Origin of the sequence: Dankookia sp. GCM10030260 (genome assembly GCF_042666655.1) — a bacterium.
Lineage (GTDB): Bacteria > Pseudomonadota > Alphaproteobacteria > Acetobacterales > Acetobacteraceae > Paracraurococcus.
The window spans coordinates 603710-658495 of sequence record NZ_JBHTDE010000002.1; the positions used below are offsets into that span (position 1 = coordinate 603710).

The 54786-nt window shown below is 71.6% G+C and carries 55 protein-coding genes and 1 tRNA gene (2 of these 56 only partly in view); 29 read left to right on the top strand and 27 right to left on the bottom strand.

The genetic code is table 11. The features are described 5' to 3' along the window. The 7 genes from ACFQS7_RS09320 to ACFQS7_RS09350 form a co-directional block, all read right to left on the bottom strand. Nucleotides 1-209, bottom strand: the 5' portion of a protein-coding gene (locus ACFQS7_RS09320) for a glutathione S-transferase N-terminal domain-containing protein (RefSeq protein ID WP_380066765.1). Its footprint begins 388 nt before the window's first position; 209 of the gene's 597 nt are visible here — the first part of the coding sequence; the start codon lies at nt 207-209; the stop codon falls past the left edge of the window. A gap of 57 nt (nt 210-266) precedes the next feature. Continuing rightward, a complete protein-coding gene (locus ACFQS7_RS09325; RefSeq protein ID WP_380066766.1) occupies nt 267-1055 on the bottom strand; it encodes an ABC transporter ATP-binding protein in 789 nt (262 codons plus the stop codon). After that, complete coding sequence (locus ACFQS7_RS09330; RefSeq protein ID WP_380066767.1) at nt 1052-2062, bottom strand: ABC transporter substrate-binding protein; 1011 nt, start codon at nt 2060-2062, stop codon at nt 1052-1054. Before ACFQS7_RS09330 ends, ACFQS7_RS09325 begins: the two co-directional genes overlap by 4 nt. Before the next feature lie 17 nt (nt 2063-2079). Next, nucleotides 2080-2847, bottom strand: a complete 768-nt coding sequence (locus ACFQS7_RS09335) for an ABC transporter permease (RefSeq protein ID WP_380066768.1) — start codon at nt 2845-2847, stop codon at nt 2080-2082. Further along, complete coding sequence (locus ACFQS7_RS09340; protein WP_380066769.1) at nt 2847-3674, bottom strand: ABC transporter permease; 828 nt, start codon at nt 3672-3674, stop codon at nt 2847-2849. Before ACFQS7_RS09340 ends, ACFQS7_RS09335 begins: the two co-directional genes overlap by 1 nt. A gap of 141 nt (nt 3675-3815) precedes the next feature. Further along, nucleotides 3816-4697, bottom strand: coding sequence for an RNA polymerase sigma factor RpoH (rpoH, locus tag ACFQS7_RS09345; RefSeq protein ID WP_380066770.1), 882 nt, complete (start codon nt 4695-4697; stop codon nt 3816-3818). Nucleotides 4698-4929: 232 nt separating this feature from the next. Further along, nucleotides 4930-5937, bottom strand: a complete 1008-nt coding sequence (locus ACFQS7_RS09350) for an RluA family pseudouridine synthase (protein WP_380066771.1) — start codon at nt 5935-5937, stop codon at nt 4930-4932. Here ACFQS7_RS09350 and ACFQS7_RS09355 point away from each other — a divergent pair. The 3 genes from ACFQS7_RS09355 to ACFQS7_RS09365 all read left to right on the top strand — a co-directional run bounded on the left by ACFQS7_RS09355 (nt 5924) and on the right by ACFQS7_RS09365 (nt 6514). Beyond that, a complete protein-coding gene (locus tag ACFQS7_RS09355) occupies nt 5924-6199 on the top strand; it encodes a DUF6476 family protein (RefSeq protein ID WP_380066772.1) in 276 nt (91 codons plus the stop codon). The two genes, ACFQS7_RS09350 and ACFQS7_RS09355, sit on opposite strands and share 14 nt — an antisense overlap. A gap of 18 nt (nt 6200-6217) precedes the next feature. Next, on the top strand, nt 6218-6394 hold the full coding sequence (locus ACFQS7_RS09360) for a DUF2256 domain-containing protein (RefSeq protein ID WP_380066773.1): 177 nt from the start codon (nt 6218-6220) through the stop codon (nt 6392-6394). Between the two features lie 44 nt (nt 6395-6438). Next, nucleotides 6439-6514, top strand: a tRNA-Glu gene (locus tag ACFQS7_RS09365). A 532-nt stretch (nt 6515-7046) separates the two neighbouring features. Here the strand turns inward: ACFQS7_RS09365 and ACFQS7_RS09370 are convergent. Then, nucleotides 7047-7556 carry a VOC family protein gene (locus ACFQS7_RS09370; RefSeq protein ID WP_380066774.1) on the bottom strand — a complete coding sequence of 170 codons (510 nt, stop codon included), beginning with the start codon at nt 7554-7556 and terminating at the stop codon, nt 7047-7049. Between the two features lie 169 nt (nt 7557-7725). Between ACFQS7_RS09370 and ACFQS7_RS09375 the strand changes: the two genes are divergently transcribed. The 10 genes from ACFQS7_RS09375 to ACFQS7_RS09420 all read left to right on the top strand — a co-directional run bounded on the left by ACFQS7_RS09375 (nt 7726) and on the right by ACFQS7_RS09420 (nt 18010). Beyond that, nucleotides 7726-8061, top strand: a complete 336-nt coding sequence (locus ACFQS7_RS09375; protein ID WP_380066775.1) for a carboxymuconolactone decarboxylase family protein — start codon at nt 7726-7728, stop codon at nt 8059-8061. A gap of 4 nt (nt 8062-8065) precedes the next feature. Beyond that, complete coding sequence (locus ACFQS7_RS09380; RefSeq protein WP_380066776.1) at nt 8066-8998, top strand: NAD(P)-dependent oxidoreductase; 933 nt, start codon at nt 8066-8068, stop codon at nt 8996-8998. A gap of 8 nt (nt 8999-9006) precedes the next feature. Next, entirely contained in the window at nt 9007-10962 is a 1956-nt protein-coding gene (locus tag ACFQS7_RS09385) for an FAD-dependent oxidoreductase (RefSeq protein WP_380066777.1), read from the top strand. Continuing rightward, a complete protein-coding gene (locus tag ACFQS7_RS09390) occupies nt 10959-11744 on the top strand; it encodes an N-acyl homoserine lactonase family protein (RefSeq protein WP_380066778.1) in 786 nt (261 codons plus the stop codon). The genes ACFQS7_RS09385 and ACFQS7_RS09390 overlap by 4 nt, the downstream gene beginning before the upstream one ends. Further along, the gene (locus ACFQS7_RS09395) at nt 11741-12709 is read left to right on the top strand and encodes a tripartite tricarboxylate transporter substrate binding protein (protein WP_380066779.1); all 969 of its coding nucleotides are present in this window, start codon (nt 11741-11743) and stop codon (nt 12707-12709) included. Before ACFQS7_RS09390 ends, ACFQS7_RS09395 begins: the two co-directional genes overlap by 4 nt. A gap of 14 nt (nt 12710-12723) precedes the next feature. Further along, a complete protein-coding gene (leuC, locus tag ACFQS7_RS09400; RefSeq protein WP_380066780.1) occupies nt 12724-14139 on the top strand; it encodes a 3-isopropylmalate dehydratase large subunit in 1416 nt (471 codons plus the stop codon). A gap of 3 nt (nt 14140-14142) precedes the next feature. Beyond that, complete coding sequence (leuD, locus tag ACFQS7_RS09405) at nt 14143-14745, top strand: 3-isopropylmalate dehydratase small subunit (protein WP_380066781.1); 603 nt, start codon at nt 14143-14145, stop codon at nt 14743-14745. Then, nucleotides 14742-15701, top strand: a complete 960-nt coding sequence (locus ACFQS7_RS09410; RefSeq protein WP_380066782.1) for a Bug family tripartite tricarboxylate transporter substrate binding protein — start codon at nt 14742-14744, stop codon at nt 15699-15701. Before leuD ends, ACFQS7_RS09410 begins: the two co-directional genes overlap by 4 nt. A 91-nt stretch (nt 15702-15792) precedes the next feature. Further along, entirely contained in the window at nt 15793-17472 is a 1680-nt protein-coding gene (gene ettA / locus ACFQS7_RS09415) for an energy-dependent translational throttle protein EttA (protein ID WP_380066783.1), read from the top strand. Nucleotides 17473-17479: 7 nt separating this feature from the next. Further along, nucleotides 17480-18010: a GNAT family N-acetyltransferase gene (locus ACFQS7_RS09420; RefSeq protein ID WP_380066784.1), complete on the top strand. Its 531-nt coding sequence runs from the start codon at nt 17480-17482 to the stop codon at nt 18008-18010. Between the two features lie 9 nt (nt 18011-18019). Here the strand turns inward: ACFQS7_RS09420 and ACFQS7_RS09425 are convergent, their stop codons facing one another. Beyond that, nucleotides 18020-19000 carry a Bug family tripartite tricarboxylate transporter substrate binding protein gene (locus tag ACFQS7_RS09425; RefSeq protein ID WP_380066785.1) on the bottom strand — a complete coding sequence of 327 codons (981 nt, stop codon included), beginning with the start codon at nt 18998-19000 and terminating at the stop codon, nt 18020-18022. Between the two features lie 273 nt (nt 19001-19273). On the opposite strand from ACFQS7_RS09425, the gene ACFQS7_RS09430 reads away from it, so the two are divergent. Continuing rightward, nucleotides 19274-20452: a DUF3734 domain-containing protein gene (locus ACFQS7_RS09430; protein ID WP_380066786.1), complete on the top strand. Its 1179-nt coding sequence runs from the start codon at nt 19274-19276 to the stop codon at nt 20450-20452. Between the two features lie 6 nt (nt 20453-20458). Here the strand turns inward: ACFQS7_RS09430 and ACFQS7_RS09435 are convergent, their stop codons facing one another. Together ACFQS7_RS09435 and ACFQS7_RS09440 are read right to left on the bottom strand one after the other, a co-directional pair. Continuing rightward, a complete protein-coding gene (locus ACFQS7_RS09435) occupies nt 20459-21094 on the bottom strand; it encodes a phospholipid-binding protein MlaC (protein WP_380066787.1) in 636 nt (211 codons plus the stop codon). Nucleotides 21095-21114: 20 nt separating this feature from the next. Continuing rightward, nucleotides 21115-21936 (bottom strand): VacJ family lipoprotein, encoded by an 822-nt coding sequence (locus ACFQS7_RS09440; protein WP_380066788.1) that lies wholly within the window; start codon nt 21934-21936, stop codon nt 21115-21117. Nucleotides 21937-22229: 293 nt separating this feature from the next. Here ACFQS7_RS09440 and metF point away from each other — a divergent pair, with 293 nt between their 5' ends. Continuing rightward, nucleotides 22230-23210 (top strand): methylenetetrahydrofolate reductase [NAD(P)H], encoded by a 981-nt coding sequence (metF, locus tag ACFQS7_RS09445; protein ID WP_380066789.1) that lies wholly within the window; start codon nt 22230-22232, stop codon nt 23208-23210. 203 nt (nt 23211-23413) lie between these two features. Here the strand turns inward: metF and ACFQS7_RS09450 are convergent, their stop codons facing one another. Next, nucleotides 23414-24385 (bottom strand): Bug family tripartite tricarboxylate transporter substrate binding protein, encoded by a 972-nt coding sequence (locus ACFQS7_RS09450; RefSeq protein WP_380066790.1) that lies wholly within the window; start codon nt 24383-24385, stop codon nt 23414-23416. 116 nt (nt 24386-24501) lie between these two features. Between ACFQS7_RS09450 and ACFQS7_RS09455 the strand changes: the two genes are divergently transcribed. The 4 genes from ACFQS7_RS09455 (at nt 24502) to ACFQS7_RS09470 (ending at nt 27713) form a co-directional block, all read left to right on the top strand. Beyond that, nucleotides 24502-25302: a phytanoyl-CoA dioxygenase family protein gene (locus ACFQS7_RS09455; protein WP_380066791.1), complete on the top strand. Its 801-nt coding sequence runs from the start codon at nt 24502-24504 to the stop codon at nt 25300-25302. Nucleotides 25303-25341: 39 nt separating this feature from the next. After that, a complete protein-coding gene (locus ACFQS7_RS09460; protein WP_380066792.1) occupies nt 25342-25839 on the top strand; it encodes a pentapeptide repeat-containing protein in 498 nt (165 codons plus the stop codon). A 210-nt stretch (nt 25840-26049) separates the two neighbouring features. Next, nucleotides 26050-26805 carry an SDR family NAD(P)-dependent oxidoreductase gene (locus ACFQS7_RS09465; protein WP_380066793.1) on the top strand — a complete coding sequence of 252 codons (756 nt, stop codon included), beginning with the start codon at nt 26050-26052 and terminating at the stop codon, nt 26803-26805. After that, the gene (locus tag ACFQS7_RS09470) at nt 26805-27713 is read left to right on the top strand and encodes an NAD(P)-dependent oxidoreductase (RefSeq protein ID WP_380066794.1); all 909 of its coding nucleotides are present in this window, start codon (nt 26805-26807) and stop codon (nt 27711-27713) included. Before ACFQS7_RS09465 ends, ACFQS7_RS09470 begins: the two co-directional genes overlap by 1 nt. 42 nt (nt 27714-27755) lie before the next feature. Here ACFQS7_RS09470 and ACFQS7_RS09475 read toward each other — a convergent pair whose 3' ends face one another. After that, nucleotides 27756-30053: a molybdopterin cofactor-binding domain-containing protein gene (locus tag ACFQS7_RS09475; protein ID WP_380066795.1), complete on the bottom strand. Its 2298-nt coding sequence runs from the start codon at nt 30051-30053 to the stop codon at nt 27756-27758. A 1-nt stretch (nt 30054) separates the two neighbouring features. Further along, the gene (locus ACFQS7_RS09480) at nt 30055-30510 is read right to left on the bottom strand and encodes a (2Fe-2S)-binding protein (protein ID WP_380066796.1); all 456 of its coding nucleotides are present in this window, start codon (nt 30508-30510) and stop codon (nt 30055-30057) included. Nucleotides 30511-30679: 169 nt separating this feature from the next. Here ACFQS7_RS09480 and ybaK point away from each other — a divergent pair, with 169 nt between their 5' ends. The 3 genes from ybaK to ACFQS7_RS09495 are packed head-to-tail and all read left to right on the top strand — an operon-like array spanning nt 30680 to nt 33145. Next, nucleotides 30680-31162 carry a Cys-tRNA(Pro) deacylase gene (gene ybaK / locus ACFQS7_RS09485; RefSeq protein WP_380066797.1) on the top strand — a complete coding sequence of 161 codons (483 nt, stop codon included), beginning with the start codon at nt 30680-30682 and terminating at the stop codon, nt 31160-31162. 28 nt (nt 31163-31190) lie between these two features. Then, the gene (locus ACFQS7_RS09490; RefSeq protein WP_380066798.1) at nt 31191-32180 is read left to right on the top strand and encodes an MDR family oxidoreductase; all 990 of its coding nucleotides are present in this window, start codon (nt 31191-31193) and stop codon (nt 32178-32180) included. Continuing rightward, nucleotides 32177-33145 (top strand): Bug family tripartite tricarboxylate transporter substrate binding protein, encoded by a 969-nt coding sequence (locus ACFQS7_RS09495; protein WP_380066799.1) that lies wholly within the window; start codon nt 32177-32179, stop codon nt 33143-33145. Before ACFQS7_RS09490 ends, ACFQS7_RS09495 begins: the two co-directional genes overlap by 4 nt. Nucleotides 33146-33167: 22 nt before the next feature. Here ACFQS7_RS09495 and ACFQS7_RS09500 read toward each other — a convergent pair whose 3' ends face one another. Then, nucleotides 33168-35186 carry a DNA/RNA helicase domain-containing protein gene (locus ACFQS7_RS09500; RefSeq protein ID WP_380066800.1) on the bottom strand — a complete coding sequence of 673 codons (2019 nt, stop codon included), beginning with the start codon at nt 35184-35186 and terminating at the stop codon, nt 33168-33170. After that, a complete protein-coding gene (locus ACFQS7_RS09505; RefSeq protein WP_380066801.1) occupies nt 35183-36058 on the bottom strand; it encodes a DMT family transporter in 876 nt (291 codons plus the stop codon). The genes ACFQS7_RS09500 and ACFQS7_RS09505 overlap by 4 nt, the downstream gene beginning before the upstream one ends. Nucleotides 36059-36254: 196 nt before the next feature. Between ACFQS7_RS09505 and ACFQS7_RS09510 the strand changes: the two genes are divergently transcribed. Beyond that, nucleotides 36255-37832 carry an ABC transporter substrate-binding protein gene (locus ACFQS7_RS09510; protein WP_380066802.1) on the top strand — a complete coding sequence of 526 codons (1578 nt, stop codon included), beginning with the start codon at nt 36255-36257 and terminating at the stop codon, nt 37830-37832. Here the strand turns inward: ACFQS7_RS09510 and ACFQS7_RS09515 are convergent, their stop codons facing one another. The 6 genes from ACFQS7_RS09515 to ACFQS7_RS09540 all read right to left on the bottom strand — a co-directional run bounded on the left by ACFQS7_RS09515 (nt 37833) and on the right by ACFQS7_RS09540 (nt 41504). Then, entirely contained in the window at nt 37833-38999 is a 1167-nt protein-coding gene (locus ACFQS7_RS09515; protein ID WP_380066803.1) for a GNAT family N-acetyltransferase, read from the bottom strand. It lies immediately after the preceding gene. A gap of 92 nt (nt 39000-39091) precedes the next feature. Next, complete coding sequence (locus tag ACFQS7_RS09520) at nt 39092-40054, bottom strand: MBL fold metallo-hydrolase (protein WP_380066804.1); 963 nt, start codon at nt 40052-40054, stop codon at nt 39092-39094. Further along, a complete protein-coding gene (locus tag ACFQS7_RS09525) occupies nt 40051-40404 on the bottom strand; it encodes a DUF2155 domain-containing protein (protein ID WP_380066805.1) in 354 nt (117 codons plus the stop codon). The genes ACFQS7_RS09520 and ACFQS7_RS09525 overlap by 4 nt, the downstream gene beginning before the upstream one ends. Continuing rightward, a complete protein-coding gene (locus ACFQS7_RS09530) occupies nt 40401-40619 on the bottom strand; it encodes a hypothetical protein (protein ID WP_380066806.1) in 219 nt (72 codons plus the stop codon). The genes ACFQS7_RS09525 and ACFQS7_RS09530 overlap by 4 nt, the downstream gene beginning before the upstream one ends. Next, a complete protein-coding gene (mlaD, locus tag ACFQS7_RS09535) occupies nt 40616-41122 on the bottom strand; it encodes an outer membrane lipid asymmetry maintenance protein MlaD (protein WP_380066807.1) in 507 nt (168 codons plus the stop codon). The genes ACFQS7_RS09530 and mlaD overlap by 4 nt, the downstream gene beginning before the upstream one ends. A 25-nt stretch (nt 41123-41147) precedes the next feature. Continuing rightward, a complete protein-coding gene (locus tag ACFQS7_RS09540; protein WP_380066808.1) occupies nt 41148-41504 on the bottom strand; it encodes an NADH:ubiquinone oxidoreductase subunit NDUFA12 in 357 nt (118 codons plus the stop codon). 174 nt (nt 41505-41678) lie between these two features. Between ACFQS7_RS09540 and ACFQS7_RS09545 the strand changes: the two genes are divergently transcribed. Beyond that, nucleotides 41679-43208 (top strand): hypothetical protein, encoded by a 1530-nt coding sequence (locus tag ACFQS7_RS09545; protein ID WP_380066809.1) that lies wholly within the window; start codon nt 41679-41681, stop codon nt 43206-43208. Nucleotides 43209-43595: 387 nt separating this feature from the next. On the opposite strand, the gene ACFQS7_RS09550 is transcribed toward ACFQS7_RS09545, so the two are convergent. Beyond that, nucleotides 43596-45188 (bottom strand): alkaline phosphatase D family protein, encoded by a 1593-nt coding sequence (locus tag ACFQS7_RS09550; protein WP_380066810.1) that lies wholly within the window; start codon nt 45186-45188, stop codon nt 43596-43598. Nucleotides 45189-45306: 118 nt separating this feature from the next. Here ACFQS7_RS09550 and ACFQS7_RS09555 point away from each other — a divergent pair, with 118 nt between their 5' ends. The 3 genes from ACFQS7_RS09555 (at nt 45307) to ACFQS7_RS09565 (ending at nt 48073) form a co-directional block, all read left to right on the top strand. Then, nucleotides 45307-45927, top strand: a complete 621-nt coding sequence (locus ACFQS7_RS09555; protein WP_380066811.1) for a 2-hydroxychromene-2-carboxylate isomerase — start codon at nt 45307-45309, stop codon at nt 45925-45927. Beyond that, entirely contained in the window at nt 45924-47237 is a 1314-nt protein-coding gene (locus tag ACFQS7_RS09560) for an NAD(P)/FAD-dependent oxidoreductase (protein ID WP_380066812.1), read from the top strand. Before ACFQS7_RS09555 ends, ACFQS7_RS09560 begins: the two co-directional genes overlap by 4 nt. A gap of 98 nt (nt 47238-47335) precedes the next feature. Next, nucleotides 47336-48073, top strand: coding sequence for a cold-shock protein (locus ACFQS7_RS09565; RefSeq protein WP_380066813.1), 738 nt, complete (start codon nt 47336-47338; stop codon nt 48071-48073). 53 nt (nt 48074-48126) lie between these two features. On the opposite strand, the gene ACFQS7_RS09570 is transcribed toward ACFQS7_RS09565, so the two are convergent. Then, a complete protein-coding gene (locus ACFQS7_RS09570; RefSeq protein ID WP_380066814.1) occupies nt 48127-48612 on the bottom strand; it encodes a CHAP domain-containing protein in 486 nt (161 codons plus the stop codon). Nucleotides 48613-48916: 304 nt separating this feature from the next. Here ACFQS7_RS09570 and ACFQS7_RS09575 point away from each other — a divergent pair, with 304 nt between their 5' ends. Both ACFQS7_RS09575 and ACFQS7_RS09580 read left to right on the top strand, forming a co-directional pair. Next, complete coding sequence (locus ACFQS7_RS09575) at nt 48917-49474, top strand: hypothetical protein (protein ID WP_380066815.1); 558 nt, start codon at nt 48917-48919, stop codon at nt 49472-49474. After that, nucleotides 49474-49977: an Ig-like domain-containing protein gene (locus ACFQS7_RS09580; protein WP_380066816.1), complete on the top strand. Its 504-nt coding sequence runs from the start codon at nt 49474-49476 to the stop codon at nt 49975-49977. The genes ACFQS7_RS09575 and ACFQS7_RS09580 overlap by 1 nt, the downstream gene beginning before the upstream one ends. A 42-nt stretch (nt 49978-50019) precedes the next feature. Here the strand turns inward: ACFQS7_RS09580 and ACFQS7_RS09585 are convergent, their stop codons facing one another. From ACFQS7_RS09585 to ACFQS7_RS09595, 3 genes are all read right to left on the bottom strand, one after another. After that, nucleotides 50020-50997 carry a TRAP transporter substrate-binding protein gene (locus ACFQS7_RS09585; RefSeq protein WP_380066817.1) on the bottom strand — a complete coding sequence of 326 codons (978 nt, stop codon included), beginning with the start codon at nt 50995-50997 and terminating at the stop codon, nt 50020-50022. Nucleotides 50998-51104: 107 nt separating this feature from the next. After that, nucleotides 51105-53843, bottom strand: a complete 2739-nt coding sequence (locus ACFQS7_RS09590) for a hypothetical protein (RefSeq protein ID WP_380066818.1) — start codon at nt 53841-53843, stop codon at nt 51105-51107. 385 nt (nt 53844-54228) lie between these two features. Then, a protein-coding gene (locus tag ACFQS7_RS09595) for an SDR family oxidoreductase (RefSeq protein WP_380066819.1) crosses the window boundary here: on the bottom strand, nt 54229-54786 show its 3' portion. It continues 198 nt past the right edge of the window; the window shows 558 of its 756 coding nt (coding positions 199-756); its start codon lies beyond the right edge, outside the window — the gene reads right to left on this strand; the stop codon is at nt 54229-54231.

A 54786-nucleotide genomic window follows, 5' to 3' on the forward strand; every position in this document is an offset into this window, starting at 1 on the left:
AGGTATTCGCAGATCACCGGGCTGTCGTAGAGCGCCATGCCGTCGTCGGTGATCAGCGTCGGCACCTTGGACAGCGGGTTGCTGGCGGCGAGGACCGGATCGGTGGTGCCGATGGTCCAGAGCTCGACCTGGGCGTCGATGCCGCGGAGGATCGCCGCGGCGACGCATTTGCGGACATAGGGGCTGTTCGGCGAATAGGCGAGCTTCATGCTGTGCGTCCTCCCGAGGATGCGGCGACTTTCCACCGCCTGTCGGGATGCCACAAGTCAGGCGTCATGCTGCATGCCCCAGATCAGCGACAGCACGCGTTCCCGCGCCGCGATGAAGCCGGGGCTGGACTTGACCGCGCGGATGTCGGCGGCCGATTCGTCGCGGGCGAAGGGCAGCGGGATGCGCTCGACGATGCGGCCGGGGCGGGGGGACATCACCACCACCTCGGTGCCGAGATAGACCGCTTCCTCGACGCTGTGGGTGATGAAGACCACGGTCATGCCGGTGCGGCGCCAGACGGCATGCAGCTCCTCCTGCATGTGCTCCCGCGTCAGCGCATCGAGCGCGCCGAAGGGCTCGTCCATCAGCAGCACCAGCGGCTCGTTGCAGAGCGCCCGGGCGATGGCGAGGCGCTGCTGCATGCCGCCCGACAATTCGTAGGGATAGCGGTCGCGGAAATCCCAGAGCCCGGTGGTGCGCAGCCAGTACTCCACGCGCTCCCTCGCCTGGGCGGGATTCTCGCCGCGCATGCGCGGGCCGAAGCCGGCATTGGCGGCGACGCTCATCCAGGGAAACAGCGTCGGCTGCTGGAACACCACGCCGCGTTCCGGGCCTGGGCCGAGCACCGGCTTGCCGGCGAGCGAGACCACGCCGGTGGTCGGGGCGAGGAAGCCGGCGAGCGTCTGCATCATCGTGGTCTTGCCGCAGCCGGACGGCCCGACGATGCAGACGAAGTCGCCGCGGCCGAAGTCGAGGTCGGCGCGCTCCAGGGCGAGCACCGAGGCGGCGCCCTGCCCGTAGCGGACCGAGACCCCGTCGAAGCGGACGAAGCCCGGTTCGCTCACGCGACCGCCTGGGCCAGGTACCGCGTGTTCAACGCCTTGCCGAAGGCCTCGACGCCGGGGGCGGAGCGGATCGAGCGCTGCTCGACCAGGAAGTCGGCGGTGCCCTTCAGCACGGCGGCGAATTTGCCGGGCTGGCCCGGGGCGCCGAGCCAGTCGGGCTCGAGCTGCTTCCTCAGGCCGACGAAATCGGGCTCCTTCAGGTCGGCCATGGCGACCTCGGGGCTGATGCCGGCCTGGGCGGCGACGATCCTGGCGGCGGCCTCCGGCTGGGTCTCCCACATCGTCAGGGCGCGGCCATAGGCCTTGAGGAAGCCGACCACCGCGTCCGGATACTCGGCGGCGAAGGCGTTGCGCACGATGATCATGTCGGAGACCACGTAGCCCGCCTTGTCGAGCGTGTCCCAGGTGCGGAAGCCGGTGCCGCCGGCCTCGCGCAGCTTGCTCTTGGCGGGGGACCAGACATAGGCGGCGTCGATCTCGCCCTTCGACCAGGCGGCGAGGATGGCGGCCGGCTTCATGTCGAGCAGCGTGACGTCGCGCTGGGTCAGGCCATTGGTCTTGAGGAAGCCGAGGGTGCGGAAATGGCTGGTGGAGCCGAAGGGCGTCGCCAGCTTCTTGCCCTTGAAGTCGGCGGCGGTCCTGATGTTGGCGGCGGCGCGGACGGTCATCTCCTCGGCCGGGCCGATGTTGTCCACCATCCCGACCACCTGGTAGGGCAGCCCTTGCGCGATGCCGGCGGCGGTGGCGACGGAGCCGATCGCCAGGCCGATGTCACAGGAGCCGGCGATCATCGCGGTGTTGATCTCGGCGCCGCTGCCGAATTCGGTCCAGTTGATCGGCGCGCCGAGGCCGGCGGCGAACCAGCCCTCGCCCTTGGCGATCATGGTCGGCTTGGCCTCGGTGAAGAAGCCGAGATTGACCTTGTCAGGGGTCCTGGCGCGGGTATGCGCGGCGAACAGCGGCAGGGCGGCGACGGCGAGCGCGGCGCGGCGGGTCAGCAGGGTCATGTCTGTCTCCTTTCGGTTCAGCGGCCGGCCCAGTGGACCAGCCGGCGTTCGAGCAGCAGCAGCATCCGGTCGATCAGGATGCCGGTCAGGCCGATGACCAGGATGCCGACGAAGGCGTAGTCGGAGCGCAGGAAGCGGCCGGCATCGAGGATCATCCAGCCGATGCCGTTGCTGCCGGCGATGATCTCGGCGGCGATCAGCGTGCCGTAGACGATGCCGAGTGCGAGCCGGGCGCCGGTCAGGATCTCCGGCAGCGCGCTGGGCGCCACGACATGCCGGAAGATCTGCGCCCGCGAGGCGCCGAGGGATTGCGCCATGCGCAACCGCTCGGCGGGGATGTTGCGCACGCCGTCGCGCGCGGCGACGGCGGCGACCGGCAACGCGGCGAGGAAGAGCATGGTGATCTTGCTGGCCTCGCCGATACCGAGCCAGACGATCAGCAGCACGAGGTAGGCGAGCTGCGGCAGCGGCCGCAGGAACTCGACGAAGGGCGCCGCGGCGGCGTCGAGCCGGCGGGAGACGCCCATGGCGAGGCCCAGCGCCGTGCCGGCGACCGCCCCGGTCAGGAAGCCGGCGCCGACGCGGAGCAGGCTCATGCCGAGATGCTCGGCCATGGAGCGGCCCTTGTAGCCTTCCTCCATCAGCTCGGAGACGCCGGACCAGAGGTCGGCGGGGCCGGGCAGGAAGAGGTCGCGGATCAGCCCGGTGGTGGTGACGGCCACCCAGGCCCCGAGCACCACGGCGATCGACAGGCCGGTGACGACGAAGCCCGGGATGCGGCGCATCAGTCGCGCCCGCGCCAGTGGACGATGCCGCGGTCGAGCGCCCGCAGCCCCCAGGCCAGGCTGACGCCCAGCAGGCCGAGCACCAGGATGCAGAGGATGATGACGTCGTTGCGGAGGAAGTGGCTGGCCGAGATCACCATCCAGCCAAGCCCGTCGGACGCGGCCATGAGTTCCGCCGAGACGACGGTGGAGAAGGCCGCGGCAAGGGCGATCTGCAGCCCCGTGAAGATCATCGGCGCGGCGGAGGGCAGGACCACATGGCGGAAGACCTGGGTGCGCGAGGCGCCGAGCGCCTCAGCCGCCTGGATGCGCTGGCGGCGGACGCCGCTGATGCCGGCCGCACTTGCCGCGACGACGATCGGGAAGGCGGTGAGGAAGAGCAGGGCGGTCTTCGAGGCGTCGCCGGTGCCGAGCCAGAGGATCAGCAGGATCATGTAGGACAGTGGCGGCAGCGGCCGGAGGAGTTGGATGATCCAGTCGATCGCCGCGCCGGCCAGCCGGTTGCGCCCCATCCAGAGGCCGAGTGGCACGCCGGCGACGACGGCGAGGCCGAAGCCCCCGGCCAGCCGGCCCAGGGTGGAGAGGATGTTTCCGGCCAGGGTGGTGCCCCGGTAGCCGTCCCGGGTGATCTCGACCAGCGCGGCCCAGACCTGGGGCGGGGAAGGGAGCAGGTCCGCGGCGACGACACGGCCGCCGGCAAGTGCCCACCAGAACAGCAGCATGCCCAGCACGGATGCGCCGCCATAGAGACTGCGCGGCAGCGGGGCCCGCTGCCGGCGGGGCGTGGCCGGCACGGTCTGCGGCGCGGCGAGGCTGGCATCGGGCATGCGCGGGAGGGACCGAAGCTGTTCGGGCCTCGGTCCAGCAACGCCCATGCCATCCGACCCGGCATGAAAAAGGCCGCGGAGGTTGCCCTCCGCGGCCGGTTCAGCCGTGCGCGTGAATCAGACCGCGAGCCGTCGCTCGATTTAAACCGCGAGCCGTCGCTCGACGATCTGGGTCTTCATGCTCTTCTGCAGCTTCTCGAAGGCGCGCACCTCGATCTGGCGGACGCGTTCGCGGCTGATGTTGTATTGCTGGCTGAGCTCCTCGAGCGTCGTCGGCTCGTCCTTCAGCCGGCGTTCGATCAGGATGTGGCGCTCCCGCTCGTTCAGCGTCTTCAGCGCCTCGCCGAGCAGCATGCGGCGGTTGCCGATGTCCTCGCGGTCGGCGAGTTCGGATTCCTGGGTCTCCTGGTCGTCGACCAGCCAGTCCTGCCACTCGCCCTCGCTGTCGGCGCGCACCGGCGCGTTCAGCGAATGGTCGGGCGAGGCCAGGCGGCGGTTCATCGACACCACGTCCTGTTCCGGCACGGCCAGGACGCGGGCGATCTTCTCCACCTGCTCGGGCTTCAGGTCGCCGTCTTCCAGGGCAGCCATCTGGCCCTTCAACCGACGAAGATTGAAGAACAGCTTTTTCTGCGCCGCCGTCGTCCCCATCTTCACCAGCGACCAGCTGTGGAGGATGTATTCCTGGATGGCGGCACGGATCCACCACATGGCATAGGTGGCCAGGCGGAAGCCACGCTCCGGGTCGAAGCGCTTCACCGCCTGCATCATGCCGACATTGCCTTCGGAGATGAGCTCGCCGACCGGCAGGCCGTAGCCGCGGTAGCCCATGGCGATCTTGGCGACGAGGCGGAGATGGCTGGTGACGAGCTTGTGGGCGGCGCCCTCATCGCCCGCGTCGCGCCAGCGCTTTGCCAGCGAGAGCTCCTCGTCGGGCGACAGCATCGGGAATTTGCGGATCTCCTGCAGATAGCGGGAGAGGTTGCCCTCTGGGGCGATGGGAATGACGGAGCTGGAAGCCATCTGAGGTATCTGCCTCCTGCGCGCGGCGGGCCACCCCGTGACGGCGGGGCCCGGTCCACGACCGATCCTGGCAGTTCGAACGCCACCCAGGCCCACCAGACCGCACCTGCCCCGGTCACGTCGGGGCGAGAATGGCCGGTCCGGCCTTGTTTGGCACCTGATGACGCTGCCTTGGCTCGTTTTGTACCGTTTCCGGTGGGCGCTGTCCAGAAAAACCGAGTATCGGGGTTGGTTACTCCACGTTACCAGCCAGCAATGTGAGCAGCGCCGCGAAGTCCGCCGGCGGGGGAACCGAGAAGCTGAGCGCGCGGCCGGTGACCGGATGGCGGAAGCCCAGCGTGGCCGCGTGCAACGCCTGCCGCGGGAAGCTGAGCAGGGCCTGGCGGGCCGGTTCCCCGAGGCTGCGCGCCGCCGCCGGGGTCCGACGAAGATAGACCGGGTCCCCAACCACGGGGTGGCCGATCTCGGCAAGGTGAACGCGAATCTGGTGGGTCCGGCCGGTTGCAAGCCGGCAACGCAGCAGCGCGCAGGCGGCACCCCAGGCGCGTTCGCTGACGTAGCGGGTCAGGGCATGCTTCCCGCCGCGCTCCACCACCGCCATCCGCTTGCGGTCGATCGGGTGGCGGCCGATCGCGGCCTCGATCTCCCCGGCCGGCGGGTTGGGCAGGCCCCAGACCAGGGCCAGGTATTCGCGGTCGAGGTCGCGCTCGGCAAAGGCCAGGGACAGGGCCCGGTGGGCGCGTTCGGTCTTGGCCACGACCATGACGCCGGAGGTGTCCTTGTCGAGCCGGTGGACGATGCCCGGCCGCTTCTCCCCGCCGATGCCCGGCAGGTCCTCCCCCGCATGCGCCAGCAGGGCGTTGACCAGCGTGCCGTCGAGGTTGCCGGGGGCGGGGTGCACCACCAGGCCGGCCGGCTTGTCGAGGACGATCAGGTCGGCATCCTCGAACAGGATGGTCAGCGGGATGTCCTGCGGCAGCGGCAGGGCGGACACCGCGCCGGGGATGGCTAGGCTATAGGTGCTGCCGGCGCGGACCGGGTCGGCGGCGTCGCGCAGCGGCTTGCCGTCGCGGCTGGCGGCGCCAGCGGCGATCAGCGCCTTGACGCGGGAGCGCGAGAGCGAACCTATCGCCTCCGCGAGGAAACGGTCGGCCCGGAGGCCGGCCGACTCGGGCGCGGCGACCAGGGTGATGGTCTCGGCGGTGGTGGATTCGGAGGGGTGGTCGGTGCGCGCGCTCAATATACTCGTCGTTGTCATGGGGGTGCTGATCGTCGGCGGCACCCTGGCCCTGGTCGTGGTCCTCGTCCAGCGGGTTGGTGGCGGCGCCGCCACCGGGCGCTGGGACACCGCGCTGGAGCAGCCGGAGGGGACGCGCATCCTCGGCGTGGCGTCGAGCGAGACGGGAATCGGCGTGCTGGTGGCGCGGCCGGATGGCGAGCGGGTGCTGGTGGTCGAGCCGAAGGGCGGCCGGGTGGTCGGCGAGATCCGGCCCGGACGTTAGGGGCGGGGGGGGCCGACGATGGCGCACAAGCCGGCCTTGCCGGAAAAGACCTGTGCGGCCTGCGGGCGGGCCTTCGCCTGGCGGAGGAAATGGGCGCGGGACTGGGACAGCGTGCGCTACTGCTCGGATGCCTGCCGGGACGGGCGGTATGCGGCGGCACGGAAAGCGCTCGGAAAGCCGGTGAAGGGTGCTTGACCCTCCGGCGACCGGGCCCTAGAAGCCCCGCCACGACGCCTCCAGTCCCCTTCGTCTAGAGGCCTAGGACACCGCCCTCTCACGGCGGTAACAGGGGTTCGAATCCCCTAGGGGACGCCAGGCGCGTTTCATTCCCTTGCCGCCGTCGATGAGCGACACCCAGCCGCGGTGGCGGGCGGCTGATTCCTGCGCGGTGGTGCGTCGTCGCGTCCCGCATGCCGATCTTGCCGCGCCCGTGCAGCCCGGGCGTGCGCCGCCCCGGCATCGTCGCCGCGCCCGACCCCACCGACCATCTCCCGGGCAATCGTCGCCCAGCCGCTGTGCGGACGCGTCACATCCCGTGACCCCGTGCCGCACCCTGTCGCGGCCTCGGCAGAGCAATGCTGGGGACATGGCCATGGATCCCGGGTCGCAGGGCCGCGTCGCGCTCATCACCGGCCCGGCCAGGGGGAAGGGCGCCGCGGTGACCCGCGCCTCCGCGGCGGAGGGCTGCCGGCTGGCACTGGTCGGCCGCGCCGCCGCGGCGATCGACCCGGTGGCGGAGGCGGTGGGTGGCGCCTGGCTCACCGCCTGCGGCCTGATCGATGCCGCGGCCTGCGCGGCATCACCGGATCATTTGCGCCGGGGCTTGGCCCGCGCGTCTCGCTGCGCCCTAGGCGGCGGGCGGGGCCGGGTACCAGTCGTCGGGGTCCGGCCGCTGCCAGCCGGGGGCGGACCAGCGCACCTCGATGGTGGTGGTCAGGCTGCCCTCGGTCTCGAAATAGGCAAACTGGCTGCCGAGGTAGTTGCCCTCCATCAGCGCCGGCCAGCCGCGGGCGGCGAATTCGGCCTTCACCTCGTCCAGCGTGCGGTCGCCGTAGTCCACCATGACATGGTGGATGCCCTCGCCATGGTCGCGCAGGAACTCCTTGTAGATCGAGGGGCCGTCCAGCGGCTGGATCAGTGCCCACATCATGCTGCCGGTCCAGGCCAGGGCCAGCTTCATGCTGTAGGGCGTCTCGACCCCGCGGATCCGCATCCCGGTGAGCCTCGGCGGCGCATAGGTATAGACCCGCCAGGGGCCGACCCCGAGCTTGTGGGCATAGGCGGCCAGCGCTTTGTCCATGTCGCGCACCACGATGCCGACCTGGGTGATGCTGCGGACCAGCGGCGTGTCGGCCATTCCCTGCCTCGCTTTCCCTGCCGCCCGGCTTGCGCGGGCGGTCGAATGACCTAGGATCGTAGCCAAGAACCGATCCGGGGGAAGGTCCGATGCGCCGGCTGCCAGCCGCGTCGCCATGCCGCGTGCCCTGCCTCGCCCCGATCGGGCCCTGAGGCAGAGAGGAACGACCATGGCAGCCCCCCCTTCGGCCCGGCGCGACCGGATCAAGCCGCATTTCCCGAAGCTCGTCGAGATGACGAACACCTATGTCTATGGCGACCTGTGGGAGCGTCCGCAGCTCTCGAAGCGCGACCGCAGCCTGGTGACCATCGCCGCGCTGGTGGCGCTCGGCTGGGAGGACCAGCTCAACAGCCATGTCGGACGCGGCCTGGGCAATGGCCTCTCGCGCGAGGAGATTGCCGAGATCATCACGCATCTCTCGATGTATGCCGGCTGGCCGGCGGCGATGACGGCGTCGCACGTCGCGGTCGACGTGTTCGACGAGCAGGACAAGGCGAAGGGCTGAGCGCATGAAGATCGGATTCATCGGCCTCGGCACCATGGGTGCCTTCATGGCCGCCAACCTGCAGAAGTCGCAGTACAAGCTGGTGGTGCTGGACATGCGCCGCGAGGCCGCGGCGCAGCACCTCGAGGCCGGCGCCGAATGGGGCGCGACGCCGAAGGCGATCGCCGAGCAATGCGACGTGGTCTTCACCAGCCTGCCCGGGCCGCCGGAAGTGGAAGCCGTGGTCTTCGGCCCGGACGGCATCCTCGCCGGCGCGCATCCCGGCATGGCCTATTTCGATCTCTCGACCAACAGCCAGGCGCTGATGCGACGGGTCAATGCCGCGCTGGCCGGGAAGGGCGCGCATGGCTTCGACGCGCCGGTCTCCGGCGGGCCGAAGGGTGCCGAATCCGGCAAGCTGGCGATCTGGGTCGGCGGCGACAAGGCGATCTTCGACCGCCACAAGAAGGTATTGGACGCGATCGGCGACCAGGCCGCCTATATCGGCCCGATCGGCACCGCGACAGTCGCCAAGCTGGTGCACAACATGGCCGGCTACGCGGTGCAGACCGCGATGGCCGAGGTCTTCACCATGGGCGTCAAGGCGGGCATGGACCCGCTCGACCTCTGGAAAGCGGTGCGGCAGGGCGCTCTGGGCCGGCGGCGGACCTTCGACCGCGTCGCCGACCAGTTCCTGATCGGCAAGTACGACCCGCCGGCCTTCGCGCTGAAGCTGGCGCACAAGGACGTCACCCTGGCGACCACCATGGGCCGCGAGCTCGGCGTGCCGATGCGCTTCTGCCAGCTGACGCTGGAGGAGATGAACGAGGCGCTGGCGCGCGGCTGGGGCCACCGCGACAGCCGGGTGCCGATGCTGCTGCAGGTCGAGCGCGCCGGCGTCGAGATGGCGGCCGACCCCGCCGCCGTGCAGGCGGTGCTCGACGCCGACAAGGGCTGAGACGCGTGGTGGGGAGCCTGCTCGCGCGGCCCGGGACCATCGGCACGCTGCGGCTGAAGAACCGGATGATCATGGCGCCGATGGGGACCAATTTCGGCTCCAGCGACGGACTCTCCACAGAGCGCGACCGCCACTACTACGCGCTGCGCGCCGAGGGCGGCGTGGCGGCCATCGTCACCGAGGCGATGGCCGTCTCCGAGGGCGGCCGGGCGCACAACAACAGCCTGTGGATCTACCACGACCGCTTCATCCCCGGCCTGGCGCGCCTGGTCGCCGCGATCAAGGCGCATGACTGCCTGACCATCGGCCAGCTCAACCATCGCGGTGCGCTGCTGCGGCGCATGGTGCTGAACATGGAACCGGTCGGCCCATCCTCCTGGCGCAACCCGAACACGGGCGACGCGGTGCGGGCACTGGACCGCGCCGAGATCCTGGCGATCCAGAAGGATTTCGTCACCGCGGCGCGGCGGCTGTGGCAGGCGGGCTACGACGCGGTCGAGCTGCACGCGGCCAACGGGTACCTCTTCCAGCAATTCCTGACGCCGCGCATCAACCGCCGCGCCGATGACTACGGCGGCAGCATCGCCAACCGGGCGCGGCTGCTGCTGGAGACGGTGCATCGGCTGAAGGATGCGCTGCCCGACTTTCCGCTCTGGGTCCGGCTGTCCTGCACCGAGTATTGCGAGGACGGCTACCCGACCGAAGACATCGTCGCGGTGGCGCGGCTGCTGGAAGCCGCCGGCGTCGCGGCGCTCGACCTCTCCGGCGGCACGAACGAAAGCCCGGCGCTGTCGCGCTTCTGCATCCAGCCGCCGTCGATGCCGCGGCGGGCGCTGGAGCCGCATGCGCGGCCGATCAAGGCGGCGGTCGGCATCCCGACGATCCTTGCCGGCCGCATCATCGCCGCGGAGGATGCGGAGGGCGTGCTGGCCGCGGGCAGCGCGGATTTCATCTCGCTGGGCCGGGCGCTGACGGCGGATGCCTTCTGGCCGCGGAAGGCGATCACGGGGGCGCCGATCCGCGCCTGCATCTCCTGCAACGTCTGCTTCGAGCGGCTGACGCTGGAGAAGGACGTCGCCTGCGTGGTGAACCCCATGCTGGGCACGGAATTCGAGGAGCCGGCGCTGGCCGAACCGCGGCGCGTCGCGGCGCGGCCGTTGCGCGTGCTGGTGCTGGGCGCCGGCGTCGCCGGGGTGGAGGCGGCGCGCATGGCGGCCTCCTGCGGCCACAGGGTGACGATCTGGGAGACGGCGGCGCGGCCGGGCGGGCAGATCCACCTGGCGGTGGCCGCCCCCGACAAGGGGGAGGTGCGGCCGGTCTGGGACTGGCGGTGGGGCAGGATGGCGGCGCTGGGCGTCGAGGTGCGCTGCGGCGTGGATGCGACCGCGGCGATGATCCGCGACCACCGGCCCGACCATGTCGTGGTGGCGACCGGCGCGCGGCCGCGGCCGCTGGCGCTGGAGGGCGCCGCGCCGCTGCAGGCCTGGGACGTGATCGCCGACCCGGCGCTGGTGCCGGAAGGTGCCCGCGTCGCCATCATCGGCGGCGGCATCGTCGGGCTGGAGGTGGCCGACATGCTGGCGCTGCGCGGCTGCCGCATGACGGTGCTGGAGGCGCTGCCGGCGCTGGCGCCCGCCATGGCGCGCAACAACCGCACAGACCTGCTGATCCGCCTGCGGGCGGCCGGCACGGTGTTCCATACCAAGGCGCGGGTGCAGCGGCTGGCCGGCACGCGGCTGTCCTTCACGGTCGACGATACGCCGCACGCCATCGAGGCGGATCTGGTGATCGCCGCCATCGGCGCCGTCGCCAACCGCGACATGCTGCCGGCGGTCGAGGCCGCCGGGGTGCCCTTCACCCTGGTCGGCGATGCCAACCATCCCGGCGATTTCCTCTCCGTCCTCCGCGATGCCTCCATGACCGGCCTGGCCCTCGGCCTGCCCAGCGAAAGCCTGCCCGCATGATCCATGAGCTCTACGCCCTGCGCTACGCCCGCCGCGACGCCAGGCGGGCGGAGCATTTCATCGGCGGCGACCCGCATGATGCGCCGATGCCGATGGACTACTTCGTCTGGGCCGCGGTCGGCGGGGGCCGCGCCTGGATCATCGACACCGGCTTCACCGCGGAGGTCGCCGCGCGGCGCAAGCGGGAATACCTGCGCTGCCCGGTCGAGGGCCTGAGGCTGCTCGGCATCGACCCCGACGCGGTCGAGGACGTCATCATCAGCCACATGCACTACGACCATGTCGGCAGCTTCCACAAGTTCAAGCGCGCCCGCTTCCACCTGCAGGAGGAGGAGATGCGCTACGCCACCGGCCGCTACATGTGCCACCACAGGCTGCGCCATTCCTTCGAGGTCGAGGACGTCGCCGGCATCGTCCGCATGACCTTCGCCGACCGCGTGGTGTTCCACGACGGCGACCAGGAACTGGCGCCGGGCATCAGGCTGCATGCCTGCGGCGGCCATTCCATGGGGCTGCAATGCGTCACGGTGGAGACGGCGCGCGGCACGGTCGTGCTCGCCTCCGACGTCACCCATTTCTACGAGAACCTGGAGGCGAAGCGTCCCTTCACCACCGCTTTCCATGTCGGCGACATGCTGGAAGGCTTCGACAAGGTGAAGCGCCTGGCGCCGACCCCGAAGCATATCGTCCCCGGCCACGACCCGCTGGTGATGCAGCGCTACCCGGCGGTGCCCGGGCTGGAAGGCATCGCCGTGCGGCTGGACCTGGAACCCGGCGCATGAGGCGCCGCCTGCTGCTGCTGGGCGCCCTGGCCGCGCCGGCGGTCGGCCAGGCCCAGGCGCGCGCCCTGAAGATCGTCGTGCCCTTCCCGCCGGGCGGCGCCGCCGACATCACCGCGCGGCTGCTGGCGGAGCAGATGGCGCCGCTGCTCGGCCAGCCGGTGGTGATCGAGAACCGGCCCGGCGCCGGCGGCAACATCGCCGCCGAGGCGGTGGCGCGCAGCGCGCCGGACGGCGCCACGGTCTTCCTCGGCGGGGCGACGATCTTCTGCGCCAACCGCTATCTGTATCGCAACAGCATGCCCTTCGATGCGCTGCGCGACTTCGCGCATATCTCCCGCGTCTCGATCGGCACCACCTTGCTGGTGACCCGCGCCGACCGGCCCTGGCAGGATTTCGGCCAGCTGGTCGCCGCGGCCAAGGCAGCGCCGGGGCGGCTTTCCGCCGGCAATTCCGGCTGGGGCACGATCAGCAACCTGACCATCGCCAAGCTCTGCAGGTCGGCCGGCATCGAGATCGCCCAGGTGCCCTATCGCGGCCTGGCGCCGGGCATCAACGACCTGCTGGCCGGCAACCTCGATATGCTGTTCGACGGCCTGCCCGCCATCGTGCCGCATGTGCGGGAGGGACGGCTGCGGGCGCTGGCCGTCGGCAGCGCCAGGCGCGTCACCTACGTGCCCGGGATCGAGGCCGTGCCGGGCATGGCCGAGTTGATCCCCGGCACCGACATGGACATGGAATTCTGGTACTGCCTTTCCGCCCCCGCCGGCACGCCGGCGGATGTCGTGGCGCGGCTGCACCAAGCTTCCATCGGCGCGGCGCGGAACCCGGCCTATGCGGATAAGCTGCTGCCGCTCGGCTTCACCGCCATCACCGATGACAGCCCGGCCGCGCTCACCGATCTCATCCGCCGCGAGGATGCGGTCTGGAAGGGCCTTGTCGAATTGTCCGGCGTCAAGCTGGATTGAGTAGGGGACACGCCATGGCGGACGCACCACGCACGCTCTTCGAGAAGATCTGGTCGCGCCATCGGGTGATGGAGCGGGAGGATGGCCAGACCCTGCTCTATGTCGGGCGGCACCTGCTGCATGACGGCGGCGCCACCGCCTTCGACGTGCTGCGCAGGCGCGGGCTGAAGCCGCGCGCGCCGGACCGCATCTTCGCCACGCCCGACCACTATGTCTCGACCGCCTCCCGCACGCTGGCGGAGATCGAGGACCCGCGCCACCGCGAGATGGTGGAGAAGCTGGCGCGCAACACCGCCGAGCACGGCATCCGCGAATTCGGCCTGGGCGACCCGAACCAGGGCATCGTCCATGTGATGGGGCCGGAGACCGGCCTCTCGCAGCCCGGCCTGCTGATGGTCTGCGGCGACAGCCATACCTCGACGCATGGCGCGCTCGGCGCGCTGGCCTTCGGCATCGGCAGCACCGAGGTCGCGCATGTGCTGGCCAACCAGACGCTGTGGCAGCGCAAGCCGAAGACCATGCGCATCACGGTGGACGGCACGCTCGGGCCGCAGGTGACGGGCAAGGACGTGATCCTGGCGATCATCGCGCAGATCGGCGCCGCCGGCGCCACCGGCCATGTCATCGAGTACGCCGGCAGCGCCATCCGCGGGCTTTCCATGGAAGGGCGGCTGACGCTCTGCAACATGTCGATCGAGGCCGGCGGCCGCGCCGGCATGGTGGCCCCCGACGAGACCACCTTCGAATACCTCCGCGGCCGGCTCTATGCGCCGAAGGACGCCGAATGGGACCAGGCGGTGTCGCGCTGGCGCGAGCTGCCGAGCGACCCCGGCGCCGTCTTCGACACCGAGGTCCTGGTGGACGGCGATGCCATCCAGCCCATGGTGACCTGGGGCAACAGCCCGGAGGACGCGCTGCCGATCGGCGGCAGCATCCCCGACCCGGAAGCCGCGCCGGATGCCGAGCGGCGCGGCCAGATGGAGCGCATGCTGGCCTATATGGGCCTCGCCCCCGGCACGGCGCTGACCGACATCGCCATCGACCGGGTCTTCATCGGCAGCTGCACCAACGCCCGTATCGAGGACCTGCGCGCCGCCGCGGCCGTCGCCAGGGGCCGCAAGGTGGCCGATGGCGTCACCGCCTGGGTCGTCCCGGGCAGCGAGCCGGTCAAGCGCCAAGCGGAGGCCGAGGGGCTGCACCACGTCTTCACCGCCGCCGGCTTCGACTGGCGGCAGCCCGGCTGTTCCATGTGCCTCGGCACCAATGGCGACATTGCCCGGCCGGGGGAACGCGTCGCCTCCACCTCCAACCGCAACTTCATGGGCCGCCAGGGTCCCGGCGCGCGGACCCATCTGCTGAGCCCGGCCATGGCCGCGGCCGCCGCGGTCAGCGGCCATCTCGCGGATGTCCGCATGCTGACGGAGGCCTGAGCCATGGAAGCCTTTCGCCACCTGAATGCGGTCGCGGTGCCGCTGCCGCAGCCGAACATCGACACCGACCGCATCATCCCCGGCCGCTTCCTGTCCCGCCCGCGGGAGGTGGACCACGGGCAATTCCTGTTCCACGACGCGCGACGCTTGCCGGACGGCACGCAGGACCCGGATTTCCCGCTGAACCGGGCGGCGTGGCAGCCGGCCAGGATCGTCGTCGCCGGGCGCAACTTCGCCTGCGGCAGCTCGCGCGAAAGCGCGGTCTGGGCGCTGTTCGATGCCGGCTTCCGCTGCGCCATCGCCCCCAGCTTCGGCGACATCTTCCGCAGCAACGGCACCAAGAACGGGCTGCTGCCGGTGGTGCTGCCCGCCGAGGTGGTCGAGGACATCATCGCGCAGCTGGAAGCCGAGCCCGGTGCCCGCGTCACGGTGGACCTGCCGCTGCAGACCGTGACCGCGCCCGACGGCACGGCGCATCCTTTCGAGATCGACCCCTTCGCCAAGCATTGCCTGTTGCAGGGTCTCGACGATTTCGGCCTGACCGCGACCTACGAGGACGAGATCGCCGCCTTCGAGCGCCGCTACGGCCGGGAGAACACGCTGTGAGGGTCACCCGCCGCGCCGCGCTCGGCCTCGCGCTCGTCACCCCGGCCCTGGCGCAGGAGGACTGGCCGAACCGTCCCATCCGGCTGATCGTCGCCTTCGCCGCCGGCGGCGCCGCCGATACCGCGGCCCGCACCGTCGGCCAGAAGCTGGGCGATCTCCTCGGCCAGACGGTGGTGATCGAGAACCGCACCGGCGGCAATGCCGTCATCGCCGCCAACGCCACGCTGCAATCGCCGAAGGACGGCTACACCTTCCTGGTCGATGCGGCGAACCAGCTGACCAACCCGCCGCTGATGAAGGACCTCGGCTTCGACTACCGCACCGCCTTCATCCCCGTGTCGCAGTTCTGCCAGTTCCCGCAGGTGATCGCGGTCAAGCGCGACTTCCCGGCGCGGACGATCGCGGAGTTCATCGCCATCGCGAAGGACCGGCCGAACGCCATCAGCTACGGCACGCCCCCGGCCGCCGGCATGGGACACCTGGCCGGGGAGGTGTTCCAGAAGCGGGCCGGCATCCGGCTTATCCACACCCCCTATCGCGGCGGCGCCGACGCGGCGCGGGACATCGCCGCGGGCGTGGTCGATGCGGTGCTGATCACCACCTCCTCGATCCGCCCGCCGGTGCAGGCCGGCCAGGCGCGGGTGCTGGCGGTGACCAGCCCGCAGCGGGTGCCGACCCTGCCGGACGTCCCGACCCTCGCCGAAAGCGGCTTCCCTGGCTACGACATGAACGACTGGAACGGCGTCTTCGCCGCCGCCGGCACGCCGTCGCCGATCATCGACCGGCTGGCCGCCGCCATCGCCAAGGCGACGGCCGATGCCTCGGTCCGGCAGCGGATGGACGCCGCGGGCGCCATCATGGTGGGCAACAGCCCGGCCGAATTCGCCGCCTGGCTGGCCGCCCAGCGCATCGTCTGCGAGCAGGTGATCCGCGAGGCCGGGATCACGCTGGGCTGAGCGGGCAGGGGGCTCCTCAGCCGCCTTGGCGTGGGGGGGCCGCAGCGGCTATGAGGGGCGCCGAACCCCCCGCCCGACAGGTTACCGCCCCATGGCCTCCTACCAGTACGCCTATGTGATGAAAGACCTCACCAAGTCCTATCCGGGCGGGCGCGAGGTCTTCAAAGGCATCACCCTGTCCTTCCTGCCCGACGTGAAGATCGGCGTGCTTGGCCCGAACGGCGCCGGCAAGTCGACCCTGATGCGCATCATGGCGGGCCAGGACAAGGAATTCGGCGGCGAGGCCTGGGCGGCCGAGGGCGTCCGCGTCGGCTACCTGTCGCAGGAGCCGCATCTGGAGCCCGAGCTGACGGTCGGCGAGAATGTCATGCTCGCCTTCAAGGACATGAAGGGCTACCTCGACCGCTTCAACGAGATCTCGATGAAGTTCGGCGAGGAGATGTCGGACGACGAGATGAACACCCTGCTCGGCGAGCAGGCCGACCTGCAGGAGAAGATCGACGCCGGCAATGGCTGGGAGATCGACCGCACCGTCGAGATCGCGCTCGACGCGCTGCGCTGCCCGCCCTTCGACAGCCCGGTCACCACGCTCTCGGGCGGTGAGCGCCGCCGCGTCGCGCTGTGCCGGCTGCTGCTCGAGAAGCCGGAGATGCTGCTGCTGGACGAGCCGACCAACCACCTCGATGCCGAGAGCGTCTCCTGGCTGGAGACCACGCTGCGCGACTATACCGGCGCGGTGCTGATCGTCACCCACGACCGCTACTTCCTCGACAACGTCACCAACTGGATCCTCGAGGTCGATCGCGGCCGGGGCATCCCCTACCAGGGCAACTACTCCGCCTACCTGGAACAGAAGCGCAAGCGCCTGAAGCAGGAGGAGAAGGAGGAGAGCACCCGGCAGCGCCAGCTGGCCGAGGAGCAGGAATGGATCGGCCGCAGCCCGGCCGCCCGCCAGGCGAAGTCGAAAGCCCGTATCGCCAAGTACGAGGACCTGCTGCAGCGTAGCCTCGACAAGGCGCCGGACCCGACCGAGATCCAGATCCCGCCGGCACCCCGCCTGGGCAACATCGTCATCGTCGCCGACCAGCTCCGCAAGGGCTTCGGCAACCGGCTGCTGATCGACGACCTGTCCTTCAAGCTGCCGCCCGGCGGCATCGTCGGCGTCATCGGCCCCAACGGCGCCGGCAAGACCACGCTGTTCAAGATGATCACCGGCGTCGACCAGCCTGACAGCGGCACGCTGGTGGTGGGGGAGAGCGTCCAGCTCGGCTATGTCGACCAGAGCCGCGACAGCCTCGACGACAGCAAGACCGTCTGGCAGGAAATCTCCGACGGCATGGACCAGATCACCATGGGCAAGCGGGCGGTGCCCAGCCGCGCCTATTGCGCCGCCTTCAACTTCAAGGGCGGCGACCAGCAGAAGCCGGTCGGCGTGCTGTCGGGCGGCGAGCGCAACCGGGTGCACCTGGCGAAGATGCTGAAGCGCCCGCACAACGTCCTGCTGCTGGATGAGCCGACCAACGACCTCGACGTCGACACGCTGCGGGCGCTGGAGGAGGCGCTGCAGGACTTCGCCGGCTGCGCCGTCATCATCAGCCACGACCGCTGGTTCCTCGACCGCCTGGCGACGCACATCCTGGCCTTCGAGGGCGACAGCCACGTCGAATGGTTCGAGGGCAACTTCCAGGCCTACGAAGCCGACAAGCGCCGCCGTCTCGGCGCCGCGGCCGACCAGCCGCACCGCCTCAAGTATCGGCCGCTGACCAGGTAGGCACGGCATGCGGGTCGCCCCGACCGTCCCGATGCCCGGGCGGCTGGTCCGCACCGGGCGGCTGACCCTGGTCCCGCCGGGCAAGGAGAACCTGCCCGACCTGATCCGCCTGAAGTCGGATGCGCGGGTCTTCGAGCTGATGCTGCATGGCGTCCGCTCGGAGGACCGCACGCGGGACGAACTCGAGGACGACATCGAGTTCTGGCGGGTGCGCGGCTATGGCACCTGGTGCGTCTACGAAACCGCGACCGGCGAGTTCCTCGGCATCGCCGGGCTGATGGAACGGCCGGATGGCCGCGGCGTGGCGATGCGCTTCGCGCTCTGGCCGGAATGCCGCGGCAAGGGCTATGCGCGGGAGGCAGCGAAGGCCGGGCTCGATTTCGGCCATCGCGTCGGCCTGCCGCGCATCATCGCCGTCGCCTGGGCGGAGAACCTGGCGTCGCGGACGGTGCTGCAGGACATCGGCATGGTGGAGTGCGATGCCTTCACCTACCGCGGGCGGCGAATGATCGTCTATGAAAGCCTTCGCCCGGCCTGATCCCTGCCGTCAGGGCTGCAGGCGGACCCCGGTCTGCGCGACGATCCGCTGGTAGGTCGCATATTCCCGCTCCATGAAGGCGCGTGCCGTCGCCAGGTCGTTCGGCCCGGCCGGCGGCTCGTGCCCCGCGGTCAGCATGCGGTCCCGCACGATCGGCTCCGCCAGGGTCCGCAGCAAGGCCTGGTTCAGCGCCTCCGCCACCCGCGGCGGCATGCCGGCCGGGCCGATCAGCAGGAAGAAGCCGCCGTTGTCGAAGCCCGGCACGCCGAGCTCGCCCAGCGTCGGGATGTCCGGATAGAGCGGGAAGCGCCGGTCGCCGACCATGGCGATGCCGCGGATCTTGCCGTCGCGCAGCAACGGCGTGGCGGAGGCGAGGGCGGCGATGCCGAATTGCGCTTCCCCCGTCATGATCGATTGCACCATCTGCGCGCCGCTGCGGTAGGGCACATGGACGTAGCGGGTGCCGAAGGCCTGGGCGAGCATCTCCGCCCGCAGGTGCAGCACGCCGCCGACGCCGGAACTGGCATAGGTCAGCGCATCGGGCGCGGCGCGGCGCAGCGTCTCCAGCACCGCCCCGGGCGTGCGGCCGGGCAGGCTCTCGGTCACGACCAGCACGCCGGGCGGGGTGCTGACGATGCCGATATGGGTGAAGTCGGCGACCGGGTCGTAGCGGGTGCCGCCGATCATCGCCGCCGGCGCGGCGGCTGCGGCGCCGGTTTCCGTCATCATAATCGTGTAGCCATCGGCCGGCTGGCGCTTCAGCCATTCGGTGGCGATGACGCCGGCGGCGCCCGGCCGGTTGTCCACCAGCATCCGCGCCTCCGGCCCCAGATGGGACGGCATCCGGTCGGCCAGGATGCGGGCGGCGATGTCGGTGCTGCCGCCGGGCGCGTAGCCGGTGACCAGGGTGATGGGGCGGTCGGGGAAGGCACCGGCCGCGGCGGGCAGCAGGGCAGCGAGCAAGGCAAGGCCAAGGCTTCGGCGACGCATGGTTGATGTCCTCCCGTTTGGTCTGCTTGACTCCAGCAGAGCATTCCCTGACCGGTGCTGGAAGCATGTCGCGGCGGCAGGCGCCAACCGCCGGGCCCGCACCGTCGAAACCTCGGGTGGAGCGCGCCGCCGGCCGGGAAAGGGCCTGGTGGCGACGCTCATGGCACAACTCGCGGCGTGCCGCGGCGACGTATGGTGCACCGGTCACCGGAGTGTCGCGTGCGTTGACCTGGTCGGCGGCGCTAAGCCCGCCCGATTGCCGAAGGAGGATTGATGCCGATGCCCCCCGTGCCGCCGCGCCCCGCCAGCTACGACAAGACGGTCGCCCTCGTCCTGCAGGGCGGCGGCGCGCTCGGCAGCTACCAGGCCGGGGTCTATGAGGCACTCGCCGGGTCCGACTACCTGCCCGATTGGGTGGCCGGCATCTCGATCGGCGCGATCAACGCCGCGATCATCGCCGGCAACGCACCGGGCGACCGGGTGGCCAGGCTGCGGCAGTTCTGGGAAGGCATCACCGCGCCGGCCACCGCCATCGCCGGGTGCTGGCAGGGCGCACTGGCGGCGGGCTGGGCGGATCACCGCCAGCTCGGTGCCGCGAGTGCCCTGCTGCTCGGCCAGCCCGGCTTCTTCGCGCCACGCCCGGCGGTGGAATGGCTGCTCGGGCCCGAGCCGGTCAGCTACTACGACACCGCCGCATTGAAGGGCACGCTGGAAGCCCTGATCGATTTCGACCGGATCAACGCGAAGGAGACGCGCTTCAGCGTCGGCGCGGTGAATGTCCGCACCGGCAATTTCGCCTATTTCGATAATGCCAGGATGGTCATCCGGCCGGAGCACGTGATGGCGAGCGGCGCCCTGCCGCCCGGCTTCCCGGCGGTCGAGATCGACGGCGAGCACTACTGGGATGGCGGCCTGGTTTCCAACACCCCGTTGCAATACGTGCTGGACTATGTCCCGCGCAGCAGCCGGCTGACCTTCCAGGTGGACGTCTTCCCCTCCCGCGGGCAATTGCCGACGACGCTGGCCGAGGTCGCGGAGCGCGAGAAGGACATCCGCTATTCCAGCCGCACCCGCGCGGCGACCGACACGCAGCGCTTCGCGCATGACCTGCGGCACAACATCAACCTGTTGTTCGAAAAGCTGCCGGAGGCGCTGCGGGCGACGCCGGAGGCGCAGTTCCTCTATGCCTATGGCTGCGTCACCACCATGGACATCGTCCAGCTGATCTACCGGCCGGCCGAACCGCAGGGCCAAGCCAAGGACTACGAGTTCAGCCGCCAGACGATGCAGGAGCGTTGGGCGGCCGGGCGGGCCGATGCGGCCGACGCCCTGGCCGCCTCGCCCTGGCTGGCGCCGATGGCGGAGGAGGTCGGCGCCCGCACCTTCGACCTGCATGCGCCGGCGGGCCGGCTGGAAGCGGGCAGCCCGCGGACGCCGCGCAGCGCTGCCTGACGGGCGTCAGCGCGCCCCCTGTTCCCGCGCCGCGAGCTGCTGGATCTGCCGCTTCATCGCCGTCAGCAGGGCGGCGACCGACCCGTTGTTCTGCTGGATCACGGCGGAATACTCGCTCCGCTGGGTCAGCCGGAGCGAGGTGCCCTCGGCGATCACGTCGACGATCTTGGGCTGGCCACCGACGTCGCCGACACGCCAGTCGAGCGCGAAGGGCGCGCTGTTCGGCCGTTCAATGATGGTGTTGACCAGGACGTCGTCCTCGGTCCGCAGCTGGCTGCGGCCGAGCGAGAAGCGCACGCCCTGGTACTCGCCGAAGCGGGCCGAAAGGTTGCGGATCAGCGTTTCCTCGAACAGCTTCACATATTCGGCCTGTTCGGCCGGCGTCGCCTGGCGCCACCAGCGGCCGAGGATGAAGCGGCCGACGCCCTCGATGTCGACCGCCTTGCGCAGCACCGCCGCGACATGCAGCCGGCGGGTGGCGAGGTCCGACCTGGTGTCGTTGATGGCGGCGACCAGGTCTCGGCCGGTGGTCTGGATGAAGCTGGCGGCGCGGCCGATATCCTGCTGCGCCAGGGCGCGATGCGCCATGAAAGGCAGGCTGAGGCCGGCGCCCAGCAGCAGGCGGCGGGGGATTCGGGTCATTCTGGTCTCTCCCGGTCGGGTCAGCGCGGCGGCTCGGCGCTGGGCGCAGGGGGGGTGTAGCCGGTGCCGGTGCCGAAGCCAGTGCCGGTGGCGGCGGACGGCGCCGTGGCGTCGTTGGCGTTGCGGATCTCGGCGTTACGGCGCTGGCGATAGGCGCTGCGCAGCGTCGCGTAGGGATCGAGCGATTCCTTGTTGACGATGTCGAGCACCTCGATGAGCGATTCGCGGGCGTCCACGACGGTCAGGCCGGCGCGGGTGTAGGTCAGCGCGTCGACCGTGACGCCCTGGCCGACCCAGGTCAGCGGGTCGCTGGCGATGCCCATGCCGGCGCCGACGAGGTCACGCGGATTGGACGGGCCGAGGACGGGGATGAACAGGTAGGCGCCTTCGCCGACGCCCCAGACCGCCAGGGTCTGGCCGTAATCCTCGGTATGGCCCTTGACCCCGAACCGACTGCCGGCGACGTCGAAGATGCCGCCGATGCCCAGGGTGGAATTGATCAGGAAGCGTCCAAGCGTGTCGCCGGCGCGGCGCGGTTCGCCCTGCAGCATGTCGTTGGCCAGGATGACCGGCGTGCGCAGGTTGCCCAGCACGTTGCGGATGCCGGTGCGGACCGGCTGCGGCACCACGTCGCGATAGGCCACGGCGACCGGCCGCAGGATTACCCGGTCGATACCCTGGTGCACCGCGAACATGCGGCGGTTGAAGGGCTCGATCGGATCGTTGGTCTGCTTGAATTCGGCGACCTCATCCGGATCGCTCGGGTCTGGCCTGGCGGCGCAGCCAGCCACGAGCGCCAGCGCCAGCAGCGCGACGGTGAAGCGGGTTCGAAACGGCATCATCGGGCGCATCGGCAACCTGGACCTCTTGCGTTAGAACAACGCAATAACATGTCGTGGCGCATAGCGCGCGGGCATTCAACCCGACGCTACGCCCCACGACCACCATGGCCATTATGACCGTTGGGATAATGGTGCAACGCCACAAACTGTATCCGGTGCCCTGCTGACGGAGAGGTTGACCGGATTGGCGCCCCGGCGGGGTGGCTCCGGCTCCGTCCCCTCCCCATTACACGTCACCCGGCGATACAGGGCCGGCTGTTCCAGGCGACACGATCCCAGGCTAGTAGGAAAGTATGGACCAGACCCTCAACGCGCCGGTCGACCGGCGCCTCCCCGACGCCACCCGCGGCACGCTGCAGCGCTGGCTGACCGGCCCGCGCGTCGATGGCCTGCCACAGCTTGCCGCCCTGCCGGCCCCGGCGCTGTCCTTCGAATTCTTCCCGCCGAAGACCGACGCGCTGGAGACCCAGCTCTGGGCCTGCATCCGGCGGCTGGAGCCGCTGGCGCCGCAATTCGTCTCGGTCACCTATGGCGCCGGCGGCACCACCCAGGCACGGACCCACGCGACGCTCAGCCGGATCGTGCAGGAGACCTCGCTAACCCCGGCGGCGCACCTGACCTGCGTCGGCGCCTCGCGTGGCGAGGTCGACGACGTCGCCCGGGCCTATTGGGCAGCCGGCGTCCGCCATATCGTGGCGCTGCGCGGCGACCCGCCGGTCGGGGCCGAGCGCTACGAGGCGCATCCGGAGGGCTATGCCTACGCCGCCGACCTGGTCGCCGGGCTAAGCCGGGTGGCGCCCTTCGAGATCAGCGTCGCCGCCTACCCGGAGATGCACCCGACCGCGCTGTCGGCCGAGCACGACCTGGACAACCTGAAGCGCAAGATCGATGCCGGGGCGACCCGCGCCATCACCCAGTACTTCTTCGACACCGACATCTTCCTGCGCTTCCTCGACCGCTGCCTGGCGGCCGGGATCACCGTGCCGATCGTGCCGGGCATCATGCCGGTCTCCAACTTCACCCAGATGAAGAAATTCTCCGCCATGTGCGGCGCCGGCGTGCCGGACTGGATGGGCCGGCTGTTCGAGGGGCTGGAGGACGACGTCGAGACCCGCCGCATGGTGGCGAGCGTGGTGGCGGCCGAGCAGGTACGTCTGCTGCAGGCCAACGGGGTGGACGAGTTCCACTTCTACACGCTGAACCGGTCCGACCTGGTCTATGCCATCGCCCATATCCTGGGGGCGCGGCCAGCCAAGGCGCCTACCTCGGCCTGATGCACGGCGCGCGGCAGGGCGCGATGACCATGGCGGCGCCGGGTTCGGCCGGCGCGTTGCCGCCGAGGTGGGCCTGCCCGGCGTCGTCGGCCGGGCGCGGATGCCGGGTTCTGCCAGGATTGCCGCCAGGGCCTCCCGCAGCCGGGTGATGGCGGGGGCCATGGGCAGCGTTCGCGGTCTCCGGCCGAGGAGCGCGCTGCGGGTCATTCGACCTTGATCCCTTCGGCCAGGATAAGCCCGCCCATGCGGGCCCGCTGGTCGGCGAAGAAGGCGGCGAATTCGGCCGGGCCGCTGCCGACCGGAATCATGCCGATCTCGCCCAGCCGCTTGACCGCGACCGGGTCGCGCATGCCGGCCTGGGCGGCTTCCGACAGCCGGGCGATGACCGGTGCCGGCGTCCCGCTGGGCGCATAGAAGCCGAGCCAGTCGGCGACGTCGAAATCGGCGAAACCCTGTTCCTGCACGGTCGGCACCTCCGGCAGGTTGGGCAGGCGGGTGGCGATGCTGACCGCCAAGGCGCGCAGCCGCCCCTCCAGCACCAGCGGCGTCGCCGAGGGCAGGGTGGAGAAGACGAATTCGGCATCGCCCGCCAGGATGCCGGCGATCGAGGCGGCGCCGCCGCGGTAGGAGACGTGGTTGGCGGAAACGCCCGCCCGGCGCAGCAGCAGCGCCGGCGCCAGATGCGTCGCCGTGCCGACACCGGAGGAAGCATAGGGGATCTGCCCCGGCGCCGCGCGCAGCCGCGCCAGCAGCGCCGGCAGGTCCTTCGAAGGATGGTCGGCCCGGACCACGCAGAGCAGGGGCGAGCGCACCATCTGGCTGATCGGCGTCAACTGCCTGGCGAAATCATAGGGCAGGCTGGGGATCAGCAAGTGGTTGACCGAACCGCCGGCGGTATCGGCCAGCGTGGTATAGCCGTCCGGCGCGGCCTGGGCGACCACGCCGGCGCCGACCGAGCCGCTGGCACCGGCCCGGTTCTCCAGCACCACCGGCTGGCCGAGCACCCGTTGCATCGCGGGGGCCGCCAGCCGCATCGGGATATCGGCGCCGCCGCCCGGCGGCCAGGAGATGACGATGCGGACGGCACGGCTGGGCCAGTCCGGCTGCGCCCGGGCGACGAGCGGCACGGCGAGCATGGCGGCGACCAGCGGTCTGCGGCCGAACCGGGGTGTCATGCGTTCCTCCGTGGTCTTTCCGCCATCCTGCCCTGCGCGCCGGCTGATGGGAAAGCCTTTGGTCCGGCGAGGCCCGGCGCTAGGATGCGGGAAACGTCCAGGAAGGGAGAAGGGCGATGCGCCTGTCAGAAGACCAGGTCCGTCAATTCCACGAGGAAGGCTGGCTGTTCCTGCCGGAGACATTCTCCGCCGAGGAAGTCGCCGTGCTCCGCGACGAGGCGGAGGCGATCTACGCCGCCAACCGGCCGGAGATCTGGCGCGAGAAGTCCGGCGTGCCGCGCACCGCCTTCGCCGCGCATACCTACAACGAGGCCTTCCGCCTGCTCGGCGCGCATCCGCGGCTGATCGAGCCGATCGAGCAGCTGTTCGGCGAGCAGCTCTACATGCACCAGTTCAAGATCAACGCGAAGGCGGCCTTCACCGGCGATGTCTGGCAGTGGCACCAGGATTACGGCACCTGGCTGCGCGACGACGGCATGCCGGAGCCGCGCGCCATGAACATCGCGGTCTTCCTCGATGAGGTGATGCCGATCAACGGCCCCTTGATGCTGATCCCGCGCAGCCAGGCGCATGGCAACCTGAAGGCCGGGCATGACCTCAGCACCACCTCCTACCCGCTCTGGACGCTGGACGACCAGGTGGTGACGGAACTGGTGCAGGAGGGCGGGATCGTCGCCCCGACCGGCAAGCCGGGCGGCGTGCTGCTGTTCCACGGCAACCTGGTGCATGGCTCGGCGCCGAACATCACGCCCTATCCGCGGAAGATCGTCTACCTCACGCTCAACGCGGTCTCCAACCACATCCGCAAGCCGACCCGGCCGGAATGGATCGCCCATACCGATTTCGCGCCGATCCAGCCGGTGCCGGACGATGCGCTGACGCAGTATGCCCGGCGGTACCGCCAGGCGGCGGAGTGATGTTTGGCGGAGTTCGTACCCCGGCCTATATCGTGTCTTGTGCGAACCTCCTCATGGCTGCTGCTCCTCCTCGCCCTGGCCGGCGCCATGCCGGCCAGGGCGTCCAACTGCGTTTCTCCACCGCGGCCCGGCATCGACTGGCGCCGCTGCCTGCTGGAGGCGCGGGACTTCCGCGGCGTCGACCTGACCGGGGCGGTGTTGCGGGATGCATCCCTGTCGCGCAGTGACCTGCGCGGCGCCGTGCTGCGGGATGTGGTCGGCTATACCTCCCGCTTCGTTGCCGCCGACCTGCGGGATGCCGACCTGGGCGGGGCGGAACTGCTGCGGGCCGACATGACCCGGGCCAATCTCGGCAAGGCGCGGCTGGCGGGCGCGGACCTCCGGCGCGTCCGCTTCTTTCGCGCCGACCTGCGCGGCGCCGACCTGACCGGCGCCCGCATCGACGGCGCGGATTTCCTGCATGCGCAGCTCGGCGGGGCGCGCTGGGTGGACGGCAAGCAGATCTGCGCCGCCGGATCGGAAGGTGCCTGCCGCTGAGCGGTCGCCCGTCCCGCCCGAAGGGCAGGATGCTCGAGGAGGTCGTCCACCCGACGCGCGACGCGGTCTCCACCCGATCCGCAAGCCGACCGGGCCGGGATGGATCCCGCGGACCGATGCCGCGCCGGTCCAGCTGGCAAGCCCGCCCCGTCGCTTGCCGCCCCGCGCCGCTTCCTGCCATGGTTCGGCAAAACCATGGGGGAGGGGCCAGTGGCCAGGCTGCAGGGCAAGGTTGCCATCGTTACCGGCGCAGGGACCGGCATCGGCCGCTGCACCGCGGAGCTGTTCGCCCGCGAGGGTGCCAAGGTGGTCATCGCCGAGATCGACGCGCCGAGCGGCGAGGAGACCGCCCACCGCATCGCCCGCGCCGGCGGCGAGGCGATCTTCCTGCGGACCGATGTCAGCGAGCCCGACAGCATCGCCGGCACCATCGCCAGCACCGTCCGGCACTATGGCGGCCTGCATGTGCTGCACAACAATGCCGGCGGCTCGACCAGCGTCGACAACACCGCGGTCGAGGCGCCGCTCGAGGAATTCTGGCGTGCCATCAAGCTCGACCTCTACGGCACCTTCCTCGGCTGCCGCTTCGGCATCCCCGAGATGGCGCGCTCGGGCGGCGGCTCGATCATCAACATGGCGTCCGTCGTGGCGCTGATGGGCTTCCCCGGGCGGGATTGCTACACCGCGGCGAAGGGCGGCGTCGCCGCGCTCACCCGCTCGCTGGCCGTCGAGTTCGGGCCGAAGCGCATCCGGGTCAACGCGGTCGCCCCGACCGTCACCTTGACCGACCGGGTGCGCGGGCTGCTGGCCGGCAATTCGGCCATGCAGGTTCTGGCCGACCAACACCTGCTCGGCCTCGGCGAGCCGATCGACATGGCCAATGCCGTGCTCTACCTCGCCTCGGACGAAAGCCGCATCGTCACCGGCACCATCCTGCCGGTCGACAGCGGCCTGGTGACGCTCTGATGTCGAACCTCACCCATATCGGCTTCCTCGGCCTCGGCCAGATGGGCGCGCCCATGGCGGAGCGGCTGTTCGGCCCCGACGTGCAGCTGCATGTCTTCGACCCGCGTGCGGAGGCCATGCAGCCCTTCGTCGCCCGCGGCGCCAAGGCCTGCGCCTCGCCCGCCGCGGTGGCGGATGCCGCCAGCATCGTCTTCGCCTGCCTGCCCACCGGCAAGGTCAGCGAGGCCGCGGCGCTCGGCCCCGAGGGCGTCGTGCATGGCCGCGCCATCCGCGTCCATGCGGAGATGTCGACCATCGGCCGCACCACGGTGCAGCGCATCGCCGACGGCCTGGCGCAGCGCGGCCTGGCGATGGTCGATTCGCCGATCAGCGGCGGGCCGGCAGGCGCCCGGGCCGGCACGCTGGCGATGATGGTCGCCGGTGCGCCCGATGCCGTGGAGACGTTGCGCCCCTTCCTGCAGCGCATCGGCCAGCGCATCTTCGTGCTGGGCGACCAGCCTGGCCAGGGCCAGGTGATGAAGCTGGTGAACAACCTGCTCTTCGCCGCCAATACCGCCAACGCCTTCGAGGCCTTCGCGCTCGGCGCCAAGGCCGGGCTCGACCCCGACACCATGGTCGCGATGGTCAATGCCGGCACCGGCCGCAGCTTCGCAAGCAGCGATGTCATGCCCGGCATCCTCGACGGCAAGCTGCGCTTCGGCGCCTCCATCGCGGTGCTCGACAAGGATGTCAGCCTGGGACTCGAAGAAGCCAGGGCCTACGACGTGCCGATGTGGGGGATCGAGCAGGCGGCGCGGCTCTGGCGCTTCGCCGCCAGCCAGGGCAAGGGCGGCGCGGACCTGGCCGAGCTGGTCCGCATCGTCGAGGGCTGGGCCGGCGCCGAGATACGCAGCCGCAAGGACGGCTGAGCCGGGGGTGGCGGGAGGAGCGAACCCCTCCCGCCGATGCGGTCAGGTCGCCAGCTGCGACCCGATCGGCAGCTCGCGGATGCGCTTGCCGATCGCGGCATAGATCGCGTTGCACAGCGCCGGCGCGAAGGGCGGCAGGCCGGGCTCGCCGACGCCGCTCGGCGGCACGTCAAGGCCTGCGGGCACGATGTGCACCCGCACCTCGCGCGGCGCGTCGTCGATCCGCGATACCTCGTAGTCGGTGTAGTTGGACTGCACCACGCGGCCGCCCTTGAAGGTGATCGCGCTTTTCGTCGCCAGCGACATGCCCATCACGCAGGCGCCCTCGACCTGGGAGCGGATGCGTTCCGGGTTGACGTGGAAGCCGCAATCGATGGCGACGTCGACCCGCGGGACCGACAGCACGCCCTTCTCGTCCACCGCCGCCTCGACCACCGTCGCCACGTAGGTGACGAAGCTGCGATGCGCGGCGATGCCCAGCCCATGCCGCGCCGGCAGCTTGCGGCCCCATTCCGCCTTCTCCGCGGCGAGCTCGACGACGTGCCGCAGCCGGCCGGTATCGACCGGATACTTCCGCGGATCCTCGTTGTAGTTCCAGAACTCGGTCGGGCCCTTGCCGACCGGCAGGTCCACCATGCGCGGCGCGCCGATCAGCTCCAGCAGGTAGTCCTTCGGGTCCCGCCCGGCCGCCGCCGCCATCTCGCCGACGAAGGAGTGCACCGCGAAGATATGCGGGATGTTGAGCACCGAGCGGAACCAGCCGATACGGGTATGCGCCTCGGCCTCGCCGTTCTCGATCCGCATGTTCGGGATGGCGAAGGGCGTGTCCAGCAGGCCCATGCCGACCTCGAACCCCGCGCCGTGCTTCTGGTCGGGGGCGAAGATGCTCAGGATGCTGGGGAAGACGCTGCGATGCATCCAGCTCGTCGCCTTGCCCTCGGCATCCAGTCCGGCCTGCAGCCGGTCCACCTGGACGGTGTGGTAGTAGCCGTTCTGGATGTCGTCCTCGCGGGTCCAGACCACCTTCACCGGCTGGCCGTCCATCGCCTTCGACAGCAGTGCCGCCTCGATTGCATAGTCGCATTTCGACTTGCGGCCGAAGCCGCCGCCGAGGAGCTCGACGTTCACGGTGACATTCTCCAGCGGCACCTTCAGCCGCTCGGAGATCTCGCCGCGCACCGAATAGGGGCTCTGCGCGCTGGTCCAGCACTCGACCTTGCCCCCGGCGATGCGCACGGTCGCCGCCGGCGGCTCCATTGGCGCATGCGCCAGGTGCGGCGCGTAGTATTCCGCCTCCACCCGCTTGGTCGCCTTGCCCAGGGCGGCGTCGGCGTCACCTTCCTTGCGCAGGACGTTGCCCGGCTTGCGCGCGGTCTGCTCCAGGCCGGTGCGGTAGCTGTCGCTGTCGTAGCTGGCGTGCGGGCCGTCCTTCCAGGTGATCTTCAGCGCTTCCCGCGCCTGCATCGCCGCCCAGGTGTTCCTGGCGATGACCGCGACGCCGCCGAGCGGGGAGAATTTCGCCGGCGGCGGCGTGCCCTCGAGCTGCACGATCTTGACCACGCCAGGAATCTTCTTCGCCGCAGTATCGTCCACCGAGACGACCGTGCCGCCCAGCACCGGCGGCCGCGCCACGACGGCGAAGAGCAGGCCGGGCATGGTCGTGTCCTGGCCGTACTTCGCCCGCCCAGTGGAGATGTCGAAGCCGTCCACCAGCGGCAGGGTGTCCTTGCCGATATAGCGGAAGTCGGCGGCCTCCTTCAGCTTCAGCGTCTCCTTCGGCGGCACCGGCAGCTTCGCCGCCTCGGCCGCGACATCGCCGTAGCCCAGGCTGCGGCCGCTTGCGGCATGCAGCAGCTGGTGGTTCCTAGAGGTGACCTGGTCGGCCGGCACGCCCCAGCGCTTCGCCGCCGCGGCTTCCAGCATCCGCCGCGCCGCCGCGCCGCATTCCCGCATCGGCTGCAGGAAATGGCGGGTCGAGCGCGAGCCGTCGGTGTCCTGGTTGCCGTAGCGCAACTCGTCGCCCGGCGCCTGCACCACCTTCACCCGGGACCAGTCGGCTTCCAGCTCGTCGGCGACGATCATCGGCATGCCGGTCCGCACACCCTGGCCCATCTCGGCGCGGTGGCAGACGATGGTCACCAGCCCGTCGGGGGCGATCGAGACGAAGACCAGCGGGTCGTTCACCACGCCATGCGGCATGGCGTCGGCGCCGAATTTCGGCTTCGGTGCATCCTCCACCGCCTGGGCCGTCGGCACGCGCAGCGCCATCAGGAACCCACCGGCGGCGACGCCCTGCAGCAGCAGGCGGCGGGAGGGACGTTCGATGCGAAGATCGGTCATGTCAGGCGGCCCCCCGGGCGGCGGCCTTGATGGCCGCGCGGATGCGCTGGTACGTGCCGCAGCGGCAGATGTTGCCCTGCATGCCGGCGTCGATGTCCTCGTCGGTCGGCTGCGGGGTCTGCTGCAGCAGCGCCACCGCCTGCATGATCTGCCCGGCCTGGCAATAGCCACATTGCGGCACGTTGATGGAACGCCAGGCCTTCTGCACCGGGTGGTTGCCGTCTGGGCTCAGTCCCTCGATCGTGACCACGGCCTGGCCCTCGGTGTCGCCCATGGCGGTGGCGCAGGCGCGCACCGCCTCGCCGTTCATGTGGACGGTACAGGCACCGCAGGCGGCCACGCCGCAGCCGAATTTCGTGCCGGTCAGGGCCAATTCGTCGCGCAGGAACCACAACAGGGGCATCGCGGGATCGCCGTCATAGGAACGTTCCTCGCCGTTGACGCGCAGCTTGACCATCGGGGGTCCCTCCTCCTCCGCCCGGCATGGGGACGCCGGGATGTGAGGGGAACGCTCGGGAACCCGGTCCCGTTGCCCTTGCCTCGCATCGCGGAACGGTCCGGCCCCTCGTCCGCCGGCGGGCTGGCTGCTAGACAGCGGCGGATCGCGGGCGGGAGGCGGCAGCAGCATGGCATCGAAGCAGACCCCCGCCGTGCGCGCGGCCGAGGCCGCCGGCATCCGCTTCCGCCTGGTCGAATACGACTACGAACCGGATGCGGAATCGGTCGGGCTACAGGCGGCGGCCGCCATGGGCATCCCGCCCGGACAGGTGTTCAAGACGCTGGTCTGCCTGCTGGACGGGGCGGAATTGGTCTGCGCCGCCATCCCCTCCGACGCCCGGCTCTCGCTCAAGGCGCTGGCCGCAGCGGCGGGGGCCAAGCGGGCGGAGATGGCGGACCCGGCCAAGGCCGAACGCAGCACCGGCTTCGTCGTTGGCGGCATCAGCCCCTTCGGCCAGAAGCGGCGGCTGCGCTGCTTCCTCGATGCCAGCGCCGCGGGGCAGGACGAGATCGTGGTGAACGGCGGCCGACGCGGGTTGCAGATCGCCCTGGCCCCGGCCGATCTGGTGGCGGCGCTGGCGGCGGTGGTCTGCCCGCTGCAGGCCGAATGACGCAGCCAAGCAAAGGGAGGAACGCCGCATGAAGGCCCTGGTGGTGGACAGACCGGAGACCGGCCAGGCGGCCCGCGCCGCCTTCCGCGACTTCGCCGAGAGCGAATTGCCCGAGGGCGACGTGCTGCTGCGCGTCAGCCACTCGACGGTGAACTACAAGGACGGGCTGGCGGTGACCGGCCGTGCCCCCGTGGTGCGGCGCTTCCCCATGGTGCCGGGGATCGACCTGGTCGGCGTGGTCGAGACATCCGACAACCCGGCAGTAAAGCCCGGCGATCAGGTCCTGCTGAACGGCTGGGGGGTGGGTGAGACCCATTGCGGCGCCTATGCGCCCCGGGCCCGGGTCAAGGCGGACTGGCTGGTGCCGCTGCCCGCCGGCATGGACCCGGCCGAGGCGGCGGCGATCGGCACCGCCGGCTATACCGCCATGCTCTGCGTCATGGCGCTGGAACGCTACGGCATGACGCCCGACCGCGGCCCGGTGCTGGTGACCGGCGCGGCCGGCGGCGTCGGTTCGGTCGCCATCGCGCTGCTGGCCTCGGCCGGCTGGTATGTCGCGGCCAGCACCGGGCGGCCGGAGGAGCAGGCCTATCTCGAAGGCCTCGGCGCCAAGGAGGTGGTGCCGCGCGACCGCTATGCCGGCGGGGCGGCGCGGCCGCTGGGCAAGGAGGTCTGGGCGGCGGCGGTGGACACGGTGGGGTCGAAGACCCTGGCCGGGGTGCTGACCGAGATCAAGTATGGCGGTGCGGTCGCCGCCTGCGGCCTGGCGCAGGGGATGGACCTGCCGGCCTCGGTGGCGCCCTTCATCCTGCGCGGGGTGGGGCTGCTCGGCGTCGATTCGGTCATGGCGCCGCGGGCGCTGCGGCTGGAGGCCTGGGCGCGGCTGGCCCGCGATCTCGACCGCGCCAAGCTGGCGGCGATGACGACGACGGTCGGGCTGGACGAGGTGCCGCGCGTCGCCGAGGCGATCCTGGCCGGCCAGGTGCGCGGCCGCGTCGTGGTGGAGATCGGCCGGTGACGACCCTGTCCCGCCGCACGCTGCTCGGCGCCGGTGCGACGCTGGCGGCGATGCCGGCACGTGCCCAACCCTGGCGGCCGACGCGGTCGGTCACCATCCTGGTGCCCTTCGCCGCCGGGTCCGGCACCGATGCGATCTCCCGCATCCTGGCCGGGCTGCTGGAGCCGATCTGGGGCCAGCCCGTGGTCGTCGAGAACCGGGCCGGCGCCAATGGCGCGCTGGCCGCCGGCGCCGCCGCGCGCGCCGCGCCGGACGGCTCGACGCTGATGATGACCACCAACACGCCGAGCGCCGCCAACCCGGCGCTGATGAAGCGGCTGGACTACGACCCGGTCGCCGACTTCAGCGCCATCTGCCGCACCGGCAATTACAATTTCTGGCTGGTGGTGCCGGAGACCTCGCCCTTCCGCAGCGTGGCGGAATTGCTGGCGGCGGCGAAGGCGAAGCCGGGGCAGCTCACCTATGCCTCGGGCAATTCCACCGGCATCGTCGCCGGCGGGACGATCGCGGCGCAGGCCGGGATCGAGATGACGCATGTGCCCTATCGCAGCACGCCGCCGGCGATCACCGACGTCATCGCCGGCCGGGTCACCTGCATGGTGGTGGATGTCTCCTCCTCGCTGGGCAACGTCAAGGGCGGGCAGTTGCGGGTATTGGGCGTGACGACGAAGCAGCGCAGCAAGCTGCTGCCGGACATCCCGCCGCTGGCCGAGCTCGGCCTGCCCGGCTTCGACGTGGCGGCCTGGGCCGGGGTGGTCGGGCCGGCGCGGATGCCGACCGAGATGGTGGCGTCGATCAACGCCGATATCCGCGGCGTCTGGGACCGGCCGGAGACGGCGACGCGGCTGGGCGATATCGGCTTCGACGGGTTCAGCTCGACGCCCGAGGAGTTTTCCGCGTTCATCAAGGACGAGATCGTCAAATGGGGCCGCATGGCCCGCGCCGCGGGGATCGAGCCGGAATAGCCGCGCGGCGGAAGAGGCCGCGTCAGGGCCCGGCGAAGAGTCCCGCCTGCGCCGGGGGTGCGGGTCGCGGGAGCGCGGCGGCGTCCAGCGGCCGCGCGCCGCAGGCCAGCAGGTAGTCGGCGATGGCGTCCATCTCCGCGGCGGAGCGGGTGCGGTCGTGGAAGGGGTCCTCGGCCGGCGAGCCGCGCGGCACCCAGATCACCGTCTCGTAGCGCGCCCGGGTCAGCAGCACGCGGTAGGTGTTGCGGATGAAGTCGGCATCCTTCGCGGCGATCTGCCACTTGTCGCCGACGAAGCCGCGCGCCGACCAGCCCGCCCGGCCGCGCACGAAGTCGCCGCCCCAGGCCAGGCCGACCACGTCCAGCTCCAGCCCCTGGCAGGCATATTCCGTCGCCGCCGTCTCCAGCGCGTCCGAGGCGCGGATATCCGGCCAGCGCCGCAGGAACCAGTCCGGCACCTCCTTGGTCGGCACCTCGGCGCCGAGCCCTTCCGCCCGCAGCCGCCTTGCCCCCGCCGCCCGCACCAGCCCGGCCCGGCGCTGGCCGCGGGCGAAGCCGCGCAGGCCGGCGCGCAGCGCCGCCAGGTCGCGGGTGACGAGATAGGGCAGGGCGGGCGCCGCTTCGGCGATGCGCCGTGCCTCCGCCGTCTCGCCATCCAGCAGCGCATTCACCCAGGCCGCGCCGGCGGTCTCCCGCACGCTGCGCATCGGCACGACCAGGTCGAGATCGGCATCGATCTCCAGCCAGGCCGGGGTCCCCTCGGCCAGCCGCTGCACCGGATCGGTCGCGGCCAGCGCACGCGGCGCCGCGGCGGCCCGCCAGCGTGAATTGGCGGCGACCACGCGGCCCCATTCGGCTAGGCCCGCCTCGCCGGTATTGATCTCCTGCCCGTTGCCGATCAGCGCCACCACCACGGACCAGCCGGCGCGGCGGCCCATGATCTCCAGCGTGTGCGCCGGCTCGCTCATCGTCAGGCGGGACCGCTTGTTCTGGGTGCCGGTCAGCGACTTCGCCTGGTCCCAGGCCCGCTGCGCCTCGTCGAAGACGATCAGCCGCTCGGGCGGCAGGCGGGCGGGATCGATCGCGCAATCCTCGAGGAAGCGGTGCACGTTCTGCAGCGCGGCCTGGGTGCGGCGTTCCGCCTCGGCCCGGTCGCATTCGCCGCGCGCCACCGCATCGCGCGCCAGCGCCGCGCGCAGCACTGCGACCAGCGGCGCGTTGCCGGTCAGGAAGGCGGCGCCATCCACCCGGGCCGGGCCGAAGACGGCATTCAGCCCGCAGAGCGTCTTGCCCGCGCCGGGGATGCCGGTGACGAAGATGACGGTCCGCGCCGCCGCGGCCCGGGCGGCCTCGATATGCCGGGCGATGGCGCGCGCCGTGCGGGTCAGGTTGGCCGCGTCCGCGCGGGCCGCGGCGATCTCGGCGACGCCGTTGCGGGCATAGAGCATGGTCGCCGCCTCGACGATGGTCGGCACCGGGCGGTAGGGCGCCTCAAGCCAGGCGGCGCCGTCGATCGGCAGGGCGGACGCGGGCAGGGTCGCCTGCACCCAGCGGATCAGCCCGGCCAGCGCCTCCGCGCCGCAGACCAGCGGATCGGTCGGGTGCTTCGGCAGCAGCCAGGGCTGCACCGGCGGTGCCCAGCCGCCGGTGCCCGCCACCAGCACCGGCACGATGGCATGGTCCCGGCTGCCGGCATGGAAGTCCCGCAGGTCGAGCGCATAGTCCTCGGCCTCCGCCAGCGCCGCATTGGTCGGCGCTGCGGTCTTGAACTCCAGGCAGAGGATGGCGCGGTCCGTCAGCAGCACCGCATCGATGCGCTTCTCCAGCCGCAGCAGGTCGAATTCCAGCGCGACGGTCCAGGCCGCGCCGCCGCAGGCCGCGACCGCCGCCTGCAAGGCGCGCAGCTGCGCCTGCCAGGCCATCTCCTGGTCCGGCGTGCCGCTGAACCCGCGCGCCTGCTGCGCCGAGGCCAGCCGCCTGACCGTATCCGCCGGGTCGCGCGCCAGCAATTCTGCCCCGCTGCAGGCGAACCAGGCCCTCATCCGCGATCCCGACCCGGCCAGGTCGCCAGCAGCAGGCTTGCCCCCATCAGCGCGAACCCCGCCGCATGCGTCACCGTGAAGCGCTCCCCCAACCCCAGCACCGCGGTCAGCGCCGCCGCCGCCGGCAGGAAGCCGGTGAAGACCCCGGCCACCCCCGCCGGCACCTTACGCAACCCGGCATACCACAGCAGCAGGCAGAGCACGCTCGCCGTCAGGCTGTGGAAGACCAGCAGCCCGGCCAGCCCCGGGTCGGCCAGCGCCGCCATCGCGCCGAGGCCCGGCAGGGCCAGCGGCAGCAGCATGGCCGCGCTGAAGGCCTGCATCCAGAAGCTGGCGGTCACCACCGGCACCCGCCCGCCGAGCCGCTTGGCCAGCAGCACATAGGCCGCCTCCCCACAGACCCCGGCGAAGACCAGCGCATTGCCGAATGCCGAGCCGCCCGTCGCGCCGCCCAGCCGGGCCACGGTGATCGCCGCCATGCCGCCGGCCGCCAGCGCCGCCGCCAGCCAGTGCCGCGGGGCCAATCGCTCCCGCAGCCAGGCGGCGCTGCCGATGGCCACCACCGCCGGCATGGTCGCCAGCACCAGCCCGGCCTCCAGCGCCGTGGTCAGCCGCAGCCCGCTGAGCAGGGCAGCGTTGTACAGCGCGGTCCCCAGCAGCGCCTGCAAGGCCAGGTTCAGCGCGGCGGCGCGGCCGATCCGCACCGGCCCGTCGAGGGCGCGCGCCAGCGGCCACAGCACCAGGCAGGCCAGGAGGCAGCGCAGGCAGAGGATCAGCGGGATCGGCAGCGACCCGGCCAGCAGCTTGCCGACCGCGACATTGGCGCCGACCAGCGCCATGGCCAGCGCCAACTGGCCCTGCGCCAGCAGCATCTCAGCCGGCCCCGGCGACGGCCGGGGGACTCGGGGCGGGGCGTTCCGTCAGCATGCCCGGCGCAGCATGCCGCGGGACCGCGCCCGGGGGAAATCCGCCCGGGCCGCCCCCTTGCAAGCCGGGCGCCGCACCGGCATTGCTGGGCCCGAGGGAAAGCGCCACGCGCCGGCATCACCACCGCCGAGAGGCCCTGCCATGCTGCGACGAACCCTGCTGACCGGCGCCGGCGCCCTGCTGGCCGCGCCCGCCCTTGCCCAAGGCCCCGGCGGACGCCTGCTGCGCTACGTGCCGCAGACCGACCTCACCGTGCTCGACCCGGTCTTCACCACCGCCTACATCACGCGGACCCACGCGCTGATGATCTACGACCAGCTCTATGGGCTCGACGCGCAGCTTCGCCCGCAGCCGCAGATGGTCGAGGCGCACGAGGTCGGGTCCGACGGCCTGACCTGGCGCTTCCGCCTGCGGGAAGGCCTGAAGTTCCACGATGGCGAGCCGGTCCGCGGCCGCGACTGCATCGCCTCGATCCGCCGCTGGGCGCAGCGCGACGGGCTCAGCCAGGTGCTGATGGCCCGGGTCGCCGAGATGTCGGCGCCCGACGACCGCAGCTTCACCATCCGGCTCAATCGCCGCTTTGGCCCGATGCTCGAGGCGCTCGCCAAGATCGGCCCGAGCGCGCTCTTCGTCATGCCGGAGCGCATCGCCGGGGCGGACGCCAACACCCAGATCCGCGAGACCATCGGCAGCGGCCCCTTCCGCTTCCGGCCGGAGGAGCGCGTGGTCGGCGCCCGCGTGGCCTACGAGCGCAACCCGGACTACCTGCCGCGGCCCGCGGGCGTGGCGAGCTGGGCCGCCGGGCCGAAGCGGGTGCATTTCGACCGCGTCGAATGGACCGTGATGCCCGACCCCGGCACCGCCGCCGCGGCGCTGCGCAACGGCGAGGTCGATTGGTGGGAGAACCCGCCGAACGACCTGGCGCCGGTGCTGCGCCGGTCGCGCGACATCGCGGTCAAGCGCGGCAGCCCGCTCGGCACCGTCGGTACCGGCATCTTCAACACGCTGCATGCGCCCTTCGACAAGCCGGCGGTCCGCCGCGCCGTGCTGCGGGCGATGAGCCAGGCCGATTTCATGGCGGCCGCGGCCGGCGCCGACCCCGCGCTGTGGCGCGCCGATGCCGGCGTCTTCACCCCCGGCACGCCGCTGGCGAGCGATGCGGGGATCGAGGCGATCACCGCGCCGCGTGACCTGGAGCGATCGAAGCGCGAGCTGCGCGAGGCCGGCTACAAGGGTGAGACGATCGTCCTGCTCGCCCCGTCCGACCAGCAGGTGCTCTCGGCGCTTGCCGAGGTGCAGCTCGATCTGTTCAAGAAGCTCGGCATGGCAGTGGATTACCGGCTATCGGATTGGGGCACGCTGGTGCAGCGGCGGGCCAGCAAGGAGCCGCCGGAGAAGGGCGGCTGGTCGATGTTCCACACCACCTGGAACGGGCTCGACAGCATCAACCCCGGCGTCGCCACCTGGCTGCGCGCCAATGGCGAGAAGGCCTGGTTCGGCTGGCCGAACGTGCCGCGGCTGGATGCGCTGCGCGAGGCCTGGTTCGACGCGCCCGACCTGGCGGCGCAGCAGGCGATCGGCGCCGACATCCAGCGCACGGTGCTGGAGGAGGCGCCCTATCTGCCGACCGGGCAGTATTTCGCCAACACGGCATACCGCAAGACCATCACCGAGCCGGTGTCGGAGATCCTGGCCTTCTGGGGGGTGAAGCCGGCCTGATCACTCGGCCTCGCCGGCGCGCTTGAAGGGCGAGAGCTCGGCCAGCGCCTCCATTTCCCGCAGCATCGCCGGACGCTCGCGCGCGAGGAAGTCGTCCACCGCGCGGCGCAGGCCGGGATGCTGGATCCAGTGCGCCGAATAGGTGGCGCTCGGCAGGTAGCCGCGCTGGATCTTGTGCTCGCCCTGGGCGCCGGCCTCGACCCGCGGCAGCCCGTGCTCGATGGCGAAGTCGATGGCGCGGTAGTAGCAGAGCTCGAAATGCAGGAAGGGCGCGTCCACCACGCTGCCCCAGTTGCGGCCATAGAGCGCCTCCCGCCCCAGCAGGTTCAGCGCGCCGGCCACCGGCTCGCCGTCCTGCTCGGCCACCATCAACACGACGCGGTCGCCGAGCGCCTCCGCCATCAGCGGCCAGAAGCGCGGCGTCAGGTAGGCGCTGCGGCCCCATTTCTTGTCGGTGGTGGAGCGGTAGAAGCGGTGGAAGGCCTTCCAGTGCCTCGGCGTGATCTCGTGCCCGCGCAGCGTCTTCAGCACGTAGCCGGACGCCGCGGCATCCCGCCTTTCGCGCTTGATCACCTTCCGCTTGCGCGAGGCCAGCGCGCCCAGGAAGTCGTCGAACGTCGCGTAGCCCTGGTTGTGCCAGTGGAACTGGGTGCCGAGCCGGCGCAGCCAGCCGGTCTCGCCCAGCGCCGTCCACTCGGCCTCCTGGCAGAAGGTGATATGCACCGAGGAGAGGTCGAGCTGGCCGCAGGCCTGCACCAGCCCCTGGCCGAGCGCCGCCGGGCCGATCCCGGCCCCCGGCCGGACCAGCAGCCGCGGCCCGGGCACCGGGCTGAAGGGAGAGCAGACCTGCAGCTTCGGGTAGTAGCTGCCGCCCGCCCGTTCGAAGGCGTCGGCCCAGCCATAGTCGAAGACGTATTCGCCCTGGCTATGGGATTTCGCATAGGCCGGGCAGCAGGCCAGCAATTCGCCCGCCGCGTCGCGAAGCGCGGCGTGCTGCGGCAGCCAGCCGGTGCGCGAGGTGGCGCTGCCGCTCGCCTCCAGCGCCGCGAGGAAGGCGTGGCTGACGAAGGGGTTGTCGTCGCCGGCGCAGGCATCCCAGTCCACCGCGGGGATCTCCGCGATGGCAGGATGCAGGCTGAGCGTCAGGGCAGGGGTGCTGTCGGGCATTCCACCCAGCATGTGCGGTGCGACGAGGCTTGGGCAAGGGGCAGCACGGACCGTGTCGGCGCGACCGCGGCCGGCACGCGGCGCATCGCCCGCTAACCGCCGGCGGCAATCTCCAGCGTCGCGCCGAAGGGCAGGGTGACGAAGGCCTCCGGCGCCACGTCCTGCGCCGCCCTTGCCGCCGCCAGCCCGGCCTCCGGCTCCTCGATTGGCTCGTCCGTCAGCCCCGCGAAGGTGCCGAAATGCATGCCGATGCTGCGCTGGGCGCCCACCGCGCGGTGCGCCATCACCGCCTCCGCCGGGTCCATGTGCTGGGTCTGCATGAAGAAGCGCGGCGCATAGGCGCCGATCGGGATCAGCGCCAGGTCGATGCGCGGGAAGCGGCGGCCGATCTCGGCGAAATGCGGGCACCAGCCGCTATCCGCGGCGAAGTAGACCGTGCCGCCGTCCGGCGCCTCGATGACGAAGCCGCCCCAGAGGCTGCGGTTGCGGTCCCAGGGCGTGCGGGCGGAGAAATGCTGCGCCGGCACGTAGGTGACGCGCAGCCCGGCGACCTCGGCATGCTCCCACCAGTCCAGCTCCCGCGCGCCATGGATGCCGGCCTTGGCGAGGTGCCGCGCATTGTCGAGCCCGGTGACCGCGGGCGGCGCCCAACGCCGGCGCACCGCGCGCAGCGTCGGCAGGTCCAGGTGGTCGTAGTGGTTGTGGCTGACCAGCAGCAGGTCGCAGCCCGGCAGGTCCTCCAGCCTCTGGCCCGGCGCACGGACCCGCTTCGGCCCGGCGAAGGCCAGCGGGCTGGCGCGCATCGACCAGACCGGGTCCAGCAGCACGCGGCGGCCGCCGATCTGCACCAGGAAGCTGGCATGGCCGATGAAGGTTGCGGCGATCCGGCCGGCCGCGATGCGGGGCGGCACCGGCTGCGGCGGATCCTCGATCCAGGCCGGCCAGGGCGCCGGCGTGGTGGTCCGCCGCCAGCGCCAGACGTCGCGCAGGGTGCGGGTCGTCGGGTCATGCGGGTTGCGGAAGCCCTGGGCGGCGTGGTGCGCCGGGCGCGTCACTTGCAGTCCAGCACCCGCACGTCATAGACCGGGTGCTCCAGCATGTTGACGCCGGGCGCATTGGCGAACATCCAGCCGCGGAAGGCCGCGACGTCGGGCCGCAGGCTGTCGGTGATCTCCATCCAGGCCGCCGCGTCCGGCACCTCGCCGACCGGCCGGGCATTGCAGGCGCGCACCTGGATGCTGAGCGTCCCGAAGGGCGCCGCCTGGCCGACCGCGGCCTTCACCACGGTCACCCGGGCGGTGACCTTGTCGAGCAATTGCAGCTCGGCATTGCGCTTCGGCTCCCAACCCTGCGCCGCCGCGGGCAGGGGGGCCAGCAGCAGCAGCGCGACCACCAGCGCCCTCATGCGCGCCGCTTCGGGCTCGGCAGCGCCTGCACCAGCTCGGCCAGGATGCGCCGCATGGCAGCCTCGTCGACCCCCATCAGCACGGCGTCCTCGAAGGCGTCGCGCATCACCTGGACGAGCTCCGCATGGTTCTCCGCCAGCACCTTCAGCTTCTCCCGGCAGGACAGCGGCGCGCCATCGGCGCCCGGCCAGAGGTCGGGTGCCTCCAGGCTCATTTCGGGCTCGCCGGCGCGGCGTCCCCCTGCTGCTGGCTCGCACTGCCGTTCATCTGGGTGACCGAGAAGATGAACCGGCCCAGCAGCGATTCAAGGCTGACCGAGCCCTGCGTCTCGGTGATCCGGCCGCCATCGGCCAGCAGCCTGTCGCTGCCGCCGGGGACCAGCGAGACATACTTGCCGCCCAGCAGCCCTTCCGAGGTGACCTCGGCCGAGGTGTCGTTCGGCAGCTTCAGGCTGCGGTCGACCTTCAGCGTCAGCACCGCGGCGAAGCTTTCCGGGTCGATCCGGCTGTCGGTCACGGTGCCGACCTTGACGCCGGCGATCCGCACGTCGGCGCCGTTGGCCAGGCCGTCGATCCGGTCGAAGCTGGCGCTGAGCGTCATGCCCTCGGCCGAGACCGTGCCGCGGCCGCTATGCAGCACCGCATAGCCGAGGAAGACCGCGGCGACCGCGAGCACGATCGCTCCGGCCGCGACCTCGGCGAGACTGCGTCCCTTCATATTGGTCAGATTCCACGCACCCGCGTCACGAACCGGGCGTCCATGCCTCGTAATCGCCGCCGGTGACATGACGGGTGCCGCCCACATAATCATGGCCGGCGGGACGGTAAGCGCTCGGGGTACCGGTCAGGTTCGGCCGGTGCTCCTGCTGCCAGGGGTAACGTTTGGTCTCGGACAGCGGCACGGCCACGGTGTGGTGCAGCCAGGCATGCCATTCCGGCGGGACGGAGGTGGGGTCCTTGCCCTGCGGATACAGCACCCAGCGCCGCGGCCGGCCGTAGACCGGCTGGTTGGCCTTGCCCTCGTAGTAGACGTTGCCGAAACGGTCGGTGCCGACCTTGCGCCCGCGGAGGGAGGAGGTGAGGCGAAGCAGGAAGGACATGGGGCCGGAAACGCTCCTCGGGGGGTAGCCGCGCTGGGGGCACAATCGCACAGCGCCTGCTGCGGTGCAAAGTCGCCCGTTTCGCGGCGTTATCCACATCATGTTGCGGTCAATCGGGCGATGAATCACCAAATCTGGCTTCCCCACCCGCAACGGTCGCCGTACCATCGCGCCATGGCACGCATCCAGGGCACGCTGTGGGAAGGGGTGGCGCTGCGGCGCCGGCGCGCGGGGGCCGACCCGGACGCCCCGCCGCGCGCGGTGGCGCTGCCGGCGACCTGGGAGGCGACCGCGGCCGAGGCGCTGGCCGCCCTGGCCCCGGGCGACGGCCCCACCAGCCTGCCGCGCGCCGCCGAAGCCTGGATCGGCCGCGTCGCCGGCCGCGGCCGCAAGGCCGGGCTGCTGGACGAGGCCGCGGCACAGGCCCTGGCCGAAAGCCTGCGCGCCCTCCTGCTGACCCGCCGCGGCGCCCCCGGCATCGAGGTCTGGCACAACGAGGCCAGGCCCCCCCGCGCCCTGGCCGAGCCGCGCTTCGTGCTCAACCTGCCGGCCTTCCTCGAGGCCGAGGGCGGCTTCGACCTGGAAGGCTATGCCGAGGCCTGTGCCCTGGCCGTCCGGGCGCTGGATGCGCTCGCCTCCGGCAAGGCCGGCCGGCTGCGACTCGGCTTTGCCGACCTGGCCGGGCTCCTCGCCGGGCTGGGGCTTGCCTATGATTCGGACAAAGCCCGTTCCGTCGCCGCGGCGATCGCGGCGCTGACCCGCGGTGCGGCCGAGGCCGAGTCGGGCCGCATCGCCGCGGCGCTCGGCGCCCGTGAACCTGTCGCCCTGCTCTGGCCCGCGCCGCCGGGCGAGACCCCGGTCCCCGGCCTGGCGGCGGCCGCCCGCGCCGCGCTGGACGCCGCCGCCGGCGCGCCCGGCCTGCGCCACCAGGCGCTGGTGGCACTCGCCGGCGCGGATGCGGTCGAGGCCCTGCTCGGCGCCGAGACCGGCGGCATTGCGCCGGCCGCCGGCGCCACCCGCAGCGTGCTGACCGCCGCCGGCCAGGCGATGGAGGTGCCGACCCGCGCCGCGCTGCGGGCCGGGCCGCGCGTGGCCGAACTGCTCGGCCCGGTGCCGGAGACGGCGCGGGAGGCGATGCGCCAGGCCGTCGCCCCCTTCCTGCATGTCGAGCCCCCGGGCCCGGTGGCGATGCCCGGCCCGGCGCGGGCGGTGCCGAAGCCGGCCGGCATGCTCCGCCGCCACGTCGGCGCCGCGCTGCATGTCACGGTCGGCGGCCACCGCGTGGTGCTGCGAACGGCGGAGGACCCCGAGGGCCACCTGCTGGAGATCGCCTTCACCCTGTCGAAGGAGGGCGCCGCCTTCCGCAGCCTGATGGACGGCTTCGCCCAGTCGGTCTCCATGGGGCTGCAGCGCGGCGTGCCGCTGGCCGACTATGTCGAGGCCTTCGCCTATACCCGCTTCGGCCCGGCCGGGCTGGTCGAGGGCGACCCAGCCATCCCGCGCGCCACCTCCGTGCTCGACTGGGCCTTCCGCCGGCTGGCGCTGGACTACCTGGGCCGGCGCGACCTGCCGCAGCCCTCGGAGGCCGATTGCCTCGGCGATTCGGTCGGCCATGCCGCCGAGATGGCGCCGCTGCTGCCGCTCGACCTGCCGGCCTCGGCCAGCCCGCGCGGGCGGCGGCGGTCGCTGCGGGTGGTCGGCTGAAGCCGCCTCAATCCCGCTCAACCGGGCTCAATTCCTCTCAATCCGATTTATGCGTGCGGCGGCCGGCGGACCCTGTTTCGGCTGCAACCGCCTGATCCTGCTGAGGAGCGGCATTCGTTCCGCTTTGTTCTTCGGCGAATAAAATTATCAACTTGCCCTGCCGCGCCGCCCCGGCCGCCAGGCGCAGCTCACCCCTTGGCGGCGGGAAGCCTAGCACGCAGGGCTCCCGTATTGGAACAAAAAAGGAACTTATGCCGGCGGTGATCGTCGGCGACCGCTGGCATGCCGTGTCGTGCCCTCAGGCGCCGGGCGGCCGCATCCGCGGCCTTGGCTCGCCGCAGGCGCGGCGGGCTTCGCCTACCGCAGGGAGCGCGGTGCCGGTCTGGATCAGCCGCGCTCCGGCTCGAAGCTCCGCTGCCAGAGCACGGCATTGGTCAGGTCCTTCAGCATCACCGTCAGCGCCCCGCTGCGGCCGTCGATCGCCGCCTCGCCGAAGAACTGCCCGCCCTCGACCGGGGAGACGTTGACCCGGCCGTCGGGGGCCTTCTGCCAGACCACCTCCAGGCCGAAGGTATCGTCCGGCGCATTGGGGCCGAAGCCGCCGGCATGCAGCGGGCCCGAGACGAATTCCCAGAAGGGCAGGAAGTCGGCCTGCCGGGCGCGGGCCGGGTCGTAGCGGTGCGCCGCGGTATAGTGCACGTCGGCGGTGACCCAGACGATGTTCCTGAGGCCGGCCGCCTTGATGGCGGACAGCAGCCCGGCAATTTCAAGCTCTCTCCCCAGGGCCGGGCCGTCGCCGTTGGCGATCGCCTCGAACATCGCCCGGCCCTCGGCGTCCTTGCCGTCCGGCACCAGCAGCCCGACCGGCATGTCGGCGGCGATCACCTTCCAGGTCGCCCGGCTCTCGATCAGGCCGCGCAGCAGCCAGTGGATCTGCTCCCGGCCGAGGAAGGCAGTCTCCGGCCCGGCTTGCTCCTGCCGGTTATGCGTGTTCGGCCCGCGGTAGCTGCGCATGTCGAGGGCGAAGACATCGAGGTGCGGGCCGTAGGCCAGCTTGCGGTAGATCCGCTCGGCCTCGTCGGCGCCCGGGGCGCGGATCGGCGCGTAGTCGAGGAAGGCGCGGGTCGCCATCGCCTGCAGCTGGCCGACGCGCGTCTCGGCATAGCGCTGGTCGAGCAGCTTGCTGTCCGACCAGTTGTTGGTGACCTCGTGGTCGTCCCACATCCAGAGCTGCGGCACCTCGGCATGGAAGGCGCGGACATTCCGGTCCATCAGGTTGTAGCGGTGCCGGCCGCGGAATTCGCCGAGCGTCTCGGCCACCTTGGTGACCTCGGGCGTCACCAGGTTCTTCCAGATCGTGCCGTCCGGCAGCGTCACCTCCGGCTGGATCGGGCCGTCGGCATAGATCGTGTCGCCGCAATGGATGAAGAAGTCGGCGCCGGTCCGCCGCATGGTCTCGTAGCAGCGCATGCCGCCCCAGGCCTCGTTGATGCCCCAGCCCTGGCCGGCGGTGTCGCCCGACCAGAGGAAGCGCACGTCGCGCCGGCTGCCCGGCGCGGTGCGGAAGCGGCCCTGCACCGGGGCTGAGAGCGGTGCGCCCGCATCGGGGCCGGCGAAGCTGGCGCGGTAGAAGATCTCGGCATCGGCCGGCAGGCCGGTGAGGTCGAGGCGCGCGGTGAAGTCGGTTGCCTCGGTCGCCCAGGGGCCGCGCAGCCGCGTCGGGTTCCTCATGCCCTCGTCGGTCGACCATTCGACCAGCAGGCGGGCGGTGCGGTCGGCCCGGCTCCAGACCAGGGCGCGGTCGGCGGTGACGTCGCCGGTCGCGGCGCCCCAGTCGGCCTTCGGCCGCGCCGATTCGGCGGCGATGACGGCCGGCGCGCTGCCCTGGCCGAAGGCGAGGCGGCTGCTGCCGGCAAGGGCTGCGGCGCCGAGCAGCGCCGTGCGGCGGCGGATGCGCCCGGGGATGTGGACATTGGACATGCGCGTCTCCTGGGTTCGGCAGGTCGCGTGTACCGAAGCCGCGTGACGCTTCGGCGTCGGTCCGGTTGCCGGGGGATGACGAGCGCCTATGCTCGCGGCACCGCCAAGGACGTGCCGCATGACCGATCGCCTGGTCGAGTGTTTCTACACCCTGTCCTCGCCCTGGATGTATCTCGCCGGGCCGCGGCTGCGCGCCATCGCCGCGCGGCATGGCGCCCGGGTGCTGCTGCGGCCCTACGACTTCCAGGCGGTGGTGCCGCAGACCGGCGGCATCCCGCTGCGCACCAGGCCGCAGCCGCGGCAGGAGTATCACGCGCTGGAGCTCGACCGCTGGTCGCGGCACCTGGACATGCCGCTGGTCCCGAAGCCGCGGCACTACCCGCCGGCCGACCAGCGCCCGGCCGGGCGGATGGTGATGGCGGCGCAGGCGCGGGGGCTCGACGCGCAGGCGCTGTCGCAGGCCATCCTCACCGCGCTCTGGGTCGAGCAGCGCGACATCGCTTTGGCCGGGGTGCGGGCGGCGATCGGCGATGCGCTGGGGATGGACGGCGCGGCGCTGGTGGCGGCCGAGGAAGGCCCGGACGTCCATGCCGAATGGGCGGCGAACAACGCCGCGGCGGTAGCGCGCGGCGTCTTCGGCAGCCCGACCTTCTTCTTCGGCGACCTGTGGCTCTGGGGGCAGGACCGGCTGTTCTTCCTCGACCAGGCGCTGGCCGGCGAGACGGTGCAGTCGTCGTGACCGCGTCCGATCGGCCGAGCGACAGCGAGGGCGTGAAGCGGCCGCGCCACCCCATGCATGCCGTCGTCATCGGCGCCGGCATCGTCGGCGCCTGCACCGCGCTCGCCCTGCTGCGCGACGGCCACGCGGTCACCATCCTCGAGCCCGGCGCGCCGGGCGGCGAGCAGGCGGCGAGCTACGGCAACGGCTGCTGGCTCAGCCCGATGTCGGTGATCCCGCCGGCGACCCCGGGGCTGTGGCGCAAGGTGCCGGGGTTCCTGGCCGACCCGCTCGGGCCGCTGGCGATCCGCTGGTCCTACCTGCCGCGCGTGCTGCCCTGGCTGGCGCGCTACCTCGCCTCCGGCTGGACCGAGGCGCGGGTGGCGCGCACCGCCGTCGCCTTGCGTGCCCTGCTGCGCGACGCGCCGGCGGCGCATGCGGCGCTGGCCGCGGCGGCCGGCGTCGCTCCGCTGATCGAGCGGCGCGGGCTGATGTATGTCTACCCCTCGCGCGCCGAGTTCGAGGCCGAGGCGATGGCCTGGCGGATCCGCCGCCAGGTCGGGATCGACTGGCTGGAACTCTCGGCGAAGGAACTGCACCAGCGCGAGCCGACGCTCGACCGGCGCTACGGCTTCGCCGCGCTGGTCGAGGAAGGCGGCCACTGCCGCGATCCCGGCGCCTATGTCGCGGCGCTGGTCGCCTTGGCCGAGGCGGAGGGGGCGCAGCGCGTCGCGGCGCGGGCCACCGGCTTCCGCATCGAGGCCGGGCGGCTGCGCGCGGTGCTGACCGAGGCCGGCGAGATCGCCGCCGACCGCGCGGTGATCAGCGCCGGCGCGCATTCGAAGGCGCTGGCCGCCGCCGCGGGCGACCGGCTGCCGCTGGAATCCGAGCGTGGCTACCACGCGATGATCGAGGATCCGGGGACCGGGCCGCGCACCCCGCTGATGCCCTCCGACGGCAAGATGTCGATCACCTGGACCGATCGTGGCCTGCGCTGCGCCGGGCAGGTGGAGATCGCCGGGATCGAGGCCGCGCCGAACTGGCAACGCGCCGCGATCCTGCGCGACCACCTGCTGCGGAGCTTCCCCGCCCTGCCGCGCGACCTGCCCGCTTCGCGCGTGACGTTCTGGATGGGACACCGGCCCAGCATGCCGGACGGGCTGCCTTGCATCGGAAGGTCGCGCGGCAGCGCCGACATCCTGCATGCCTTCGGCCATGGCCATGTCGGGCTGGTGGCGGCGCCGCGCACCGCCCGGCTGGTCGCGCAACTGATGGGCGAAAGGCCGCCGGAGATCGATCCGCGGCCATATTCACCGGCCCGATTCGGCTGATTTCCCCCTCGCATTGGTGGCAGCGGGATGTCATGCTGCTCGGCAGCGCCCCGCATTCCTGACGGGGTGCGCGACACTAGATACGGAATAATAAGCAAGTGCCTTCCGACAACGACATGCAGGGCGGCACCGGGCCCGTCGAGGCCCAGGTGAAGTGGTACAACGCCCGGAAGGGCTTCGGCTTCGTGCTGGGCCCGGATGGTCAGGACGTGTTCTTCCATGCCTCGGCGCTGACCGAAGCGGGGATCGAGCCTCCCGACACCGGCGATACCCTCGTCTGCGAAATCGGCACGGATCGCCAGGGCCGACGCCTCGTGACCCGGATCACCGAGTTGCGGCGCGGCGATGGGGGCGGCGCCGCCGGCATGGCGCCGCGCCGGCCGGCCTTCGGCGCCTCGGGTGGCGGGTTCGGCGACCGGCCGCCGCGGCGTGACTTCGGAGGCGGTGGCTTCGGTGACCGGCCGCCGCCGCGGCGCGACTTTGGCGGTGGCGGCTTCGGTGGCGGCGGCTTCGGTGCGCCGCGCCAGGGCGGCTTCGGCGGTGGCGGCGGCTTCGGCGCGCCGCGCCAAGGCGGCTTCGGCGACCGTCCGCCGCGGCGCGAGTTCGGCGACCGCGACGCCGGCGGCCCGACCTATGCGGTGACCGGCACGGTGAAGTGGTTCGACCAGGTGCGCGGCTTCGGCTTCGTCACGCCGGAAGACGGCGGCCAGGACGTGTTCCTGCATTCCTCCGTGCTGCAGCGCGCCGGGCGCCAGGATGTCCAGCAGGGCGAGAAGATCGACCTCGACGTGCGCGACGGACAGCGCGGGCGCCAGGCCGTCAACCTGAAGGAATAGCGGCGGGCGCTATCGCCCCAGGAAATGGCCGGGTCCGCCCGGCCATTTCAATGTCAGGCCGTCGTCGCATGGACGAAGCCGTAGGCCGGCCAGTTGCTGGCGCCGTAGTCCCTCACCCGGGGGAACCAGACCCGCACCAGCGACCAGTCGTTGCCCGGCGAGACATCCTGCACCGGCTGGTCGCGCGCCTCCCGCCCCTTGGCGGCGCCGGAGGCCCAGTTGGCGTGGTCCACCCGGACCTCCCGCGCCGAGACCACCCGCGTCACCACCGCCACATGGCCCTGCGGCAGGCGGGAGGTGCGCATCAGCACCAGCACGCTGCCGGTCCGCGGCGCCCGGCCGCGGGCATAGCGGCCCTCGGCGGCCTCCCACCATTGCCAGGCATCGCCGCGCAGCGCGATCCCCGACCGCGACCGCGCATAGGGCACGCAGGACAGGCCGCCGGCACCGGCCGGCTGCGGCATGCGGGCAGTGCCGCAGCCGGCCAGGGCCAGCAGGGGCAGGGCGAGCGGGGCCAGCAGCGCCAGGCGACGCGCCACCAGGGGGTCGATCCGGCCACGACTGCACCCGGCCGGCGCCAATGACAAAGATGTTTTGATCACGGGACGGCCCCTAGCCGGCGCCGCCAAGCGCCTGCAGCGCCTTGATTCCACGACTCAGCCACCGGCGACAAGCTGTTGCTCTCCGGCCACCGCGAAGCCTGGCGGCAACGGCGTGTCGCCAGCCTATCGCTACCGCCGCGCCGATGTGCTGAAAGGGCGGCCTGGACCACGGTGCCGCAACGCACCGGGCCGGATCGGAGACGGCCAGGGCGTCCTGCCGCTGCCAGGAAGGACAACACGGATGACAAGGAATTTCCCGCCGTCGGAGCGGGCGATGGGCCACCGGGCCGGGGGCCGCAAGCGCGGCATCGCGGTGCTGCTTGCCGCCGCCATGCTGATCGGCCAGCCCGCCCATGCCCTGGCGCGTTGCGCCAACGAGACCGACCAGGCGATCTTCGAGGTCGAGGCGCTGAAGACCGAGCTGATGGTCGTCGCCACCACCTGCAAGGGCGTCTCCGAGGATCGCTACAACGACTTCGTCCGCCGCTACCAGCAGGCGCTGGTGGTGACCAACCGCGGCATCGGCCAGTATTTCAGCCGCAGCCACGGCAAGAGCGGCCAGCGCCAGCAGGACATCTTCATCACCGAGCTGGCCAATGCCCGCTCGAATGCCGCCCGCCAGCTCGGCAGCGACTATTGCGCGCGCAACAACGGCCTGTTCGACGAGGTGATGTCGCTGCAGGGCGTGACCGACCTGCCGGCCTATGCCGCGACCAAGGACCTGCTGTCCTCCGGCGTCACCGCCTGCCCGGGCGGCGCCGCCGCCGCCCCTGCCGCCGCCCGCCGGAGCGCCCGCTGATGTCCGTCACCGCGAAAAGCGGCCTGGCCCTCGCCGCGGCGATGGCGCTGCTCGCCGGCTGCGCCGAGCAGCCGCGCATCACCGCTTCCGGCGCCCGCGTCTTCTACGTCGATACCCAGGGCGCCTCCTCGGTCTGCACCGTGCCGCCGAAGGTCGAGCTCTCCGCCGGCCAGCAGGCCGAGGCGACCATGGTGATGAAGAACGACGGCGGCTGGTGCGGCATCAACGTCGCCCAGTCGGGTCCGAAGCCGTACAACGCCGGGCTGCTGGTCGGCCGGCCGGAGCATGGCCGGGTGCATGTGCACAAGGTCGGTGACGTGTCGCGGATCAGCTATACCCCGGACGCCGGCTTCGGCGGCGAGGACCGCTTCACCGTGCGGATGCTGCCGGGCAACCCGGCGCTGCGGGTGATGGTGACGGTGCAGTACACCCCGCCGCCGGCGCCGCCCGCGCCGCCGCCGGCCGCCGCGCCGGCCCGCCGCGCCCCGGCGAAGAAGCGGTAGGATGAGACGGGGAGGGTGGCGACGCCCTCCCCGGATGTCCGCCTATTGCCGCAGGCTGCGGTAGCGTTCCAGCAGGGCGCGGCCGTCCGGGCCGGCCTTGGTCGCCCATTCCTCCTCCTGCTTCGCCCCCACCGCGCGGAGCTGCGCCATCAGCTCGGGGCTCGGCTCCGGCGCCTGCATGCCATGCGCCTTGAGCCTGGCCATCTGCACCTCCTCGGACGCCTTGGCCGCGGCCCAGCCGTGCTCCATCGCCCTTGCCGCGGCGTCGCGCATGGCCGCCCGGGTCGGCTCGTCCAGCGCCATGAAGGCGCGGGTGTTCACCAGCACCGCGTTGCGGGTCAGGGTGAAGCCGATGTCGTAGACATATCTCGAGAAATCCCAGGCGGCGCTGTCGGCGCCGGTCTGCGCGCTGGTCAGCAGCGCGTTGACGATTCCGGTGGCGAAGGCCTGCGGCACGTCGGCCGCCTGCACCATCACCGGGGTCGCGCCGATCAGCTCCGCCATGCGGGCGATGATCGGTGTCTGCGCGCGGAAGCGGGCGCCCTTGAGGTCCTCGAGGCTGCGGATCTCGGACTTGCCGTAGAGCGCCTGGCTCGGCCAGGGCACGTAGTACAGCGGCGTGACGCCCTGCTTCTCGAAGCGGGTGCGCAGCGCGGCCTCGGTCGCCGCGTGCAGGGCGCGGGCCTGGCCGTAGGTGGCGGCGAGGAAGGGGATGAAGTCGACCTCGAAGACCGGGTCCTCGTTGCCATAGGCGCCGAGCAGGATCTCGCCCATCTGCACCTGGCCGGTCTGCACCGCGCGCTTGATCTGCAGCAGCGGCAGCAGGGAGGCATTGGGATGCAACTGCACCGCCAGCTTGCCGGGGGCCGCCTTCTCCACCTCGGCCAGGAAGAACTTGATGGTCTGGGTGTGGAAATTGGCGTCCGGGTAGGGCGTGGCCATGACCCATTTGGTCTGGGCACGGGCAGGCATCGCGGCTGCCAGGACGGCCGCCAGCGCAAGGGCAACGAGGCGGTGCATACCGCTCCTCCGAGATTTCGATGGGCCGTGGAGGGCGGCGTTCTTCCCTGGCATGCAGTATGGCAGGCCGTTGCGCCGCCGGCCAGGGACGCGCCGACGGCCACGGGTCAGAACGACGGCGCCGGTGCCGCGGGGCGGCGCCCTTCGGCTGGCGGTTCGACCCGCCCGGTCGGGCGAAGGGCCCGATCCCGCGTGCGACCGGCGGCACATCCGGCCAAGCCGAGGATGAAGGGCAGGAGGGTCCAGCGGATATGCGGCGGCGCGAAGGCGAAGCGCACCTCGCTCCCGCCGGCCGGCAGGTCGATGGACTGGAACAGGCCATCCACCGGCCGGACCGCGCGGGGCTGGCCGTTCACCGAGGCACTCCATCCGTCATAGGCGAATTCCCGCCGTATCAGCCGCGCCGGCGCATCGCAGTCGGCCGTCAGCATCTCACGCGAGGTGATGCGCAGCCGGCAGGGACCGCCGACAACTTCGAAATACGGCGCGGCATCGGGCAATTCGAAGATGTCGACGACGGGGCCTCGATAGACTGGTGCCGGCGCCGGCCCGGCGGTGGTGGCATAGGCGAGCGAGAGCGTCGGCAGCAGCCCTGCCGCCGGATCGCCCAGCCAGCCGCGCTGGCCGGCGCCGGGAAGCCCGGTGACCGGTGGGCGCCACACCCAGATGGCGGCGGGCCGGGTGGCGCCGTCCTGGAACAAGGCGATGCGCAGCGCCTGATCGACCGCGACGCTCAGCGGCCGTTCGAGCGGGATGCGGGCGGGCAGGTTGTCCGCGAGCTCCGCCAGCCGCCGGCGCCCTTCGACGCAATCGGCGGCGGCACAGAGCCGCAGGACAAGGTCGCCATCCGCCGCACCGTGGAAGGTGCCGACCACGACGTCGACCGCTACCAGATCACCCGCATTCGGCAGCGTGGAAGGCAGCGTGCCGTCCAGCACCCCGCCGAGCGGAATCGGCAGGGCGTCGGCGGGCCGGGCTCCGCCGAAGCGCAATGCCGGCTGCTGTTCGGCCAGCGGATTCTGGCCCGAAAAGGCCAGTACGTAGCGCACGCCGTCGGCCGCATAGGCGGCTTGGCGTCGCTGGAAGGCTTCCAGCCTGGTCTGCCCATCGGCGTCGAACGCCGGCGTGTTCCCGGCAAAGATCGCCGGATGGATCGCGGGATCGAGCTTGTCTTTCACATGCGCAACCCAGGATCGCGGGATCGGCTGGTAGCTGTGGTTGATCGATGCGACCCCATAATGGGCACCATAGTTCGGCGCGAGCGGCGCAAGCGTGTAGAAACGCTGGAGGCCGAGATTGCGCTGCAGGAACGCCACCGCACCCGTATCGAGCGCATGGTTCCGCGTGCCGGCGAGCAAGGGCAGGCCGAACATCACCATCGCATCCAGGACGAGCAGGGCCGCCAGCGGCCGCAGGCCCCGCGCCGGGCCAAGCCGCAGCAGCCAGACCAGCGAGGCCAGCGTCAACGCCGCCCAGCCGAGCGACAGGAGCGGCCAGGGACGGTAGGCGAGGGACACCCGCCACAGCGCGGCGACGATGCCCGAGGCGGCTGCCAGGGCAAGCCCAAGGGCCAGCAGGACAGCCAGAAGGGGCAGGCCGATCGCCTGCCAGCCGAGGCGTCCCTGGCGCTGCCAGGCATCCAGGGCGAAGGCGGCGAGGATGATCGCGGCCATTTCCCAGGATGGCGGCGAATACCGGAAGACCGCCGTCACATCCATCAAGGGGATGCTGCCGACCAGCTGGGTAATTCCCGGCACCATCGCGGTTCGGGCAAGGTGGACCGCGATCCAGCCGGCAAGCAGCAGGCGCAGCGCGCGTTCCCGCCGCGGCGCCAGCAGTCCGACGAGCACGAGGAAGGCCAGCGGCACCCCGACATAGCCGCCCAGCATGCCGCCGATATAGATCAGCAGGCCGGTCGGATCGATGTTCTGGAAATGCGCAACCGGGCCGAAAATGTATGGCAGCAGGTAGGCTGCTAGGCCGGGGCGGAGCAGGCCAATGCGGTTGAAATCGAGGCGGGCGGACTCGTCCGCCACCGCCATGAACTGCGCGAAGGGCAGCAGCAAAGGGGCGGCGACCAGCAGACCGGAAACCCCACCGGCGGCCACCTTGCGCAGGAAGGCGAGCCGCACGCCGGCCGCCTCGGTCGCCCAGCGGACGGTGGCCCAGGCCAGCGCAAGCAGGCCGTTCAGATAGGCGGTTTCCGGGAAGCCGGCATAGAGCGAGTAGCCGATCGCCGCCCCGATCGCCGCCCAGCCGCCGGCACGGCCGGTGCGCGCAGCGTGCAGCGCGTGCTCGAGACCGAGGAGGAACAGCGGTAGGAAGGCGATGGGCGTGATCGGAGCATCGGCGAACCAGGCGAAGGTGCCGTTCACCTGGTAGCAGATCCCGCCCAGCAAGGCGGCGGCGCGGGTCAGGCCGAGCCGGCGGAGCAGCGCATAGGTCGCCAGCCCCGCCAGGACCTGCAGCGCCATCTTTTGCAGGATGAGGCCATCTTCCAGGCTGAGCAGCAGCACGAAGGGCAGGAAGAAGGCGGCCGGCTGCATTTCGGCCACCAGGGGCAGGCCGAGGCCGGAATAGGGGTTCCACCAGGGAATGACGCCGCTCAGCCAGTTCCGGGCAGCGAGCCCGCCGAGCGACTGCATGGTCAGGCCGGCATGCGGATCGAGCCAGCCGGGCAGCCCGGGCAGCAGGCTGTCCTGCGGCCCGACCGAGAGCCCGGAGACATAGTAGCGCGGGTCGGCCGACCAGTCCGTCACCAGAGGAAACAGATTGGCGAGAACCGGGATCAGGACCAACAGGCCGATCGGAATCACCCGCTGCCGGGACGTTTCCATGCCGTACATCTCGCGCCTCCTTCTGGGAGGAGACCGTCAGGACAGCGGGCCACGACCGACTTTGATTCAGTTCAAACCAGCATCGTATGTTGAACGATCGTGATGGCGTTGGGCACATCGCCGGAGGGTGACGACAATGCGCGGTCGATACTGGGCCGCTGGCATACAACCGAGACGGATCCTGTCTGGAGCCCATCGATTTCTGTCGGCGCGAGGGATCGAATCGGCGGCGCACCGGGCCTGCGCGACCGCCCGCATCGGCGCCGGCGGCACGCCCAGAGGCGTGGACGACCCGGCCCATGCCGGTATCCGGCCGAGACCGGCTATCCGCCCGAAGCGCGGCCACCCGGGGCTTGGCGTGGACGGCGAGCAGCCGCCTGCCGTGGGGGCAAGGTCAGTGCATCACGTCGCCGCCGTTGGGCGACAGGGTCGCGCCGACGTAGTACGCCCCGCCGGGTCCGGCCAGCAGCAACGCCGTCGCCGCGATCTCCTCCGGCCGCCCCAGCCGCCCGGCGAGGATCGTCGCCTCCATACTGGCCTTCCATTCCGGCCCGCGCGCCCGCGTCAGGTCGGTCTCGATCGGCCCGGGCGCGATGGCGTTGACCAGCACGCCCATCGCCGTCGCCTCCCAGGCCAGGCTGCGGGTGAAGCCGACGATCGCCGCCTTGGCGGTGCAATAGGGCACGATGTTCGGCCCGCCCTTGAAGGCGAGCTGCGAGGCGATGTTGATGATCCGCCCGGCGCCGCGCGCCACCATGCCCGGGTAGACCGCCTGGGCCATGAAGAACATTCCCTTCACATGGACATCGACGACCCGGTCGTAGGTCTCCTCGGTGATCGTCTCGAAGGCCCCGCGCAGGTTGATGCCGGCATTGTTCACCAGGATGTCGCAGGGGCCGAGCGCGGCTTCCGCGGCGGCGGCGAAGGCCCGCGTCGCGGCCGGGGCGGCGAC

Coding starts and splice junctions, on each gene's coding strand:
- ACFQS7_RS09510 (WP_380066802.1), top strand. CDS start 36,255: ATGCTGCGACGAACCCTGCTGACCGGCGCCGGCGCCCTGCTGGCCGCG.
- ACFQS7_RS09395 (WP_380066779.1), top strand. CDS start 11,741: ATGAGGCGCCGCCTGCTGCTGCTGGGCGCCCTGGCCGCGCCGGCGGTC.
- ACFQS7_RS09590 (WP_380066818.1), bottom strand. CDS start 53,843: ATGTACGGCATGGAAACGTCCCGGCAGCGGGTGATTCCGATCGGCCTG.
- ACFQS7_RS09475 (WP_380066795.1), bottom strand. CDS start 30,053: ATGACCGATCTTCGCATCGAACGTCCCTCCCGCCGCCTGCTGCTGCAG.
- ACFQS7_RS09575 (WP_380066815.1), top strand. CDS start 48,917: ATGACAAGGAATTTCCCGCCGTCGGAGCGGGCGATGGGCCACCGGGCC.
- ACFQS7_RS09555 (WP_380066811.1), top strand. CDS start 45,307: ATGACCGATCGCCTGGTCGAGTGTTTCTACACCCTGTCCTCGCCCTGG.
- ACFQS7_RS09470 (WP_380066794.1), top strand. CDS start 26,805: ATGTCGAACCTCACCCATATCGGCTTCCTCGGCCTCGGCCAGATGGGC.
- ACFQS7_RS09545 (WP_380066809.1), top strand. CDS start 41,679: ATGGCACGCATCCAGGGCACGCTGTGGGAAGGGGTGGCGCTGCGGCGC.
- ACFQS7_RS09370 (WP_380066774.1), bottom strand. CDS start 7,556: ATGGCCGACACGCCGCTGGTCCGCAGCATCACCCAGGTCGGCATCGTG.
- ACFQS7_RS09455 (WP_380066791.1), top strand. CDS start 24,502: ATGCGCCTGTCAGAAGACCAGGTCCGTCAATTCCACGAGGAAGGCTGG.
- ACFQS7_RS09430 (WP_380066786.1), top strand. CDS start 19,274: ATGCCGATGCCCCCCGTGCCGCCGCGCCCCGCCAGCTACGACAAGACG.
- ACFQS7_RS09550 (WP_380066810.1), bottom strand. CDS start 45,188: ATGTCCAATGTCCACATCCCCGGGCGCATCCGCCGCCGCACGGCGCTG.
- ACFQS7_RS09380 (WP_380066776.1), top strand. CDS start 8,066: ATGAAGATCGGATTCATCGGCCTCGGCACCATGGGTGCCTTCATGGCC.
- ACFQS7_RS09490 (WP_380066798.1), top strand. CDS start 31,191: ATGAAGGCCCTGGTGGTGGACAGACCGGAGACCGGCCAGGCGGCCCGC.
- rpoH (WP_380066770.1), bottom strand. CDS start 4,697: ATGGCTTCCAGCTCCGTCATTCCCATCGCCCCAGAGGGCAACCTCTCC.
- ACFQS7_RS09540 (WP_380066808.1), bottom strand. CDS start 41,504: ATGTCCTTCCTGCTTCGCCTCACCTCCTCCCTCCGCGGGCGCAAGGTC.
- ACFQS7_RS09390 (WP_380066778.1), top strand. CDS start 10,959: ATGATCCATGAGCTCTACGCCCTGCGCTACGCCCGCCGCGACGCCAGG.
- ACFQS7_RS09420 (WP_380066784.1), top strand. CDS start 17,480: ATGCGGGTCGCCCCGACCGTCCCGATGCCCGGGCGGCTGGTCCGCACC.
- ACFQS7_RS09375 (WP_380066775.1), top strand. CDS start 7,726: ATGGCAGCCCCCCCTTCGGCCCGGCGCGACCGGATCAAGCCGCATTTC.
- ACFQS7_RS09525 (WP_380066805.1), bottom strand. CDS start 40,404: ATGAGGGCGCTGGTGGTCGCGCTGCTGCTGCTGGCCCCCCTGCCCGCG.
- ACFQS7_RS09440 (WP_380066788.1), bottom strand. CDS start 21,936: ATGATGCCGTTTCGAACCCGCTTCACCGTCGCGCTGCTGGCGCTGGCG.
- ACFQS7_RS09515 (WP_380066803.1), bottom strand. CDS start 38,999: ATGCCCGACAGCACCCCTGCCCTGACGCTCAGCCTGCATCCTGCCATC.
- ACFQS7_RS09505 (WP_380066801.1), bottom strand. CDS start 36,058: ATGCTGCTGGCGCAGGGCCAGTTGGCGCTGGCCATGGCGCTGGTCGGC.
- ettA (WP_380066783.1), top strand. CDS start 15,793: ATGGCCTCCTACCAGTACGCCTATGTGATGAAAGACCTCACCAAGTCC.
- leuD (WP_380066781.1), top strand. CDS start 14,143: ATGGAAGCCTTTCGCCACCTGAATGCGGTCGCGGTGCCGCTGCCGCAG.
- ACFQS7_RS09330 (WP_380066767.1), bottom strand. CDS start 2,062: ATGACCCTGCTGACCCGCCGCGCCGCGCTCGCCGTCGCCGCCCTGCCG.
- ACFQS7_RS09340 (WP_380066769.1), bottom strand. CDS start 3,674: ATGCCCGATGCCAGCCTCGCCGCGCCGCAGACCGTGCCGGCCACGCCC.
- ACFQS7_RS09450 (WP_380066790.1), bottom strand. CDS start 24,385: ATGACACCCCGGTTCGGCCGCAGACCGCTGGTCGCCGCCATGCTCGCC.
- ACFQS7_RS09435 (WP_380066787.1), bottom strand. CDS start 21,094: ATGACCCGAATCCCCCGCCGCCTGCTGCTGGGCGCCGGCCTCAGCCTG.
- ACFQS7_RS09580 (WP_380066816.1), top strand. CDS start 49,474: ATGTCCGTCACCGCGAAAAGCGGCCTGGCCCTCGCCGCGGCGATGGCG.
- ACFQS7_RS09500 (WP_380066800.1), bottom strand. CDS start 35,186: ATGAGGGCCTGGTTCGCCTGCAGCGGGGCAGAATTGCTGGCGCGCGAC.
- ACFQS7_RS09360 (WP_380066773.1), top strand. CDS start 6,218: ATGGCGCACAAGCCGGCCTTGCCGGAAAAGACCTGTGCGGCCTGCGGG.
- ybaK (WP_380066797.1), top strand. CDS start 30,680: ATGGCATCGAAGCAGACCCCCGCCGTGCGCGCGGCCGAGGCCGCCGGC.
- ACFQS7_RS09480 (WP_380066796.1), bottom strand. CDS start 30,510: ATGGTCAAGCTGCGCGTCAACGGCGAGGAACGTTCCTATGACGGCGAT.
- leuC (WP_380066780.1), top strand. CDS start 12,724: ATGGCGGACGCACCACGCACGCTCTTCGAGAAGATCTGGTCGCGCCAT.
- metF (WP_380066789.1), top strand. CDS start 22,230: ATGGACCAGACCCTCAACGCGCCGGTCGACCGGCGCCTCCCCGACGCC.
- ACFQS7_RS09335 (WP_380066768.1), bottom strand. CDS start 2,847: ATGCGCCGCATCCCGGGCTTCGTCGTCACCGGCCTGTCGATCGCCGTG.
- ACFQS7_RS09585 (WP_380066817.1), bottom strand. CDS start 50,997: ATGCACCGCCTCGTTGCCCTTGCGCTGGCGGCCGTCCTGGCAGCCGCG.
- ACFQS7_RS09530 (WP_380066806.1), bottom strand. CDS start 40,619: ATGAGCCTGGAGGCACCCGACCTCTGGCCGGGCGCCGATGGCGCGCCG.
- ACFQS7_RS09425 (WP_380066785.1), bottom strand. CDS start 19,000: ATGCGTCGCCGAAGCCTTGGCCTTGCCTTGCTCGCTGCCCTGCTGCCC.
- mlaD (WP_380066807.1), bottom strand. CDS start 41,122: ATGAAGGGACGCAGTCTCGCCGAGGTCGCGGCCGGAGCGATCGTGCTC.